Annotated in this window: 54 protein-coding genes, 2 tRNA genes, 3 rRNA genes and 1 pseudogene (2 of these 60 only partly in view); 45 read left to right on the top strand and 15 right to left on the bottom strand. The window is 32.2% G+C overall.

Annotated features, from left to right (window positions below; translation table 11 throughout):
• Window positions 1-793: the 3' portion of a motility protein PflB gene (pflB, locus tag FOC43_RS05515; protein ID WP_002778326.1), read on the top strand. 1,670 nt of this gene lie to the left of the window's left edge; 793 of the gene's 2,463 nt are visible here — the last part of the coding sequence; the start codon falls outside the window, past its left edge; its stop codon occupies window positions 791-793.
• A 28-nt stretch (window positions 794-821) separates the two neighbouring features.
• On the opposite strand, the gene FOC43_RS05510 is transcribed toward pflB, so the two are convergent.
• The 7 genes from FOC43_RS05510 to FOC43_RS05480 form a co-directional block, all read right to left on the bottom strand.
• Window positions 822-1,448 (bottom strand): hypothetical protein, encoded by a 627-nt coding sequence (locus FOC43_RS05510; RefSeq protein ID WP_002780711.1) that lies wholly within the window; start codon window positions 1,446-1,448, stop codon window positions 822-824.
• A gap of 91 nt (window positions 1,449-1,539) precedes the next feature.
• Window positions 1,540-2,982 (bottom strand): pyruvate kinase, encoded by a 1,443-nt coding sequence (pyk, locus tag FOC43_RS05505; protein WP_002780713.1) that lies wholly within the window; start codon window positions 2,980-2,982, stop codon window positions 1,540-1,542.
• A gap of 51 nt (window positions 2,983-3,033) precedes the next feature.
• Entirely contained in the window at window positions 3,034-4,380 is a 1,347-nt protein-coding gene (locus FOC43_RS05500) for an FAD-dependent oxidoreductase (RefSeq protein ID WP_002778331.1), read from the bottom strand.
• Between the two features lie 126 nt (window positions 4,381-4,506).
• Window positions 4,507-5,136, bottom strand: coding sequence for a type III pantothenate kinase (locus FOC43_RS05495; protein WP_002778333.1), 630 nt, complete (start codon window positions 5,134-5,136; stop codon window positions 4,507-4,509).
• Entirely contained in the window at window positions 5,123-5,410 is a 288-nt protein-coding gene (locus tag FOC43_RS05490; RefSeq protein ID WP_002778340.1) for a hypothetical protein, read from the bottom strand. The genes FOC43_RS05495 and FOC43_RS05490 overlap by 14 nt, the downstream gene beginning before the upstream one ends.
• A complete protein-coding gene (locus tag FOC43_RS05485; RefSeq protein WP_002778342.1) occupies window positions 5,407-6,405 on the bottom strand; it encodes a hypothetical protein in 999 nt (332 codons plus the stop codon). Before FOC43_RS05485 ends, FOC43_RS05490 begins: the two co-directional genes overlap by 4 nt.
• Window positions 6,402-6,980, bottom strand: a complete 579-nt coding sequence (locus tag FOC43_RS05480; RefSeq protein ID WP_002778347.1) for a hypothetical protein — start codon at window positions 6,978-6,980, stop codon at window positions 6,402-6,404. The genes FOC43_RS05485 and FOC43_RS05480 overlap by 4 nt, the downstream gene beginning before the upstream one ends.
• 131 nt (window positions 6,981-7,111) lie before the next feature.
• Here FOC43_RS05480 and gatC point away from each other — a divergent pair, with 131 nt between their 5' ends.
• The 8 genes from gatC to FOC43_RS05440 all read left to right on the top strand — a co-directional run bounded on the left by gatC (window position 7,112) and on the right by FOC43_RS05440 (window position 13,433).
• Window positions 7,112-7,399, top strand: coding sequence for an Asp-tRNA(Asn)/Glu-tRNA(Gln) amidotransferase subunit GatC (gene gatC / locus FOC43_RS05475; RefSeq protein WP_002778349.1), 288 nt, complete (start codon window positions 7,112-7,114; stop codon window positions 7,397-7,399).
• A gap of 80 nt (window positions 7,400-7,479) precedes the next feature.
• Window positions 7,480-8,040: a CvpA family protein gene (locus FOC43_RS05470; protein WP_002778351.1), complete on the top strand. Its 561-nt coding sequence runs from the start codon at window positions 7,480-7,482 to the stop codon at window positions 8,038-8,040.
• Window positions 8,041-8,043: 3 nt separating this feature from the next.
• Window positions 8,044-8,514 (top strand): Fur family transcriptional regulator, encoded by a 471-nt coding sequence (locus FOC43_RS05465; RefSeq protein WP_002778353.1) that lies wholly within the window; start codon window positions 8,044-8,046, stop codon window positions 8,512-8,514.
• Window positions 8,514-10,022 (top strand): lysine--tRNA ligase, encoded by a 1,509-nt coding sequence (gene lysS, locus FOC43_RS05460; RefSeq protein ID WP_002778358.1) that lies wholly within the window; start codon window positions 8,514-8,516, stop codon window positions 10,020-10,022. Before FOC43_RS05465 ends, lysS begins: the two co-directional genes overlap by 1 nt.
• A complete protein-coding gene (locus FOC43_RS05455) occupies window positions 10,019-11,263 on the top strand; it encodes a serine hydroxymethyltransferase (RefSeq protein ID WP_002787535.1) in 1,245 nt (414 codons plus the stop codon). The genes lysS and FOC43_RS05455 overlap by 4 nt, the downstream gene beginning before the upstream one ends.
• Window positions 11,260-11,805 carry a DUF1882 domain-containing protein gene (locus FOC43_RS05450; RefSeq protein WP_002778362.1) on the top strand — a complete coding sequence of 182 codons (546 nt, stop codon included), beginning with the start codon at window positions 11,260-11,262 and terminating at the stop codon, window positions 11,803-11,805. The genes FOC43_RS05455 and FOC43_RS05450 overlap by 4 nt, the downstream gene beginning before the upstream one ends.
• Window positions 11,806-11,817: 12 nt before the next feature.
• A complete protein-coding gene (locus FOC43_RS05445) occupies window positions 11,818-12,645 on the top strand; it encodes an SPOR domain-containing protein (protein WP_002778371.1) in 828 nt (275 codons plus the stop codon).
• Complete coding sequence (locus FOC43_RS05440; RefSeq protein ID WP_002780722.1) at window positions 12,642-13,433, top strand: shikimate dehydrogenase; 792 nt, start codon at window positions 12,642-12,644, stop codon at window positions 13,431-13,433. Before FOC43_RS05445 ends, FOC43_RS05440 begins: the two co-directional genes overlap by 4 nt.
• A gap of 72 nt (window positions 13,434-13,505) precedes the next feature.
• Here the strand turns inward: FOC43_RS05440 and FOC43_RS05435 are convergent, their stop codons facing one another.
• The gene (locus FOC43_RS05435) at window positions 13,506-14,411 is read right to left on the bottom strand and encodes a YajG family lipoprotein (RefSeq protein WP_002778381.1); all 906 of its coding nucleotides are present in this window, start codon (window positions 14,409-14,411) and stop codon (window positions 13,506-13,508) included.
• 90 nt (window positions 14,412-14,501) lie between these two features.
• On the opposite strand from FOC43_RS05435, the gene lgt reads away from it, so the two are divergent.
• The 7 genes from lgt to FOC43_RS05400 all read left to right on the top strand — a co-directional run bounded on the left by lgt (window position 14,502) and on the right by FOC43_RS05400 (window position 23,600).
• The gene (gene lgt, locus FOC43_RS05430; protein ID WP_002778382.1) at window positions 14,502-15,317 is read left to right on the top strand and encodes a prolipoprotein diacylglyceryl transferase; all 816 of its coding nucleotides are present in this window, start codon (window positions 14,502-14,504) and stop codon (window positions 15,315-15,317) included.
• Between the two features lie 67 nt (window positions 15,318-15,384).
• Entirely contained in the window at window positions 15,385-16,170 is a 786-nt protein-coding gene (locus FOC43_RS05425) for a fumarate reductase cytochrome b subunit (protein WP_002778384.1), read from the top strand.
• Window positions 16,154-18,145: a fumarate reductase flavoprotein subunit gene (locus tag FOC43_RS05420; protein ID WP_002783123.1), complete on the top strand. Its 1,992-nt coding sequence runs from the start codon at window positions 16,154-16,156 to the stop codon at window positions 18,143-18,145. Before FOC43_RS05425 ends, FOC43_RS05420 begins: the two co-directional genes overlap by 17 nt.
• Window positions 18,138-18,863 carry a fumarate reductase iron-sulfur subunit gene (locus tag FOC43_RS05415; protein WP_002778387.1) on the top strand — a complete coding sequence of 242 codons (726 nt, stop codon included), beginning with the start codon at window positions 18,138-18,140 and terminating at the stop codon, window positions 18,861-18,863. The genes FOC43_RS05420 and FOC43_RS05415 overlap by 8 nt, the downstream gene beginning before the upstream one ends.
• Before the next feature lie 27 nt (window positions 18,864-18,890).
• The gene (locus tag FOC43_RS05410; RefSeq protein WP_002797317.1) at window positions 18,891-21,077 is read left to right on the top strand and encodes a dynamin family protein; all 2,187 of its coding nucleotides are present in this window, start codon (window positions 18,891-18,893) and stop codon (window positions 21,075-21,077) included.
• Window positions 21,067-22,899 carry a dynamin family protein gene (locus tag FOC43_RS05405; RefSeq protein WP_002783117.1) on the top strand — a complete coding sequence of 611 codons (1,833 nt, stop codon included), beginning with the start codon at window positions 21,067-21,069 and terminating at the stop codon, window positions 22,897-22,899. Before FOC43_RS05410 ends, FOC43_RS05405 begins: the two co-directional genes overlap by 11 nt.
• Window positions 22,896-23,600, top strand: coding sequence for a tetratricopeptide repeat protein (locus FOC43_RS05400; RefSeq protein WP_002778396.1), 705 nt, complete (start codon window positions 22,896-22,898; stop codon window positions 23,598-23,600). The genes FOC43_RS05405 and FOC43_RS05400 overlap by 4 nt, the downstream gene beginning before the upstream one ends.
• Window positions 23,601-23,618: 18 nt before the next feature.
• Here the strand turns inward: FOC43_RS05400 and FOC43_RS05395 are convergent, their stop codons facing one another.
• The gene (locus tag FOC43_RS05395) at window positions 23,619-24,299 is read right to left on the bottom strand and encodes a putative metalloprotease CJM1_0395 family protein (RefSeq protein WP_002778397.1); all 681 of its coding nucleotides are present in this window, start codon (window positions 24,297-24,299) and stop codon (window positions 23,619-23,621) included.
• A gap of 110 nt (window positions 24,300-24,409) precedes the next feature.
• Between FOC43_RS05395 and FOC43_RS05390 the strand changes: the two genes are divergently transcribed.
• Both FOC43_RS05390 and FOC43_RS05385 read left to right on the top strand, forming a co-directional pair.
• A complete protein-coding gene (locus FOC43_RS05390; protein ID WP_002778398.1) occupies window positions 24,410-24,772 on the top strand; it encodes an HIT family protein in 363 nt (120 codons plus the stop codon).
• A 74-nt stretch (window positions 24,773-24,846) separates the two neighbouring features.
• The gene (locus FOC43_RS05385) at window positions 24,847-25,419 is read left to right on the top strand and encodes a YceI family protein (protein ID WP_002778399.1); all 573 of its coding nucleotides are present in this window, start codon (window positions 24,847-24,849) and stop codon (window positions 25,417-25,419) included.
• 4 nt (window positions 25,420-25,423) lie between these two features.
• Here the strand turns inward: FOC43_RS05385 and FOC43_RS05380 are convergent, their stop codons facing one another.
• Together FOC43_RS05380 and FOC43_RS05375 are read right to left on the bottom strand one after the other, a co-directional pair.
• A complete protein-coding gene (locus FOC43_RS05380; protein WP_002778400.1) occupies window positions 25,424-26,380 on the bottom strand; it encodes a nucleotidyl cyclase domain-containing protein in 957 nt (318 codons plus the stop codon).
• 60 nt (window positions 26,381-26,440) lie between these two features.
• Window positions 26,441-26,650, bottom strand: coding sequence for a transcriptional regulator (locus FOC43_RS05375; protein WP_002778401.1), 210 nt, complete (start codon window positions 26,648-26,650; stop codon window positions 26,441-26,443).
• A 166-nt stretch (window positions 26,651-26,816) separates the two neighbouring features.
• Between FOC43_RS05375 and FOC43_RS05370 the strand changes: the two genes are divergently transcribed.
• The 7 genes from FOC43_RS05370 (at window position 26,817) to FOC43_RS05340 (ending at window position 30,770) form a co-directional block, all read left to right on the top strand.
• Window positions 26,817-27,239 carry a hypothetical protein gene (locus FOC43_RS05370; protein ID WP_002778403.1) on the top strand — a complete coding sequence of 141 codons (423 nt, stop codon included), beginning with the start codon at window positions 26,817-26,819 and terminating at the stop codon, window positions 27,237-27,239.
• A gap of 251 nt (window positions 27,240-27,490) precedes the next feature.
• Window positions 27,491-27,844: a hypothetical protein gene (locus FOC43_RS05365; protein ID WP_002778409.1), complete on the top strand. Its 354-nt coding sequence runs from the start codon at window positions 27,491-27,493 to the stop codon at window positions 27,842-27,844.
• Between the two features lie 49 nt (window positions 27,845-27,893).
• The gene (locus tag FOC43_RS05360; protein ID WP_002778410.1) at window positions 27,894-28,100 is read left to right on the top strand and encodes a hypothetical protein; all 207 of its coding nucleotides are present in this window, start codon (window positions 27,894-27,896) and stop codon (window positions 28,098-28,100) included.
• Window positions 28,101-28,104: 4 nt separating this feature from the next.
• The gene (locus FOC43_RS09140; RefSeq protein WP_002783102.1) at window positions 28,105-28,362 is read left to right on the top strand and encodes a hypothetical protein; all 258 of its coding nucleotides are present in this window, start codon (window positions 28,105-28,107) and stop codon (window positions 28,360-28,362) included.
• Window positions 28,363-28,439: 77 nt separating this feature from the next.
• Window positions 28,440-30,017 carry an ABC-F family ATP-binding cassette domain-containing protein gene (locus FOC43_RS05350; protein WP_002778415.1) on the top strand — a complete coding sequence of 526 codons (1,578 nt, stop codon included), beginning with the start codon at window positions 28,440-28,442 and terminating at the stop codon, window positions 30,015-30,017.
• Complete coding sequence (locus FOC43_RS05345; RefSeq protein ID WP_004284883.1) at window positions 30,007-30,342, top strand: hypothetical protein; 336 nt, start codon at window positions 30,007-30,009, stop codon at window positions 30,340-30,342. Before FOC43_RS05350 ends, FOC43_RS05345 begins: the two co-directional genes overlap by 11 nt.
• 50 nt (window positions 30,343-30,392) lie before the next feature.
• A complete protein-coding gene (locus FOC43_RS05340; RefSeq protein WP_002778419.1) occupies window positions 30,393-30,770 on the top strand; it encodes a hypothetical protein in 378 nt (125 codons plus the stop codon).
• Window positions 30,771-30,801: 31 nt separating this feature from the next.
• Here the strand turns inward: FOC43_RS05340 and FOC43_RS05335 are convergent, their stop codons facing one another.
• Entirely contained in the window at window positions 30,802-31,386 is a 585-nt protein-coding gene (locus FOC43_RS05335; RefSeq protein WP_002778421.1) for a YigZ family protein, read from the bottom strand.
• A gap of 280 nt (window positions 31,387-31,666) precedes the next feature.
• On the opposite strand from FOC43_RS05335, the gene FOC43_RS05330 reads away from it, so the two are divergent.
• From FOC43_RS05330 to rrf, 9 genes and pseudogenes are all read left to right on the top strand, one after another.
• On the top strand, window positions 31,667-32,890 hold the full coding sequence (locus FOC43_RS05330; RefSeq protein WP_002806938.1) for a glycosyltransferase family 39 protein: 1,224 nt from the start codon (window positions 31,667-31,669) through the stop codon (window positions 32,888-32,890).
• Window positions 32,859-33,626, top strand: a complete 768-nt coding sequence (locus FOC43_RS05325) for a hypothetical protein (protein ID WP_004284887.1) — start codon at window positions 32,859-32,861, stop codon at window positions 33,624-33,626. Before FOC43_RS05330 ends, FOC43_RS05325 begins: the two co-directional genes overlap by 32 nt.
• A 66-nt stretch (window positions 33,627-33,692) precedes the next feature.
• Window positions 33,693-34,154, top strand: a pseudogene (locus FOC43_RS09175) (MCP four helix bundle domain-containing protein); the annotation flags it as partial.
• Entirely contained in the window at window positions 34,140-35,330 is a 1,191-nt protein-coding gene (locus tag FOC43_RS05320) for a methyl-accepting chemotaxis protein (protein WP_370658904.1), read from the top strand. The pseudogene FOC43_RS09175 and the gene FOC43_RS05320, both read left to right, overlap by 15 nt.
• Window positions 35,331-35,808: 478 nt before the next feature.
• Window positions 35,809-37,321: ribosomal RNA gene (locus FOC43_RS05315) — 16S ribosomal RNA — on the top strand.
• Between the two features lie 100 nt (window positions 37,322-37,421).
• Window positions 37,422-37,497, top strand: a tRNA-Ala gene (locus FOC43_RS05310).
• 8 nt (window positions 37,498-37,505) lie between these two features.
• Window positions 37,506-37,582 (top strand) — tRNA-Ile (locus tag FOC43_RS05305).
• 608 nt (window positions 37,583-38,190) lie between these two features.
• Window positions 38,191-41,246 (top strand): 23S ribosomal RNA (locus FOC43_RS05300).
• Between the two features lie 334 nt (window positions 41,247-41,580).
• Window positions 41,581-41,697, top strand: a 5S ribosomal RNA gene (gene rrf / locus FOC43_RS05295).
• Together the 16S, 23S and 5S rRNA genes with 2 tRNA genes alongside form the textbook arrangement of a ribosomal RNA operon.
• Before the next feature lie 997 nt (window positions 41,698-42,694).
• Here rrf and murD read toward each other — a convergent pair.
• A complete protein-coding gene (murD, locus tag FOC43_RS05290) occupies window positions 42,695-43,903 on the bottom strand; it encodes a UDP-N-acetylmuramoyl-L-alanine--D-glutamate ligase (protein ID WP_004284893.1) in 1,209 nt (402 codons plus the stop codon).
• Complete coding sequence (gene mraY / locus FOC43_RS05285) at window positions 43,903-44,964, bottom strand: phospho-N-acetylmuramoyl-pentapeptide-transferase (RefSeq protein ID WP_002778429.1); 1,062 nt, start codon at window positions 44,962-44,964, stop codon at window positions 43,903-43,905. The genes murD and mraY overlap by 1 nt, the downstream gene beginning before the upstream one ends.
• 79 nt (window positions 44,965-45,043) lie before the next feature.
• Between mraY and gpmI the strand changes: the two genes are divergently transcribed.
• The 3 genes from gpmI (at window position 45,044) to FOC43_RS05270 (ending at window position 47,747) form a co-directional block, all read left to right on the top strand.
• Window positions 45,044-46,522, top strand: a complete 1,479-nt coding sequence (gene gpmI, locus FOC43_RS05280; RefSeq protein WP_002782186.1) for a 2,3-bisphosphoglycerate-independent phosphoglycerate mutase — start codon at window positions 45,044-45,046, stop codon at window positions 46,520-46,522.
• 64 nt (window positions 46,523-46,586) lie between these two features.
• The gene (gene fabG / locus FOC43_RS05275) at window positions 46,587-47,330 is read left to right on the top strand and encodes a 3-oxoacyl-ACP reductase FabG (RefSeq protein ID WP_002800110.1); all 744 of its coding nucleotides are present in this window, start codon (window positions 46,587-46,589) and stop codon (window positions 47,328-47,330) included.
• Window positions 47,331-47,339: 9 nt separating this feature from the next.
• Complete coding sequence (locus FOC43_RS05270; RefSeq protein WP_002778435.1) at window positions 47,340-47,747, top strand: pyridoxamine 5'-phosphate oxidase family protein; 408 nt, start codon at window positions 47,340-47,342, stop codon at window positions 47,745-47,747.
• Window positions 47,748-47,766: 19 nt separating this feature from the next.
• Here FOC43_RS05270 and tenA read toward each other — a convergent pair whose 3' ends face one another.
• Window positions 47,767-48,432 carry a thiaminase II gene (tenA, locus tag FOC43_RS05265; protein WP_004284899.1) on the bottom strand — a complete coding sequence of 222 codons (666 nt, stop codon included), beginning with the start codon at window positions 48,430-48,432 and terminating at the stop codon, window positions 47,767-47,769.
• Between the two features lie 113 nt (window positions 48,433-48,545).
• Between tenA and acpP the strand changes: the two genes are divergently transcribed.
• From acpP to FOC43_RS05225, 8 genes are all read left to right on the top strand, one after another.
• The gene (gene acpP / locus FOC43_RS05260; protein WP_002778438.1) at window positions 48,546-48,779 is read left to right on the top strand and encodes an acyl carrier protein; all 234 of its coding nucleotides are present in this window, start codon (window positions 48,546-48,548) and stop codon (window positions 48,777-48,779) included.
• 33 nt (window positions 48,780-48,812) lie between these two features.
• Complete coding sequence (locus tag FOC43_RS05255; protein WP_002784557.1) at window positions 48,813-50,027, top strand: beta-ketoacyl-ACP synthase II; 1,215 nt, start codon at window positions 48,813-48,815, stop codon at window positions 50,025-50,027.
• A gap of 1 nt (window position 50,028) precedes the next feature.
• Complete coding sequence (gene accA, locus FOC43_RS05250; protein WP_002778440.1) at window positions 50,029-50,967, top strand: acetyl-CoA carboxylase carboxyl transferase subunit alpha; 939 nt, start codon at window positions 50,029-50,031, stop codon at window positions 50,965-50,967.
• 463 nt (window positions 50,968-51,430) lie between these two features.
• Window positions 51,431-52,726, top strand: a complete 1,296-nt coding sequence (locus FOC43_RS05245) for an SLC13 family permease (RefSeq protein ID WP_031263635.1) — start codon at window positions 51,431-51,433, stop codon at window positions 52,724-52,726.
• A 10-nt stretch (window positions 52,727-52,736) separates the two neighbouring features.
• Complete coding sequence (locus tag FOC43_RS05240) at window positions 52,737-53,567, top strand: hypothetical protein (protein WP_002778444.1); 831 nt, start codon at window positions 52,737-52,739, stop codon at window positions 53,565-53,567.
• Window positions 53,568-53,579: 12 nt separating this feature from the next.
• Window positions 53,580-54,752 carry a CaiB/BaiF CoA transferase family protein gene (locus FOC43_RS05235; protein ID WP_002778446.1) on the top strand — a complete coding sequence of 391 codons (1,173 nt, stop codon included), beginning with the start codon at window positions 53,580-53,582 and terminating at the stop codon, window positions 54,750-54,752.
• Window positions 54,753-54,761: 9 nt separating this feature from the next.
• Window positions 54,762-55,595 (top strand): HpcH/HpaI aldolase/citrate lyase family protein, encoded by an 834-nt coding sequence (locus FOC43_RS05230; RefSeq protein ID WP_004284907.1) that lies wholly within the window; start codon window positions 54,762-54,764, stop codon window positions 55,593-55,595.
• 242 nt (window positions 55,596-55,837) lie between these two features.
• Window positions 55,838-57,671, top strand: the 5' portion of a protein-coding gene (locus tag FOC43_RS05225; RefSeq protein WP_002778449.1) for a TonB-dependent receptor domain-containing protein. It continues 230 nt past the right edge of the window; only the first 1,834 of its 2,064 coding nucleotides appear in the window; it begins with the start codon at window positions 55,838-55,840; its stop codon lies off the right edge, out of view.

Below are 57,671 nucleotides of genomic sequence, written 5' to 3'. Positions count from 1 at the left end.
TCTTGATAATATTGCAGCAGATTCAAATTTTAAAGCCAATATGCAAAAAAATATGCTATTTTTAGCTAATGGTGATTATATTTCTATGTTGCCTTATTTGGATGAGAATGGACAAAAAACACCCTTAAATCTTATTTTTGAAACTATTATTGCAAAAAATAATAATCTTAACAATCAAGTAGATGTAAGAATTGCCAAATTAAGATCAGAACTTCCGCAAGATATTGTGGCAAATATTTTGTATTTTAATTCTTTAAATTCGAATTTGAATATTAAAGAATATGCTCAAAATGCCCAAATTCATTTTAAGAATTTGCAAGTTGATTACCGCAGTGTTTTTGGAGGTTCAAATATTGCTAGGGAATTGTATGTTAATTTAATGCATATTGCAGGATTGTTAAATTTAGAAAGACAAAAATTTAAAACCTTGATTAATACCTCTAAGGTTAAAGATGAGGGTATGATACAAACTTTAGCTTATTTGGATATTTTTGCGCAGCAGTATGAGGAATCTTATGCTTTGTATAATACTCTAATCGATGAATATGGAGCAAAGGATTCTAGGACTTTGTTTTTAGCTTCTGTAGCTGCTGTGGGTGCGAATAATCCAAACTCAGCCATTGCTCTTTTGCAACTTTCAAAACTCACAGATAAGAATAATAAAGAAAGTAAGGTAGCTTTAGGTTTGCTTTATCAAGAAGTAGGTAATTACGAAGCGGCAATGACGCAGTATAGAACTTTGCCTAATGATTTTAAGAGTGAATTTTTTACTTTTGATATTAAAAATCAATAAGGTGCTTGGTATAGTCCAAACACCTTTGTCATGCTTTAAGGTCTAAAGTTTTTCCACCAAGTTCATCGATACGATCGCTAACTTTTTTTATTGTAGCTTCGATTGTATCTTGGCTGATTTGAGGAAGCTCTCCGCCCCAAATTTTTTCTGCTTGCTCAAACCCTTGTTTTATACCTTCTAGTCCCTTTTTAAGCTTTTCAACATCGTTTCCAGCACCTTTGATGACAAAATCAGCAATGCGATTTGCTGTATTGTCAATACCAAAAAATCCCTCTTCACTGATGAGCTGATTGAGTTCATCAGTATTCATTGTAAGTGGATTTTTTCCATTATAACCTAAAGATGCAAAGTCAATATCTGAAAGCATAGACTTTACAGAATTTAAATCATTGCCTCCCAAAAGATCATTAATTCCAGCTTGAGCATTGCTTGTGTTTAAAACAGTACTCATGGTTTGTTGCTGAAATTGCACAAGATAAATTTGACTAATACCCTTACCGCCAAGTGCATTGAGTTTGTCTAGGATATCTTGATTTGAATTGGCACTTTGAACATTTGTGTCTTTTGTATTCTCTGTAGCGTTACCATCTGCCTTCTTATTGCTAACTTGAGCTTGTGCCATACTAGCGACATTTGAAAAAGTATTGATTTGCATTTCTGCTCCTTTTTATAATGAGGCTAATTGTATATCGACTATTTTTAATTAAATTTTAGAAGTGGATTTAAATAGACTTAAAAATTTAAGTCTATTTAAGATAGTAAGCAATTTGCTCTTTTGCAAGTATGCGTATAAGATTGCTTGTGCCTTCTACTCCAGTTGGAAAGCCTGCAGTGAGCAAATAGCACTTCTCTTTATTCATAAAACCTTTTTCAACGCTAGATTTTACAGAATCTCTAAGTAAATCCGTTAAATCCTCGCTTTTATTAACCAAAATGGCAGGATTGACACCCCAAACTATACTTAAAGAATTCAATGTTTTTTCAGAATGAGCCACTGCTATAATCTCCATATCTGGACGATATCTTGAAATTTTAATAGCGGATTTTCCACTACTAGTCAAGGAAAAAATAGCATCAGCATTAAGATCTGTTGCAAGATGGGCTGAAGAGCGCATGATTTTATCTGTATTGTCAAGATTTTCAAATTCATTAAATTTGTTATAAGGATAGCGCTTTTCAGTTTCTATGATGGTTTGACACATGACATCAACTGCATTGGCTGGATCTATACCTACCGCACTTTCTTCGCTAAGCATTACAGCATCTGTCCCATCTAAAACAGCATTAGCAACATCTGAAATTTCGGCTCTTGTAGCAGTTTTGCTTTTTGCAAGAGAAAAAAGCATTTGTGTAGCTGTTATAACAGGTTTTGAAGCATTATTGGCTTTGTGAATAATTGCTTTTTGTATATTAGGTACTTTATAGTAAGGAACTTCTATACCAAGATCTCCACGCGCGACCATTATACCATCACTAGATGCTATAATTTCATCTATATTTTCAACTGCGTCAAATTTTTCTATTTTTGCAAATATAGAAATTTTAGCATTATTTTGAGCTAAAATTTCACGAACTTCATCAATATCATGAGCATTTTGAACAAAAGAAATAGCTAGGAAATCTACTTCATTTTCTATACCCCAAAGTAAGTCTTTTTTATCTTTTTGTGTGATAACATCAATATTGATTTTAGTATTTGGAAAATTAATACCCTTGTTTGAATTTAAAAAACCATCATTTTCTATGAGAGTTTCAATTTTTTCACTATCTTTAGCAGTCACTTTTGCCCTGATTGAACCATCATATAAATAGACATATTCGTCTAATTTTAGCATATTTAAAATTTCGCTTTGATTGATGCTAAGTTTATAATGATTTGGAGCAATTTGTTCGCCTATGATTTTTTCATAATAAAAATCAAGTCTATCACCTTTTTTAAGCTCAAAAGGAGTTTTCAGCTCTCCTGTGCGAATTTTTGGCCCGCTTATATCTTGTAAAATTCCTACGCGAGTGTTAAGTTCTCTTGAAACTTTGCGTATGGTTTCAAGATTGTTTTTGTGGTATTCATGTGTTCCATGAGAGAAATTTAAACGAAAAACATTTACGCCATTGATTATCATCTGGCGTAAAACATCTTCCTTTTCGCTTGCTGGCCCAACTGTAGCTACAATTTTAGTTTTTTTTAGCACGCTGTTCTCCTTTTTTTGTTTAATTATAATCAAACTTTGGAAACAAAAAGACTACAATAATTCTGAAGCAAATTTATCCTCATCAAATTTAGCTCCTAAATACTCGCACATAAGCTTAGCATCTCTTTCAGCATTGCCTAAACAGCTTGTTGCTCCAGGACTTGGAGTCATATTAAAAATAATTCCGGGAGTTTCGGTAATGCTTGCTTCACCTAGCATTAATTCTCCTCTAGTTTTATCAATGACTTGAGGACGCACTCCCCCAAAGCCTTTTGCATAATAAATATCACTTGTTTTTAAGCTAGGGACTATTTTTTTGGCATCTTTTACAAATAAACCTTTATCAATAAAAGGTAATTCAAAAAGATAGTTATAAAGTATATAATTTCTAATCGTTGGATCTTTAAACATACTAAAAGTAACCTTTAAGACGGTTTTGTCAAGTTTTAAGGCTTCAAAGAATTCAGGGACAGATTTTAAACCATGGTAGCGTTCAAGTTTTGGAATAACTAGGGCAGTAGGGCCAAAACGAGTATTCATATCTGCAAGCAAGTCAGGATCTCCATGAAGAGCTGCAAAAGGTAGTTTTGGATTTTGTACCATATAGACTTTACCATTGAGTAGTTTTTGTTTGGTTAAATAAAAGCTTCCCGCTACAGGCCAACAAGATTTATCCATACCCAAATTCATTTTATGTGCTAGATACAAAGAATGTGCACCAGCATTTACAACTACAGCCTTAGAACGGTATTCTTGATAAGTGTTTGTTTTCAAGATAAAAATATCATCTTTTTTCTCTATATGAACAATTTCTTGATTGAAAGCTACAAAGGTATTTTTGCCTTGTTTTTGTCCTTGTTCAACCAAACTTGCACTCATTTTTCCAAAATCTACTGTAGTAAAAACTTCTCCAGCTTCGACTCCCATAGCACAGATATTTTCAGGTCTATCATCTCTGCCATTTTCTCCAAGAGCTACTTTAGGCTCAATTTGTTTAATTTTATCTTTATTAAAAAATTTCATATAAGGATAAAGTTCGCCAAATTCTTCATGGCGTTTTTTCATGTATTCGCATTCTGAATCACCAACAGCCAAGGCCATTTTTTGATGAGAAAACATAAATTGATTTTGAGCATTTTGCAAAAGCCCGTATTTTACTATCATATCAGCAGTTCTTTTAACTTTTTTAGCTTTTTCTAGAGTATAGTTTGTTTCGATATCTCCACAATGAATAGTTTGAGAATTGCTTGTTCCTTTAGAATTTAATGTTGCAGGAGCATGATATTTTTCTATTAAAGCAATATTTTTAATATCAGTATATCTTGCAAGCTCGTAAAATAGAGCTGCTCCAGAAATTCCTGCTCCGATGACAATTACATCGAATTCTTGTTGAGTCATTTTTTTTCCTTTTTTTGCTTCTAGTAAAGTTAATTTTTCTAAATAAAAGTGTAATCCAATTTATTTTATAAAAAGTTAAATTTGATTGAAGAATATACAGAATGAGAATTTTTGTAACATTACAAATTAAAAAAGTAGATTCGGATTTTCTTGTATAATCTTCTTCATTCCTCTAAAGATGAGAAGTTTATCGTAAATAGCATAATCAAAATAATTTGCTAAAAACTGCCCATCTCCACCTGTAAAATAAAGTTTTTTATTTTGCGCAGCATCTTTTATAAGCAAATAAATACTTTTAAACACTCCATAACTTAGAGCATCGCTTGTTTTTTGCGGGAAGGCATCAAGACTGATTTGGGTATTAAACTCATGTTTTAATCTAGGAGAAATATGAGCATAAATTTTTCTATAATTAGCAATACCCGGTAAGATGAAACCTCCTAAATGTATGGAATTTGATACTATATCTACCGTAATTGCACTGCCAGCATCTACCACAACTCCATCTTCTATAGTGTAACAAGCTGCGATTCGATCTACACCCAAGCCTTGATAAATGGTATCAAATACAAAATAAGGCTCAAGATTTATAAAGTTTTTGCGTGCTTTTAAATGTTCTTTAATGTGCTCATTAACATTGATATAAAAAATTTTTTGTTCACTTTTAAATTCTAAAAATTGTTCTATATTAAGGGTAAAAAATTTATTATCATCTAAAAAACTAGCATTGGAATTGCCAATATCACAAAATAGCATGAATATGAAATCCTTTTTCTTCAAGGTAATGTTTTGCCTTTGAGCACAGAGGGCTTTTAGTAAAAAAATATTTGTATTTTAGATCAAAATCATTGGCTAAGTTGTTTATAAATATAGCATCTTTGTTGATAAATCTTGCTTTTCCTGTGTATATTAAAAGTAAATTTTCATCATTCAAAGCACAAAGATAAGTTTTCTTTTTTGTTAAATTTGTTAAATCAAAAGGTTTTAAATTCAGCTTTAAAACCTTCATTGCTTCATTTAAAATATTCATAATAAATCTAAAATTTTATCTCCATAATAAAACTTTCCATTGCCCATAAAAGATATTTTTTCAACTGCGTTTGGAAGTTCAAAGATTTGAATATTTTCAAGATTGAGATCACATTTGATTAAATAGCCTGTTTTCTCAAAAGCGTAAAGATGGTCATTGTGTATGCTAACTTTTGTAAAGATAGCAAAATCAAATTTTTTCTCTGTGATTTTTCTTAGATTATAGTCTGTTTTTATGATGTTGCCATTTTTTTCTAATATAAATAGCGCATTGCTATCTAGTGCAATATCTTTAATATCAGCATCCAAGTAAAGAGTTCTAGCAGGGCTTACTACTATAACTTTTTTAGCTGTTGCAGCTATCATTTTATCATCATTTATATCAAGGTGAATGACATTGTTAAAAAAACTTTCTGCTGAAATCACAACATCTTTGACAACTTCAAAAGTATTTTTTGATACGATTGTAATTTTCCCATCTAAAGTTGGATAAATAATGATATTGTCTAAAAAGATAGGATTTGCAACGCGACTATCTTGTGCGGGTGCAGGTGTTAGGTTTTGGCTGAATTTTATACCTAGAGAGCGATTGGCTAAAACAATGCTATTGTTTGCTAAAACAAGTGCTAAATCATCTCCATGTAAAGCTACTCCAAGAACTGCAGCATCAAATTTGTAAGAATAAACTTCATCATGAGAACTATTGTAAATTTTTAAATTTCCATTATCATCTGCTTCGATAAATTCACCCTCTTGATATGCTAAAAGTATATAGCCCTTATCTAGTTTAAAATCTTCAATTATTGCATCATTTTTTAAAATTACTTGATTGTTTTTGAGTTTTGCCGAAATTGTATTCCAATCCACAATACTAGATTTTAAGCTATCGTTAGAACTTAGCTTTCCATCGGTTTGTGAAGGTTCAAAGTATTGTCTTTTAGTTCCACAAGCGCAAAGAAAAATAAGACAAAATGAGATTAAAAAAAACTGTCTCATCGGGAAATGCCTTGATAGTGTTTTAGATTTTTAGCAATCTGGCTTAGGGCTGAGTCATCTTTAATTTGAGAAAGTAAAATATTAGCTTGTTCGATTTTTCCCTCTCCTAAAAGTCTATAAGCTTGTAAAATTTTATCGTAATTTTTTAAAAATATCGATTTTTCTCCTAGAGGAAGAGAAATAATATTTTTAAGCAAATGATTTGCATCAGAATTGCTACTTAAGCTTTGCAACTGACTTTTAATCTCGGTATTGTTGATATCTTTTGCTAATTCTTTCATTAGAAAAATTGCATAAAGATTAGCATTTTTATTTTTAAGTTGTTCAAGAAGTGCTTGATCGTTTGGGTTGTTTAATAAACTTGTGTAAATTTTATTGCTTTCTTCGATATTGTATTGTTCGATTTTACCACTGATAAAGCTTATAGTAAACCAAATAATCAAAATTGCTATAAGTGCAAATATATATAATTTATATTTTTTTATAAATCTCTCACCTTTGATAAAATTTTCAATGAATTGTTCTTCGGTATTGATTTCTGCTTTTACGGCTTTTAAATTATCTTTTAATCCCAAAATTTATCCTTGTAATTTTTAATTTTAAAAAACTGCAGTATTGTATCATATAAATTACAAAATATCCTAAACAATTTAAAGCTTTTTATGATATAATTTTAAAAATTGACTTTATTTTAGTAAGGTTTAAGATGCAAATAGATGAAAAATTGCTTAGCAAGCTTGAAAAACTAAGTGCTTTACAAATTGAAGAAGAAAAAAGAAGTGAAGTGATTTGCGAACTTAGTGAGATTGTGAATTTTGTTGAGAAGTTAAATGAATTAGATTTAAGTTCTTCAGAAGTTACAATCAGCACCATTAAAGGTGGAGCACCTTTTAGAAGTGATAGTGTTAATAGTAGCAATGTAGTAGAAACGGTTTTAAATCATGCCCCAAAAAGCAATGATCATTTTTTCATTGTTCCTAAAATCATTGAGTGATTAATCTAGTGTTTAGTTCTTGTTTATATAATTTATAATTTTAAGTGATTTTTAAATGCTTTGGTAAGGTGAATTAAAATATGGAATTTTACTGGTTTGATGCTTTTATTTTAGGTTTTACTCTACTTTTAGGTCTTAAGGGTATTGTAAGTGGTTTGATTAAAGAAGTATTTGGTTTGCTCGGGATTATCGGTGGTGTTTTTATTGCTTCAAAATACGCTTCGCAAGCTGCAGAATTTATTCAAAATACTTTCTATAAGATAGAAAATCAAAGTTTGGCTAATTTTGCAGGATTTTTAGCAATTTTAATTATTTTTTGGATAATTTGTCTCGTGCTTGGCAATTTTATTTCTAAATTGGTTAAATTAAGCGGTTTGGGATTTTTAGATCGTTTGGGAGGGTTTATTTTTGGAGGTGCAAAAGTATTTTTAATTTTTGCAATTTTAGTTTTTTGTGTGGCGCGTATTGATTTTTTAAATGATAAATTAAATCAATTTGCCCAAAATAGTTTTACTTTAACTCCTCTTAAAAATATAGGATCATTTATAATGAATCAGTCTCTAACAACAAGTAGTTTGGGTCAAATTGATCAAAATTTGCAAGATATTAGAGATGATTTAAGTACTACTCAAGGAGAATAAAATATGTTGATTGAGAATGTAGAATACGATGTATTACTAGAAAGATTTAAGAAAATTTTACGACAAGGTGGTCTTAAATATACCAAACAAAGAGAAATCTTACTCAAAACCTTATATCATAGTGATACACATTATACTCCTGAAAGTTTATATATGGAGATTAAACAAGCAGAACCGGATTTGAATGTAGGTATTGCTACGGTTTATAGGACTTTAAATTTGCTTGAAGAAGCAGAAATGGTTACTTCTATATCATTTGGTTCGGCTGGAAAAAAATACGAGCTTGCCAATAAACCACACCATGATCATATGATTTGTAAAAATTGTGGAAAAATTATAGAATTTGAAAATCCTATCATTGAAAGACAGCAAGCCTTGATTGCTAAAGAGCATGGATTTAAACTTACGGGACATTTAATGCAACTTTATGGTGTGTGTAATAATTGTAATCAAAAAGCTAAGGTAAAAATTTAATGTTTGACAATATTTTAGAACAACAAAGAATTCAAAAGGCTAATGAGCTTAAAAACGCAGGAGTAAATCCTTATCCACATTTTTTAGTTAAAGAACTTTCTCTAGCAGATTTTAAAAAGAAATTTAGCTATATTTTTGATACTGAAAATAAACGCGATGAAAGTATCTCTTCTGTCATTTCTGGACGCTTAAAGCTTCTTAGAATTGCTGGTAAATCTATATTTGCTAATATAGAAGATGAGAATGAGAATTTGCAAATTTATTTTAGTAAAGATTCTTTAGGTGAGGAAAAATTTAATTTATTCAAAAAAAATCTTGAAGTGGGTGATATCATCCTTGCAAAAGGCTTCCCTTTTGTTACTAAAACGGGAGAGTTTAGCTTGCACGCAAGTGAGATCACTTTAGCAACTAAATCAATAGTACCTTTGCCTGAAAAATACCATGGACTTACAGATATAGAACAAAGATATCGTAAGCGTTATGTAGATATGATTATGAATGCAGAGGTTAGAAAAGATTTTCTGACTCGTTCTAAAGTTGTAAGTTTGATTCGTCATTTTTTTGAAGAAAAAGGCTTTTTAGAGGTTGAAACTCCTATGATGCACCCCATTGCAGGTGGTGCAAATGCTAAACCTTTTGTAACTTTTCATAATTCTTTAGGGGTTGAGAGATTTTTAAGAATTGCACCTGAGCTTTATTTAAAAAGACTTGTAGTGGGTGGTTTTGAGGCAGTTTTTGAAATCAATCGTTGTTTTAGAAATGAAGGAATGGATCTTACTCATAACCCTGAATTTACTACAATTGAGTTTTATTGGGCTTATCATAATTATAAAGATTTAATGGATCTTACTGAAGAACTTTTTGCCTTACTTTTAGAAAAATTGCAATTAGGAAAAATCATAGAATTTGATGGACAAAAAATCGATTTTTCCAAACCTTTTGAGAGAATTACTTATAAAGATGCGCTTAAAAAGTATGGTGCTTTAAGCGATGAAATTATTGAAAATAAAGATAAGATTTTAGAGAAATTAAAAAAAGATGGCTTTGAAGCAAATGATAAGCTTGACTTAGGGCATTTGCAAGCCGAGCTTTTCGATAATTATGTAGAAAGTAAACTTATTGATCCTACTTTTATCACAGATTTTCCAATATCTATTAGCCCACTTTCTCGTCGTAGTGACAAAAATTCTGAGATAGCAGAGCGCTTTGAGCTTTTTGTGTGTGGTAGAGAATTAGCCAATGGTTTTAACGAATTAAATGATCCTTTAGATCAATATGAAAGATTTTTAAAACAAATTGAGGCTAAAAATGCAGGTGATGAAGAAGCGTGTGAAATGGATGAAGATTTTGTAAATGCTCTAGGATATGGTATGCCACCAACAGCAGGACAAGGTATAGGAATAGATAGATTGGTGATGCTTTTAACAAATAAAAAATCTATTCGAGATGTGATATTGTTTCCAGCTATGAGGCCATTGAAATCAGAATTAAAGGAGGATAAAGAATGAGTTTAGAGCAGTTTGATAAGGAAATTTTTGATTTAACTAACCAAGAGTTAGTGCGCCAGTGCGAAGGTCTTGAAATGATAGCAAGTGAGAATTTCACTTTGCCTGAAGTAATGGAAGTAATGGGAAGTGTTTTAACTAACAAATATGCAGAAGGTTATCCAGGTAAGAGATATTATGGAGGCTGTGAATTTGTAGATGAAATCGAAAATTTAGCTATAGAAAGATGTAAAAAACTTTTTAATTGTAGTTTTGCAAATGTGCAACCTAATTCAGGTTCTCAAGCTAATCAAGGCGTTTATGCTGCACTTTTAAATCCAGGTGATAAAATTTTAGGAATGGATTTAAGTCATGGTGGACATTTAACACATGGTGCAAAAGTAAACTCATCGGGAAAAATGTATGAGAGCTTTTTTTATGGTGTAGAGCTTGATGGAAGGATAAACTATGAAAAAGTTAGGGAAATTGCTCATATTGTAAAACCAAAGCTTATCGTGTGCGGTGCGAGTGCTTATGCTCGTATTATTGACTTTTCAAAATTTAGAGAGATTGCGGATGAAGTTGGAGCTTATCTTTTTGCAGACATTGCACACATTGCTGGACTTGTTGTAGCAGGTGAGCATCCAAGTCCATTTCCTCATGCTCATGTAGTAAGCTCTACAACCCACAAAACCTTACGTGGTCCAAGAGGCGGTATCATCATGACTAATGATGAAGAGCTTGCTAAAAAAATTAATTCAGCTATTTTTCCAGGTATCCAAGGTGGACCATTGATGCATGTTATTGCAGCTAAAGCCGTGGGATTTAAATTTAATCTTAGTGAAGAATGGAAAATTTATGCTAAGCAAGTAAGAAGCAATGCGCAAGCTTTAGCTAAAGTTTTAATGGATAGAAAGTATAAGCTTGTAAGTGATGGAACAGATAATCATCTTGTATTGATGAGCTTTTTAGAGCGTGAATTTAGCGGAAAAGATGCGGATTTGGCTTTGGGTAATGCAGGAATTACAGCAAATAAAAATACCGTGCCTGGCGAAACTAGAAGCCCATTTGTAACAAGTGGATTAAGATTAGGAACGCCTGCCCTTACGGCTAGAGGTTTTAAAGAAAATGAAATTCAAATAGTTGCTAACTATATAGCTGATATTTTAGATGATATTCAAAATACTCATTTGCAAAAAGAAATTAAGGAAAAACTCAAAACCCTTGCAAGTAATTTTATAATCTATGAAAAGGCAATGTTTTGATTTCACCTATGGATCTGTCGCTGATTAAAATAATTAGCGACCATTATTATATACGACGCGATAAGATTATGAAAAAAATAACACATCGAGGTCGTTTATTTTTTGATAAATTTGAAAGGATTGATGCTCCTTTAAATTTAAATATCATGAGAGAACATGCAGCGAAGAAAATCGTTGTTGCTCATGATTTGATCACCAAAGACAATAAAGTAGAAAATATTGTTTTTGATTATAATGGTTTTAATGCTGAAAGATTTTATCATCGTGCGCAGCTTATTTTGCGTGAAGAAGGTTTTATAAATTTTACAGCTTACAAAACAAAGACTCCAGGTCATTTACATCTTTATATTCACAAAGGTCACACTGCGTTAAACGAAGGTTATTCTTTAGCGTCTAAACTTTCAATGATGTTTGCAAGTAAAATGCCAGTTGAATGGAAGGTGTTTCCAAGTATGGATATTCCTAGAGAGTTTAATATATTAATACTACCCTATGAAGTCTATCAAAAAGAACGAGGCAGTTCTTGGTCTAAACATATGTAAGAAAGGAATATTATGGAAAATAATAAAAATGAATTTGATGATATTATTTTGGAAAAAAGTAATAAAAGTGAAAAAATGAAAAAAATTCTCTTACGCGTCATTGCTTTGATAATTTTATTTCTAGTGATTATGATAGTTATGAAACTCATTAATAGTGGTGAAGAAAATACTGAAAATCAAAGTATTTTACCAAGTGAACCCTTAAATATAACGCAAGATAATAATACTGATTCTTTTGAGAGTATGCCAATTACTGAAAATACTTCAGCTGAAGATCAATTTGAAGCTTTAAGAAGACAGATTCAAGGGGAGCAAAATGATAATTCTTTAGCACCAGCTCCTAATGCAAATGATAATATCAATTTAACTATGCCTGATCAAGAAGTGCCTGCTGAGCCAAATACGACAAATTCTGAAAAAGTGGCACCTTTAAATACTACACCTCCTAAGCAGGAAGTAAAACAAGAAAGTAAGCCAAAAGAAGAAGCAAAACAGACTGTCGTAAAAAAAGAACCTGCAAAACAAACACCTAAACAAGAGCCAAAAGCCAATGCTAATGATTTGTTTAAAAATGTAGATGCTAAACCTGTTCATCCAAATGGTCTAGCTTCTGGGATTTATGTTCAGATATTTTCAGTGAGCAATTTAGATCAAAAATCAAGAGAGCTAGCAGCTGTAAAACAAAAAGGCTATGAATATAAGCTTTATAAAACTACAGTAGGTGGAAAAGAAATCACTAAGGTTTTAATAGGACCTTTTGAGAAAGCAAATGTTGCAGCAGAATTAGCTAAAATTAGAAAAGAAGTAGCTAAAGACGCATTTTCTTTCACTTTAAAATGAAATTTTTAGCTGTGATCGGCGATCCCATTTCGCATTCTAAGTCGCCTAGAATTCATAACAATGCCATTCAAGTTCTCAAGCTTGATGGTATTTATACACGCTATCATCTACAAGATTATCATCAATTAAGACAGGATTTTTTTAAATTAAAACTTCAAGGAGCAAATATCACTTTGCCATTTAAAGAAGCAGCTTTGGAAATGGCTGATGTTAAAGATGAGCTTGCTAGTAATATTGGCTCTGCAAATACCTTATGTTTAAAAGATGGAAAAATTTATGCTTACAATACTGATGCCTTAGGTTTTTTAGAAGCTATTAAAGAATTTGAAAGTATTAATAAAGCTTTGATTTTAGGAGCTGGAGGGACTGCGCTTGCTCTAGCATTTGCTTTAAAGCAAAAAGGAGTAGAGGTTTGTGTGGCAAATCGTAGCGAAAAAAGATTTAAGGATTTTACTTTATATAAAACCAGTCTTTATAATGCCTTGGATGATTTTGATTTTGATTTGGTGGTTAATTCAACTTCGGCAGGCTTAAAAGATGATGATCTACCTTGCGATAAAATACTTTTAGATAAAATTTTAAGCAGAGCAAAATTTGCCTTTGATGTCATTTATGGCAAAGAAACCTCTTTTTTAAAATTATGCAAAGAGCATAACTTAAAAGTAAAAGATGGGTTTGATATGCTTTTATGGCAAGCTGTTTTTGCCTTTGAGCTTTTTTTTGATGTCAAAGATAAAAGAGAAAAGATTAAAAATGCCATGCAAGAAGCTCTGAAGTTAGAGTTTTGATTTTTTTGATTTCTCTTAGAAAATATCAAATATAATAAGAGAAATCAAAGTATTATTTACTATTTAGGCTAATCATTCAAAAATGATAACCCCATCTTGATTTTTGTTTGTGTTATTTTCATATTGTATATTTGAATTTGAAGATGTTTGCTCTTGAAAAGAAATATCTTGCGAGCTATTATCCAAATTTTGTTCTTGAGGTAAATTTTCTTCAAATATTGTGTTGGTATCAAAATGATTAAAGCCGCTAGAATCAGTATTGCTATTTGGTACAGTTTTTCCTATATCTGTGGCTTTTGGAAGATTATTATAGAGTGTATTTAAAGTATTTTTATAAAAATGTAAAAAACTTTTATCTATTTCAAAAGCTGGCTTTTCTAGACCTTTATTGAGTTGTGTGGGTACTGTTGAAATAGTAGTTTTAAACATATTTATTCCATCTTTGGTTTTAATAGGGTAATTTAAATCCACCAAGGAGTCAAGTTTGGTATGGCTTGTTAGATTGGTCGAATTTTGAGGGTTGTGCTGATCAATAAAATCAATTTTTCCTTGAAATTTAATTCCTAAATTAGATTTAACAGACTCTCCACTCATAAAATTATTCGATTTTTGTATATTTTTTTCTTCTATAAGAACATTTATCAAACTTTTAAGAGTGTAATCAGGATTTGAAGTTACTATTTTATAGCCCTTAAGCTGTGCTATGGTTTTAAATTGTTCTTCTAAATTTTCTTTTAAAAGAGCCACTTCCTTGTCAATGCGAATTTTAAGTACAGAGTTTTCAAAATAATCTGAATAATTATTATTTTGTTCTATATTTATAGGTTCTAGCATGATTGAAACCCCAGAATCTATAGGCTCTACTTTTGTAGGAGTTTGAGGTTTGAAATTAGGCATTGAAACATGCACAAAATTATTGCTAGCACCACTGCAAGCAGCTAAAAATAAAGCAATAATAAATAAGAAATATTTTTTCATTTTTTAACCTTTAAGATAAGAAATTATGTTTAATTATAGCAAGTTAAAGTTTTTTTGCTATATTTTTACAAAATAAATAATGGAAAAAGTATGGAATTTTGGCAAAATATTTATTCAAATTTTGATGTTGTGGCTTTTAGTGTTTTAGGGTTTAAAGTACATTGGTATGGAATTATGTATGTTTTAGCCTTACTTTTAGCCTTACTTTTAGCGAAATTTTTTGTAAGAAAATTTAAGCTAGATATCGATGAAAAACGCTTAGATAGTTATTTTATTTGGGTGGAAATTGGCGTGATTTTAGGAGCAAGACTTGGATATATTTTAATTTATGATGCACACACTATGTATTATATTACTCATCCTTGGCAAATTTTCAATCCTTATGCAAATGGTGAATTTGTAGGCATTCGTGGTATGAGTTATCATGGTGCGATTATAGGATTTTTGATAGCTACTTTTTTATTTTGTAAAAAATACAAAGAAAATCCTTGGAAATTTCTTGATTTGGTGGCTTTGAGTGTACCTTTAGCTTATGTTTTTGGTCGTATAGGAAATTTTTTAAACCAAGAGCTTTTTGGACGCATTACCGATGTATCTTGGGGTATTTATGTGGAGGGAGTTTTAAGACATCCATCACAACTTTATGAAGCCTTTTTAGAGGGAGTTGTGGTTTTTATTGTTATTTATCTGGTAAAAATGAAACAAAAATTTCAAGGTGAACTTATTCTTGTTTATGCTTGTGTTTATTCTTTGGCGCGTTTTGTATGTGAATTTTATCGTGAACCAGATTTTGGTTTAGGCTTTATTTTTTGGGGTATGAGCATGGGACAAATTTTGAGTTTGCTTATGTTTGTAGCAGCCTTGTTATTTTATATTTGCATAAAGTTTAAAAAAGTAAATATTTAATGTGTATTAAAGGCTATTGTACTATAATGAAGAGATTTTTTAAATTTCTTTCTATAAAGGAGTGAAGATGAGTGAGCTTATCGAAGGGTATTTGGGTAAGAGCATTGATGGCAAAAAAAGTAAAATGCCTGCAAAGTTAGATTTTATCCAAAGTGCTTCTGGGCTTTTTCTAGGTCTTTTCATGTGGGTACATATGGTTTTTGTATCTACTATCTTGGTGAGTAAGGATTTTTTTAATTCCGTTGTCCATTTTTTGGAATTAAAATTCATTTATAACGATCCAATGATGAGTTATATTACCTCGTTTTTAGCTGCCTGTGTTTTGGTGGTGTTTTTTGTGCATGCTTTATTGGCTATGAGAAAATTTCCTATTAATTTTCGCCAATACCAAATTCTTAGAACTCATGCTAAAAAAATGAATCATGGTGATACTTCATTATGGCTTGTTCAAGCATTTACAGGTTTTGTAATGTTTTTCTTAGGCTCTGCGCACTTGATTTTTGTTATCACAAATGGAGATAAAATTTCTGCTGATATGTCAGGTGATAGGGTGATCAATCATTTTATGTGGCTTTTTTATATCGCACTTTTAATCTGTGTGGAATTGCATGGTAGTATAGGGCTTTATAGACTTTGTGTAAAATGGGGCTGGTTTGAAGCAAAAGATGTTAAAGATATTCGCAAAAGTCGTAAAAAACTCAAGATGGCAAAATGGATAATCAGCATTTTCTTCTTGGTTTTAGGAGTTTTAAGTCTTGCAGCATTTGCGAAAATTGGATTTGAAAACTATCAAAGTCAAACAACTGCAATGGTAAAAACTTATAATGGAGCAAATTATGAATATTCAATATAGTGATGCTTTAGTAATAGGCGGAGGTTTGGCAGGCCTTAGAGCTGCAATAGAGGTGGCAAAAAGTGGTCAAAGTGTAACACTTTTAAGTATTTGTCCGGTAAAGCGTTCGCACTCTGCTGCGGTGCAAGGAGGTATGCAAGCTTCTTTAGGAAATGGTGCTAAAGGTGAAGGTGATAACGAAGATTTACACTTTGCAGATACAGTAAAAGGAAGCGACTGGGGTTGTGATCAAGAAGTAGCAAGAATGTTTGCACAAACTGCTCCAAAAGCCGTTCGCGAACTTGCTTCTTGGGGGGTTCCTTGGACTAGGGTAACTAAAGGACCAAGAACAGTTGTTATTAACGCACAAAAAACTGTAATCGAAGAAAGAGAAGAGGCTCATGGACTCATCAATGCTCGTGACTTTGGTGGAACTAAAAAATGGAGAACTTGTTATATAGCTGATGCTACAGGCCACTGTATGCTTTATGGCGTAGCTAATGAAGCTATCAAACATCAGGTAAAAATTATCGATAGAATGGAAGCGGTTAGAGTTATCCATGATGGCAAAAAATGCTTAGGTGTAATTGCAAGGGATTTAACTAATGGGCAACTGATTGCTTATATTGCAAGAGGAACAATGATAGCAACGGGTGGTTATGGTAGAATTTATAAGCAAACCACAAATGCGGTTATCTGTGAAGGAACAGGTGCAGCTATAGCTCTTGAAACAGGACTTTGTAGACTTTCAAATATGGAAGCTGTGCAATTTCACCCAACGCCTATTGTCCCAAGTGGAATTTTACTTACTGAAGGGTGTCGTGGAGATGGTGGAATTTTACGTGATGTGGATGGATATCGTTTCATGCCTGATTATGAACCAGAGAAAAAAGAACTTGCAAGCCGTGATGTGGTAAGTCGTAGAATGATGGAGCATATTAGAAAAGGTAAGGGTGTAAAAAGTCCTTATGGCGATCATTTGTGGCTTGATATTTCCATACTTGGCCGTGCACATGTAGAAAAAAATCTTCGTGATGTGCAAGATATTTGCAAAACTTTCAATGGTATTGATCCTGCTGATGAAGGTCCAAAAGGTTGGGCTCCAGTTTTACCTATGCAGCATTATTCTATGGGTGGCATTAGAACAAAACCTACAGGCGAGAGTCAATGGTTAGATGGTCTTTTTGCTTGTGGCGAGGCAGCGTGTTGGGATATGCACGGATTTAACCGCTTGGGAGGAAATAGCTGTGCTGAAACCGTTGTTGCAGGTATGATTATAGGGGATTATTTTGCAGATTATTGTAAAAATAATGGTGAAGTTATCGATACAAATATAGTAAAAGACTTTTTAACAAAAGAATACCAATATTTAAAATCTTTAGTAGATAAAGAAGGTAAATATTCTGTTTTTGAAATCAAAAATAGAATGAAAGAAATCATGTGGGATAAAGTAGCAATCTTTAGAACAGGTGAAGGCTTAAAAGAAGCTGTTGATGAGCTTGAAAAACTTTATAAAGAATCTCAAAATGTAAAAGTACATTGTAAAGAGCTTGATTGTGCAAACCCTGAGCTAGAAGAAGCTTATAGAGTTCCAAGAATGCTTAAAGTTGCACTTTGTGTAGCTTATGGAGCGTTATTAAGAACTGAAAGTCGTGGGGCGCACTATAGAGAGGATTATCCAAAAAGAGATGATTTGAACTGGATGAAGAGAACTTTAACTTACTGGGTAGAGGGCGAAAGCTTGCCTCGTGTTGAATACGATGAACTTGATATTATGAAAATGGAAATGCCACCTGCATTCCGTGGGTATGGTGCTAAAGGTAATATCATAGAAAATCCTTTAAGTGAAAAGCGTCAAGCTGAAGTTGATGCAATCCGCGAAAAAATGGAAGCTGAAGGTAAAAATCGTCACGAAATTCAGCACGCTTTAATGCCTTATGAATTACAACCAAAATATAAAGCGCTAAATCAAAGAATAGGAGTGGATTATGAGTAGAAAATTAACGATAAAGGCGTTTAAATATAATCCTTTAAGCAAAATTTCAAAACCTCATTTTGTAACTTACGAGCTTGAAGAAACTCCTTTTATGACAGTTTTTGTGTGCTTGACTTTAATCCGCGAAAAAATGGATGCGGATTTGAGTTTTGACTTTGTTTGTCGTGCAGGGATTTGTGGATCTTGTGCAATGATGATTAATGGTGTGCCAAAGCTTGCTTGTAAGACTTTAACAAAAGATTATTCTGATGGAGTTATCGAGCTTATGCCTATGCCTGCATTTAGACATATTAAGGATTTGAGTGTCAATACAGGCGAGTGGTTTGAGGATATGTGTAAGCGTGTTGAAAGTTGGGTACATAATGAAAAAGAAACCGATATTTCAAAAATTGAAGAACGCATAGAACCTGAAGTAGCAGAGGAAACTTTTGAGCTTGATCGTTGTATTGAGTGCGGAATTTGTGTGGCTTCGTGTGCAACTAAGCTTATGCGCCCGAATTTTATCGCAGCAACAGGGCTTTTAAGAACAGCTAGATATTTACAAGATCCGCACGATCATAGAACAGTTGAAGATTTCTATGAATTAGTGGGCGATGATGATGGTGTTTTTGGATGTATGTCTTTATTGGCTTGCGAAGATAATTGTCCTAAAAATTTACCTTTACAAAGCAAAATTGCTTATATGAGAAGACAACTTGTTGCTCAAAGAAATAAATAATATTTTCCCCTTAAAAAGGGGAAAATTATGAAAGAATTACTCCAAAAACTCTGGCAAAATGAACTCCAGCTTTTAGATTTTAATGCAAGCTTTAAAGATAAAAATATTCTTGATGTTTCCGAACTTGCTATCATATTGAGTGTTAATAAGGATAATTATGAAAGATATTTTCTCTTAAAAGAATTTAGCAATATTTGTAAAAAAATTGATTTAAGAGTAGATATTTTTAGCATTCAAAAAGCTCAAATTTGTGTTTTAAATATGTTTAGGGAGGGTTTTATACCTAAACAAGATTTATTAAAAGCCTTGCGAATTTTGCAAAAAATTTCAAACAATGCTGAAATTTTAGAATATATACAAAATATTCAAGTTCAAAGTATCGATAAAAAAGCTTTGTTTCAAAGTGGTTTTAATGAGCTTAATCATATCAATATGGAACTTAGTCAATTGAGTTTTGATGAAAATAGCAAAATAAGACTTCAAAAGACTTTAGAGAAATTTCAAAAATTAGAATTTAATATAGCTATAACAGGTGTTATGAATTCAGGAAAATCAAGCTTGCTTAATGCGCTTTTAAAAGAGGATTTTTTGGGGGTTTCTAATATCCCTGAAACTGCGAATTTGACTTTATTAAGCTATGGCAATACTCAAGAGGCCGTGATTTATTTTTGGGATACTCAAGAATGGGATAATATATTAAAAAGTTCCAAATTTAGCAAGGAGCTTAAAGAATTCATCGATGAGCTTGCTTTAAAAATCGATATTAAAGAATATGTTCAAAATAAGGCTTTAACACAAAAAATCAATCTAAAGGAGCTTAAAGAGTTTAGTTCTGCTAAAAACCAAATTTCTGCTCTTATTAAGAAGATAGAAATCAAAAGCAATTTGGAATTTTTAAAAAACAATATCTCTATAGTGGATACTCCAGGACTTGATGATATAGTCGTGCAAAGAGAAATTCTAACTAATGAGTATCTTAAAGAAAGCGATTTTTTAATCCATCTTATGAATGCTTCTCAAGCTTTAACACAAAAAGATGCTGAATTTTTAATCCATTGTTTATTGAATTCTCGGCTTAGCAAATTTTTAATTGTCCTTACCAAGGCGGATTTGTTAAGCCAAAAAGATTTAGATGAAGTGATAAATTACACCAAAGAAAGTCTTAAGGCTAGACTTGAAAATTTTGACACGCATTTGATAGAAAAGATAGATTTTTTATGTGTAAGCGCAAAAATGGCAAGTGATTTTTACAAGGGTTTATCTTCTGAAGAAAGCTTTAAGAAAAGTGGCATGAAAGAATTTGAGGAATATCTTTTTAATGAGCTTTATTCTGGAGAAAAAAGTAAAATTATTTTACAAGCCTATAAAAAAGAATTGCTTTTAGAGCTTAGAAATATTTTAAATGAATATGAAATGCAAAACAAGCTTATAAAAGAAGACGGGCAAGGCTTAAGCGAAGAAAATGATAAACTTTTATTGGAATTTAAGGCTAAAGAAGAAGCGCTTAAGGAGGCAAAAGAAGAGATTTCAAATTCGATTTTAAATCTTGAAAATTTTGAAAATGGGGTGGATAATCTTGTTTTATTATTGGCTAAAAAGCTCAAAGAGCGTTTGATTGATGAGATTAAATATCTAAAAGATAAAGCCCAAAAAATTAACATTAATCGTATTTTAAATATGATAGATATCACGGTTAAAGATGGTATTAATGATATTTTAAGAGAAGTTAAATTTGAAAATATTAAAAAAATAGAGGAATTAAAAACAAGTTTGGCTTTAAAATATGATTTCTTAAAAGATGATTTTGACAATGGATTTGAAGGCTTTAAAGATGAAATTTCTAAAAAGATAGAAAATATTTTTAGTGATGAAAAATTTGCATTGTTAAGACTGCAAATCGAGCAAATTATCTCTACCAAAGTCGATTTATTTGAGCTTGAAACAAAATTAACAGAAGTGATTTTTAGCACTTTTGAAAGTTTTAATATAGGTGCTATATTAAAGGATTTGGATATCAATGGCGCCTTTTTTGCTTTCTTGAATGAAAGAATGAAAAATTATGAAGTATTGCAAAAAGAAAAGTTAGCGAGTATTGAACATTTAATCAATAATCTTAAAAATCAAAATGCTGACATTTTATTTTCTTATGAGGGAAATTTGGAAAAAATTGCAAAATTACAACAGCTTGAAGTGGAGCTTATGAATGCAAATTAATATTTTAAATCATTTTATAAAGGCTTATGAAGATGCCTATAATATAGATTTTGATAAAAGTTTTGAAGGGCAAATTAAAATGTTGTGTAAAAAACTAAATGAGCCTTTCATGCACCCAAGCTATAATCTTATTCAAGAGCTTGAAGAATTGAGTTTTTCTTTAGATAAAAATATTAATATTGCTATCATAGGACAATTTTCAAGTGGAAAATCAACCCTTTTGAATTTAATCCTAAAAAAAGAATGCTTGCCTACTGGAGTAGTGCCTGTTACTTTTAAACCCACTTTTTTGCGTTATGCGGATGAGTATTTTTTAAGAGTTGAATTTCAAGATGGAAGTGATGAAATCACTCATATAGAGGAGTTGGCAAAATACACAGATCAAAGAAATAATGTAAAAGAAACAAAAAGTTTGCATATTTTTGCACCCATACCTTTGCTTAAAAAAATCACCCTAGTGGACACTCCAGGGCTTAATGCTAATGAAGATGATACTTTAACCACCCTAAAGGAGCTCCAAAATATCCACGCGGCAATTTGGTTAAGTTTGATCGATAATGCAGGAAAAAAGAGCGAAGAAGATGCTATAAAGGCAAATTTGGAGCTTTTGGGTGAAAATAGCATTTGTGTGTTAAATCAAAAAGATAAGCTTAGCGCTCAAGAATTAGAAAATGTGTTAAATTATGCCAAAACAGTTTTTTCTAAATATTTTAAAGAATTAATTGCCATTTCTTGCAAGGAAGCAAAAGATGAAACAAAATATGAAGAATCTAATTTTAATCTTTTGTTAGATTTTTTAGATAACTTAGATGAGAAAGCCTTAAAACAAAAATTTACAAAGAGAAAAATGCTTCATTTATGTCAAGTTTTAGAGGATGAAAATAGGCTTTTTGTGGATATTTTTGATAAGCTTGCAAATCAATTTCAAATTTATCAAGAGAAATTAAATTCTTCTTTTGATGATTTTATAAAAGAAGTTCAAATTTTAAATCATCAAATTTTAAATAAGCTTAAAAGCATTGGCGAAAGAATTGCGAGTGAAATTTTTAATTGCATTAAAGAAAAAGAGGCTCATTTTTATAAAGAAGCCAAGGGATTTTTGAAAAAAGATTTGTATGTAAAATACGATTATAAAGCTCCTTTTATTTCGAGCGATGATGCTTTTTTGGCAATGTTTTACAACAGCGATATAATGAATAAAGAATTTAAAAAAATCAAAAATGAAATTTACGAATCATTTGAAAAAATAAAACAAAAATTGAAAGATTTTATAGACAATTTAGAAAAAGACATTTTGCTTTTTAAAGCTGAATTTTCAAATATACAAAAAGATAATATCTTGCAAAGCGATAAAAATTTTAGCGAACTTAGGGCTTTTTGCAATGCAAGCGATGAGTACTTTTTAAAAGACTTTAAAGAGCTTTTATTTAAAAGTTTGCTAGAGTTGGATTTATTTTTTGAAAAGTTAAATCTCAAAGCTTTTGCAAATTATGCAAACGCTACAAAATTAAGCTTGGCATTTTTCAGTAGAAAAATCAATGAAAGTCGAGTTCTTTATGAGCTAGATAGTTCCGAATTTACGCTTTTTTATCCTAAAAAGAGTGAAATTTATGAAAGGGTTTTAACTGAGCTTAATGCTTATGAATTTGAAGCTTTGCTTATCAATAAACCGATTTTAGTAAAAATATCTAATCATTTTTTAGAACAAAATACAAATATAATTCAAGAAAAAAATAAAATTTTAGACTTAAAAAAAGTAGAATTACAAAAACGCAAAGAGCAAATTTTAGAAGTCAGAAGTGTATTGAAGGAAAATTTATGAGGATATTTTTCATTTTATCTTTATTTTTTCACACTCTTTTTGCTGTGAATGATTTAGATAATGCTTTAAGGCTTTATGAGGGAAATAAATTTGTAAAAGCATATGAAATTTTTGAAAGACTTTGCGAAAAAGACAATGCTAGAGCTTGCTTTTCTTTAGCCTATATGAATGAAAATGCTCAAGGAGTTGCAAGAGATTTTGATAAAGCGTGTAAATTTTATGATAAATCCTGCAAACTCGGTTTGACTAAGGCTTGTTCTAATATGGCCTTAACCTTACAAGATCTAGGTTATGTTAATGAATCCCTTTTGGCATTTAACAAGGCTTGTAATTTAGGTGAATCTTCAAGTTGTAATCATATGGGTTTGGTTTATGAAGATGAAAAAGATGGTCAAATGGCTACGCATTTTTATAAAAGATCTTGCGATTTAAAAGACGCTAGAGCTTGCTATAAATTAGGCTTTTTGTATGAAAGAGGAGAGCTTGTAAGGCAAAATCTTAAATCAGCTTTGGCTTTTTATTCTAAATCTTGTACTTTAGGTTTTGCAGAGGCTTGTTATTTGATCGGACGTTATTATGAGCTTGAGAAAAAAGATTTGAAAAAGGCTAAGAGATATTTAGGTATGGCTTGCGATAAAAAACACCAAGAAGCTTGTGCTGCTTATAGAAAGCTAAATTCTCAAGATATAGAAATTTATTAAAATGTCATCAAAAATATTTTAAGAAACTAAACTAAAATTGATTGGATTATTTTGTGAATTTTGTTGATAAATTTTGCCAATGAAATTTTTAAAGTCTTTGTTTGCTTGTGTTTCTTCGAAATTATCTTTAGAATCTTGATTATTTATATCAAGATTTTCTTGCTTTTCTTCGTTTTCTTCTTTTTTCTCTTGTGCTTCTTGCGCTTTAAGTTTTGTTGCTTCAGCTCTTGCTTCAAATTCCATTTTTAGAGCATTTGCAGCGACTTTATAATCTTGCGGACTAGGATCAGCAGGCGCCATGGCTGCTGCAACGACTTGACGCGCATTGGCGATAGTTTCTTCAGGTGTCCTTCCTTTTTGCATTCTTATAGGAACTTCACCTGCTGTGGCATACATTTGATTATCAGGTCCTCTTGTGTAGCTAAAGCTTGCAGCTCCAGCTAAACCACCTCCAGCGGCTTGATGTGCTGCTTCGTGAGCTTTTACATTTCTGTCTATACTTTGAAGCTCACGCACTTGTTGTGCTTGTTGTATGGTAAGCTCAACGCCATTTATCATTTGAGTTTGTTCATTGTTTTGTTTTGAGTCTTTATTTTGTGAGTTTGTATTTTCTGTATTTTCTTGTTCGGCATTATTTTTTTGTGTTTTATCATAATAAGAGGAATTGCTAGCATAGTTGTAATTTAAGCCAATTTGCATTTTTCCTCCTTTATTTTTTTTGTATATTTTAGACAATATTAACGCATTTTGACTTAAAATTTTGATAAATTTTGTAAAATAACAATCAATACAATTTTAAAGGAAGATTAATGATTTATGAGAATGACTTGATTTATATCGAAAAAGAGGAAGCTCAAGTGCCATGGATTAAAATTTTTACCAAGCAAGTTTATAAAGAATTTAGCGATTGCCCCTATGAACTTCAAAAAGAAATTTTTGACAAAATTTTGCGATGTGAAAAGGCTATGATAGAATTTTACAAACCTGAAAAAATCAATATTGCTTCTTTTGCAAACTATGTTCCAAGGGTACATTTTCATATAATGGCGAGATTTAAAGAGGATGCTTTTTTTCCAGAATGTATGTGGGGCAAGCAGCAAAGAGAATTAAAAGACTTAAATTTGCCTAGTTTTGATGAATTTGTGATTTTTCTTAAAAATAAAATGGACTAAAATTATCATTAATGGTTGATTGTTTTTTGTTTATTAGAATTCTTTTTACATAAAAATACAAAAAAAGGAAAAAAATGAAAAAGATTTTATTAAGCTCTCTTGTTGCAGCTTCTTTGTTGAGTGCAGGTTTATTTGCTAAAGAATATGCTTTAGATAAAACTCACACTGATGTAGGTTTTAAAATTAAACATTTGCAAATTAGCAATGTAAAAGGAAATTTTCAAGATTATGATGCGGTAATTGACTTTGATCCTGCAAGTTTTGAATTTAAAAAACTTGAAGCAACAATTAAAGTAGCATCTGTAAATACAGACAATCAAACAAGAGATAATCACTTACAACAAAATGATTTTTTCAAAGCAAAACAATTCCCTAATATGACTTTTGTAATGAAAAAATATGAAAAAATCGATAACGAAAAGGGTAAAATGACAGGAACTTTAACCATAACAGGCGTTTCTAAAGATGTGGTTTTAGATACTGAAATCGGCGGTACAGCTAAGGGTAAAGATGGAAAAGAAAAAGTAGGTTTTTCTTTAAATGGTAAAATCAAACGCTCTGATTTTAACTTTGCGCCAGGTACTTCAACTATTACTTTAAGTGATGATATTAATTTAAATATCGAAGTTGAAGCGAACGAAAAATAATTTTTTAGTCTAAGAGTCTTGCTCTTAGACTTTGTAAATTTTTATCCAAATTTTCTTCACTTTCTTGCCAAATCAATTTAAAATCCGGTTTAAAATTTTCATTTTCTAAATTAAATTCCGTGTTTTTCAAGGTGGATTCTAAAAAAGCAAGATGATTTAAAGCTTGATTTTTATCATTAAAAATTAAAATAAAATCATTTTCTACGATAAAAATTTTTGCTCTAAAGCGTTTTAAAATTTTTGCAATTTGTTTTAAAATGAGTTTGGTATAGCTTTCTTTGGTATCTTTTAGTTCATTAAAATGAAGCAAGGCAATGATATAGTTGTTTTTTCCTTTTGTAAAGCGTGTAAGGCTTTTTTCATTGGGTAGCTTTGTTAAGGTGTCAAAAAAAGCTAACCTATAAGCGTAATTTAAAAGATAAAAACAAAAAACCAAACTTGCAAATTCAAAATATCTTATTCCTGTTCCTTCTTGGAATAAAAACTGAAAATATGCAGCAAAAAATGCGATAAGAAGATAATATTCTTTAGTTTTAAAAGTTTTGATAAAAATGAGTATTAAGCCGACTAAAAAAAATAAAAATCCTAATTCACTCACAGGTTTAAAAAAATTTAATGTAATAAAATGGAATTCTAAACCAGCGCTATTGAAAGTAGTATTTCTAGGTAAAATGATGCTTAAAATACCTATAAAAATAAGGGTTGTAATTGAGGCGATATTTTTTTTATTTAAAATTAAAACATGATGTTTTCCAAGGCAAAATAGAGTAAAAATCATAGGTAAAAACAAAGCCACAAATAAATTAGCTTGAAAAAAACTTGTATAAAAATAAGGCAACTTAGCTCCTAGTAATACTAAAGTCAAAAAGAAAATTTTTGAATTTTTAAAGTAAAAGGATAGCACAAGAGCTGAAATTTCAAAAATAAAACTCAATGATATTAAAAAATCTAATAAAAACATTTCAAATCCTTGATTTTAATAAAAGTGATAATTGTATAGAAAAAAGCTTAAAAGCGGATTTTATTTAAATTTAGCAATTTCATCTTGTATGGTTTGTTCTATATGAAGCAATTCTTCATGAGTTTTTTTGCTATTTTCTAAAAGTTCATCAAATTTAAAGCCAAGCATAACAATACGATATAAATTGGGTTTGTATTTTCTCCAATTATATAAAGTGCTAACATCAATGTCTAGTTCATATGCCATATCACGCTTGCTCTTTTTTGTCATTTTTTACCTCAAAAATTTAGCCTTTAAAAAATTTTACATTAAAATTTCTTTATTAAAAACACTTGAAATATTCAATCTTTTATATAAAATATATTTAATATTTCAATATTAATTAAGTTATAGTATGGAATAATTCGAGATATTTTTTAATTTTCAAGGAGTAGTTATGGATTTCAATTCGGTTCTTTTCAGCATTGGCGATAAATTGCCAAAAGATGCAACATCTACCGTGATGCTAAAAGAGAAATTTGATCGCTTAAATGAGGATAAACAAAAAGAAGTAGTAGCACAGCTTCCAATGATAAAACTAAAAAGTCCCGCTTTAGTATTTTGGGTAGGGACTTTTTTATTTGGTGCTTTTGGAGTGGGTCGTTTTATGATAGGAGATTGGGTTTTAGGGCTTATACGCTTGGGAATTACAATTGTAGCTATGTTTTGTGGTATTTTAATGATTACATATAGTGCTTTAGGGATAATATATGGTTTGTTGTGGCTTGTTAATTGGATTTGGTGGATTGTAGATATGTTTTTAGTGGGTAAAAAATTAAGAAAACAAAATTTTGAAAAGATTGCAAATATTATACAATAATTTCGAGTTTTTATGAAAAACAATCAAAAATAAGTTTGCAAAATATTTTTATTAAGTTTTTAGTAAATTTTGTTTTTGTGGCAAGTGAGATTTAGAATTCTTAAGCAATAAAGAAAATTGCTTTTAAATATTTTGTCTGTTGCTCCAAATATTGCACAGGTTTTTTTAGAGATTACAAGTAAAATGGTGAACTTGGTACAGATGAATAGAAACTAAAATATTATTTAGGTGAACAAAAAAGGAGGAAATTAATGAAATGTTTTAATGCGAAATTTATGTTTGTTGGAATTTTGGCAGTATTTTTGAGTGCTTGTAGTAACGGTATTCCAAAATGTAGTGATCAAGATGTACAAAATGTTTTAACTGAGATTATTTTAGAACACAATTTTGGTAGATTTTCTGAGGTTGATCGTAAAAAGTTGAAATTTACTTATAGTGGTTTTATGAGCGATTTAACCGATAAGGAAAGTAAAACACAGTATTGTAAAGCTCAAGTAAAAGCAAATGGAAGTATTGATTCTCGCCCTTACAAATGGGATGCTTGGATCGAGTATTTTGCTAGATATACTGATGATGGTATGGTATATGTAGAAATTACTAGATAACTTTTTAAGGCAAAAATGCCTTAAAAAGTTAATTTTAAGGAGATTGGATATGGATTATAATGTTTTTCTTTTAAATATACAAGATAAAATAAATCAAGAAGATTTTTTCAATTTAAAGCTTAAGTTTGAACAATTACAAAATAAAAAAGAAGCTTTATCAAATTTGGTATTTTTAAGACTTCAAGATCCTATAAAACCTCTAATTATGAGTATGATATGTGGTTTTTTTAAGTTTAGGTTGGTTGGCAATCGATAGATTTATGATAAAAGACTATGCATTAGGAATATTGCGTATAATATTATCTTTATTTCCTTGTGTGTTATTTTTGATACTAGGAATTAGCTATGAAAATGATTCTAACTCGGATATTTCTGAAATTTTTTTCGGGTTGTTTGGAATTTTTCTATTATTGGGCATTATTTGGTGGGGAGTAGATTTATTTTTAGTCTATAAAAAAATTAAAAAACAAAATTATAATAAAATTATAGAATTTATTTTTAACTATCAAAAAATTTAATTTTAAAATTAAAAATTCAAGCCTTTTTCGCTACAATTTCTTAAAAATTTTTATAAGTAAAAAATTTAAGGAAAATCATGGTTGAAGTAAAAAATCTTACTATGCGTTTTGCAAATCAGCTTTTATTTGAAAATGTTAATTTAAAGCTTGTTCGAGGACAAAGATACGGACTAATAGGAGCTAATGGTGCAGGAAAATCGACTTTTTTAAAAATTCTTTCAGGAGAAATTGAGTCAAGTAGTGGTGAAATAGTATTTGATGAAGGCTTGAAAATTGCAGTTTTAGGACAGGATCAATTTGCTTTTGAAAACTACACCATCAAAGATGCAGTGATGTGTGCAAATAAGCGTTTATATGAGGCCTTAAAAGAAAAAGAAAAGCTTTATATGAGCGAGGAATTTACTGATGAGATCAATGAGCGTTTAGGTGAGCTTGAGATAATAACGGCTGAAGAGGATCCAAATTATGATTGTGAAACACGTTGTGAGAAAATTTTAAGCTCTTTAAAAATCAAAGATTTTGATGTTTTGATGAGCACCTTGCAAAGCGCAGACAAATTTAAAGTCTTGCTTGCGCAAGTATTGTTTTTAGGAGCAGATGTACTTTTTTTAGATGAGCCTACAAATAACCTTGATTTAGAGGCAATTTCTTGGCTTGAAAATGAACTTTTAAGACATGAGGGAACCTTGGTGGTGATTTCTCATGATAGGCATTTTTTAAATAAAATTTGTACAAGAATTTTAGATGTAGATTTTAAACAAATTCGTGATTTTGCGGGAAATTATGATGATTGGTATATGGCTTCAACACTTTTAGCTAAACAAGCTGAACTTAAGCGCGATAAAACTTTAAAAGAAAGAGAAGAATTAGAAAATTTTATCCGCCGTTTTAGTGCGAATGCTTCTAAGGCAAAACAAGCTACAAGTCGTGCAAAGGCTTTGGAGAAATTGGAGCTTGAAGAGATTAAAATTTCAAGTCGCAGGGATCCAAGTATAGTTTTTAGAACAAATCGTGAAATAGGAAATGAAGTTTTAGAGCTTAAGGGTATTAGTAAGGCTTATGATAAAGAATTGTTTTCAAATTTAGAATTAAAAATCGAAAAAAATGACAAAATTGCTTTAATTGGTGCAAATGGTGTAGGTAAGTCAACTTTGGCTAAAATCATTGCCAATGCTATTGCTCCTGATAGCGGTTCTATACACCTTGGAGCGACTATAGAACTTGGATATTTTCCTCAAGATACAAGTAATTTAATTTGTGAAAATTTGAAACTTTACGAATGGCTTATGAGTGAAAAATTCAAAGATTTGGATGAAATTCGAAAGTGTTTAGGTAGAATGCTTTTTAGTGGTAGTGATCAAGAGAAAATGGCAGCGAGCTTAAGCGGAGGGGAAAAACATCGTTTAATGCTTTCGCGTTTAATGCTAGAGCGCCCAAATTTTTTACTTTTGGATGAGCCTGATAACCATTTGGATCTTGAGAGTATCATAGCCCTTGGTGAAGCTTTGTATAATTTCAAGGGTGTTGCACTTTGTATAAGTCACGATAGGGAGCTGGTTTCTGCTTTTGCTAATCGTATTTGGCACTTAAAAGATGGAGAACTGACTGACTTTCGTGGAACTTACCAAGAATTTTTAGGAGAAAATGATGGCTAAATTTAGAATTCAGTATAGCGCAGGCTTTGGACATTTTACCCAAAATCATAAAGGCTTTGGACCTACTATTTATATAGAAGAAGTAGTGGAATTTGACAATGGTAAGGATTATTTTGATTATATAGATTTTTACAATACTTATTCAAAAAGCGATGATACTTATTTTCATATCAGTTTTTTAGAAGATAGACCTTTAAGCGACAAAGAAATCACCATACGCAATGAATATCGTAAAATACGCGATGAAAATTGCAAGAGAGCAAAAGAAGAATTTATAAGAGATAATGAACTTGATGTGGAGCATTTACCAACTCATGGTGATTAAGGAACACTTTTTGCTTGTATAGTTTTTGCATATTTTGAAAGGAGAAAGCTATGCAAGTAAGTTATAAAACTATTAGCTCATATGAATATGATGCGATTAGTGGTCAGTATAAGCAGGTGGATAAGCAAGTAGAAGATTATTCTTCGACTTCTGATTCTGATTTTATGGATATATTAAGTAAATTAGAGGAAAATTCGGGTATTTCTAGTACGGAAGAAAATTTACAAAACAATACCCAAAGTTCAAATTCTAATTCCTCTCAATACGCACAAATGTCAAGCATGTATGCTTATCGTTTTAGGCAAAACGAGGGCGAACTTTCTTTAAAAGCTCAAAGTGCGAGTGTGCATAATGATCTTTTAAATCAAAATGCAAATGGACAAAATAAAGACAGTAGTCTTTTAGGTGATTTACTTAACGCGATTTAAATTAAAGCCTCAAACGAGGCTTTAAGATAGATTATAATTTCTCTATTTCAAAAGGTGTAAATTGGGCGCAAAAGATTTCAAACTTTTGCTCTTCCTCTTCGTTTAAATTTAAGCTTAAAATCACTTTTTCATTTTTAAAGTCTCGCTCAAATTCCAAAGAGTGAGTTCTTAAAAAATGTTCGAAGCGATTGAGATTTTTAAAATCTATGGCAATTTTGATATTTTTTTTAAATTCAAAAGTTAGCAAGGAGGCATTGTTAATCGCTGCATTTGCCGCGTCACTATAAGCTCTTACAAGTCCTCCTGTCCCAAGTTTGGTGCCACCAAAATATCTTACAGTGATGACTGCAGTGTTGACAAGATCATACCCTCTTAAAACATTTAAAGAAGGTATGCCTGAAGTGCCCTTAGGCTCGCCATCATCACTTTTATCTTCTATGATTTGATTGTATTCATTTAAAGTTCGATAAGCATAAACAAAATGAACGGCTTTGGGGTGTTCTTTTTTTAAATTTACAAGCAAATTTTTAAAATCTTTAAAAGGGCAAAGATAGGATAAAAAAGTAGATTTTTTAATTTCAATTTGTGCTTGAAAAATTTGATCAATTGTTTGCATTTTCGCCTTTTTATTTGGTATTATGATTAAATAAGGTAAAATATAATGTATTAATAAAATTTTTAAAAATATACTATAATTTTACAAAAATTAAGGAAAGAAATGTCAAAAACAAGTCAAAAATTTATGAATTCATTCAAAAGTTATAAAAGAAATAAAATGGGGTGTTACAAGGTTGGCTTTTTATAAAAATATTTTTATTTTATACATTAGGCATGGGATTATTTTTTGAAATTTACATCAGTTGATATTTTAAGTTTAATTTTGTAAAATCAAATTTATGGAAAAAATCAAAAATTATAAGCTTATTATTCTTTTACTTGCTTTTGATTTACTTGCTTTGCTTTATGGAATTTCAACCCTTAGCATTAGTGTTGATGAGGCTAAAATTTATTTTGAAGAAAAAGGAAGTTTTCTTTTTTTTAATCATAGTTTGCTTTATTATCTCACACATTTTGGAACTTTTGTTTTTGGACAAAATGACTTTGGTTTAAGAATTCCTATTTTATTTTTTCATTTTTTAAGTTGTATTTTACTTTATATTTTGGCTTTAAAATATACAAAAACTCATTTTGATAGCTTCTTATCTCTTTTGCTTTTTGTATTGTTGCCAGGAACGGTTGCAAGTGCTTTGTTGGTAAATGAAGCCTCTATAGTGATTTTTTTAACGCTAGCTATAATTTGTGCGTATGAATATGAAAAAAAATGGATTTTTTATCCGCTTTTGATTTTAGCTTTATTTGTAGATAAGTCTTTTAATATTTTATTTTTAACCTTTTTCTTTTTTGGAATTTATAAAAGAAATTCTTTTTTATTGACTTTGGCCCTTGTACTTTTTGGTTTGAGCATAAGCTTTTATGGTTTTGATACAGGTGGGCGTCCAAGAGGATATTTTTTGGATACTTTGGGAATTTTCGCCGCTTGTTTTTCGCCGCTTGTTTTTATTTATTTTTTTTATGTAGTTTATCGTTTAACTTTTAAAGAGCAAAAAAGTTTACTATGGTTTTTAATGAGCGTAACCTTTATTTTTTGTTCCTTGCTTTCTTTGAGGCAAAAGCTTTATTTGGAGGATTTTTTGCCATTTTGTGTGATTTGCACTCCGCTACTTATTAAAACCTTGATGGCAAGTTATAGGGTGCGTTTACCGCAATTTAGATTAAGATATAAAATTTTTATAGAATGCTCTATTATTTTTTTACTATTTTGTTATTTTGTTATCATAGGAAATCAAATTTTATATTATTTTGTTTCTGATCCAAAATATAATTTTGCTAATAACTATCACCTTTCTAAAGAATTAAGCAAAGAGCTTAAAAAACAAGAAATTTTTAAATTAAGAGTTGGCACATCTTTGCAGCCAAGATTGAAATTCTATGGTATTGAAGATAGTAATACTTTTTATCTAAAAAGTATTAAAAATAAAGACCAGCTTGATAAAAATAAAAAAAATATTACAATAAAGCTAGGAAAATTTGAAAAAATTTATCAAATCCAAAGATACTAGTGATGCTTTTACGCTTTTTGAGCTAGTTTTAGTTGTTTTAATCTTAGGCCTTGTGATTTCCATAGCACAAATCAATCTAAAACAAGATAGACTCATGCAAGGTGCAAAGCAAATTCTTAATGACATACGCTATGTAAGAACTTTAGCAATGACTCAAGAGAGTTTTAGGGATTTGGAATTAGCAGTGGCAAAAAGAGAGTGGTATAAAAGTAGATGGCAATTATATTTTATCAATTCAGCAGCAACAAATTATGAGCAAACTTATACGATATTTTTAGATAAAAATGGTGATGGAAACGCTAATTTAGGAAAAACTGAAATCAATATTGATCGTGAAATTGCTGTAGATATTATAAACCCCAAAAAATTAATGAATTCAGGACAAAGTGGAGTTATTGATAAGAGCGATAGTAAGACTACTCAAAGATTTAATATTTTTAAAAAATTTGGTATAAAAAAAGTAGAATTTAAAGGTTCGTGTAGGGGTTCTACAAGGATAGTTTTTGATGAAAGAGGAAGATTATATTCTCCTTTGCGAACTTCTCAAGGTGTTTATGATAAAAATTTAGCTAAAACTAATCAAGACTGTGTCATACGCTTAAGCTCAATACAGGCAAATCAAATTTGCATTATAGTCAATCCGCTTAGTGGTTTTGCTTACATACCTAAATTTCAAGATTTTAACAAGCAAATGATAATGATAAATGGTGTACTTTCTCAATGTTTTAAAATTTAGAATGCTTTAATTTTTAATATAAATTTGCTATAATTTGAATGCAAATATTAAACAAAGGAGAAAATAATGAATCGATTAGGAATTTCAGCAAGATTGTATTTCAGTTTTGCTTTGATTATTTTTATTATGCTGTTTATAGCTGTTTTTTCAATAGCTAAAGTGAATTTTTTAGATAAAACTCTTACAATAGCAACAGGGGAAAACGCTTTGATTTCTCGTCAAGCGATTAATTTTAGGGGAAGTATCCATGATAGATCAATTTTAATTCGTGATGTCGTTTTAGCACAAGATCAGGAAGACTTAAGAAAAACTTTAGCTCAAATACAAAAATTGGAAAAAGATTATGAAGAAGCTGAGCTTATTTTAAATGATATTGTAGCTAAGGGTGGTGGTGATTCAAATGTACGCTCTATGATGGAGGATATTGCAAAAACTAAGAAAAATACCGTGCAAATTTATCAAAAGATTATTGACGCAGTGGTGAAAGAAAATGATATTCAATCAGCAACTAAAATGGTTTTAGATTCTGCTAGACCAGAATTTATTTTATGGTTGGCTCAAACAAATAAATTGATTGATTATCAAGAGTTAGCCAATCAAGAATTAACTCAAATAGCACTTTTAGAAAGTAAATCTTTTCAATTTATCATGATGAGTATCATTATAATTGCTTTAATTATTTCTATGGTTATTGCTTATTTGATAGTGAGATATATTAAAAAATCCGTAGGTGGTGAACCAAGAGATGTAAATAGAATTATCACCGAAGTTGCTAATGGAAATTTAACACAGCCAATTCATACAGAATATAAACAAAGTATACTTTATTCTATTTCTAGAATGCAAAATCAATTACGAAATATAGTCCAAAAAATGATTACTATTTCTAATGAGTTAAACCACAAAGCTGATTTGGTGGTAGGTCGTATAAGTGAAACTGAAAAGGCAGTGATTTTTCAAGGCGAAACTTCTAGAGAATCTGCTCTTAAAATTCGAGAAATCAATCAAAAAACACAAAATGTTTCCAAAATGGCTCTAGAAACAGAAGAAAATTCAAAAAATACCACTCAAGTTTGTCAGAATAATAAAAAATATGCCGAGGATACAGCTTCTCAAATGGAATATATCGCAAGCAATTCTTCTAGAGTTTCTCAGCAAATTGCCTTGCTTAGCGAACATGCTAAGAATATAGGAACAAGTACAGAACTTATTAGCGAGATTACAGATCAAACTAATTTACTTGCTCTAAACGCAGCCATAGAAGCTGCTAGAGCGGGAGATGTAGGTAGAGGTTTTGCCGTCGTTGCTGATGAAATTCGTAAATTGGCTGAAAAAACAGGCGGGGCAACAGATCAAATTGCTATAATTAACAAACAAATTCAAGAAGAAACGATAGCAACAGTAGGCGTTATAGAAGAGTCTATACCATTGATTTCTCAAGGTAAAAGTTTAAGTGAAGAGGTAAGAGATAGTGTGGATTTAATCTACAAACAAGCTAATGACAGTCTTTTTAAAGCACAAGAGGTAAATCAAGAGGTAGCCGCTCAAGTAAAATTAATGGAAGAAATTGAAGAAAAAATTATAACAGTGGCAGATATTTCTTCTAAAACTCAACAAGCGGTTAGTGAAAATAAAAATGCAATGACAGAACTAAAAAATATTTCGGATAATCTTCAAGCTGAAATAGCTATTTTCAAGCTCTAAGCACCTATAACCCCCAACCACCCAAAAATAAGGCTAAATTTCTAGCCTTATTTAATCCTCCTTTAAGCTTAATTGGTTATACTTTCATTTCCTTTTTCAGAAAAGGACTTAAGATCTTTAAATTATAGTCTAAAGTTAACTAAAGTTAAATTAAGATTTTATAAACCCTATGTTTCTAGTTTTAAATTAATCTTTAATCCTAGCTAAAGCAATCTAAGTTTATAAAACTTTATTATTACTAAACTTTATTTACATATAATAAATGATTTTTTGTTTTTGTTCTTTAAAATTAATATTGTTATTTCAAATCTTATTAGTCAATCTTTGAAATCTAAATAAGTGATCGATTGAGCCAGAAGGATTTAGGCATAAGTAATTATGTAAAATCTATTCAATCTAAATATTTAAAGATTAAAAGTTTTTCTTTTTAATCTTCATTACTTTTTCTTTGAAGAAAAAGATTAAACTATCTATAATTTTTATGGAGAGTTTGATCCTGGCTCAGAGTGAACGCTGGCGGCGTGCCTAATACATGCAAGTCGAACGATGAAGCTTCTAGCTTGCTAGAAGTGGATTAGTGGCGCACGGGTGAGTAAGGTATAGTTAATCTGCCCTACACAAGAGGACAACAGTTGGAAACGACTGCTAATACTCTATACTCCTGCTTAACACAAGTTGAGTAGGGAAAGTTTTTCGGTGTAGGATGAGACTATATAGTATCAGCTAGTTGGTAAGGTAATGGCTTACCAAGGCTATGACGCTTAACTGGTCTGAGAGGATGATCAGTCACACTGGAACTGAGACACGGTCCAGACTCCTACGGGAGGCAGCAGTAGGGAATATTGCGCAATGGGGGAAACCCTGACGCAGCAACGCCGCGTGGAGGATGACACTTTTCGGAGCGTAAACTCCTTTTCTTAGGGAAGAATTCTGACGGTACCTAAGGAATAAGCACCGGCTAACTCCGTGCCAGCAGCCGCGGTAATACGGAGGGTGCAAGCGTTACTCGGAATCACTGGGCGTAAAGGGCGCGTAGGCGGATTATCAAGTCTCTTGTGAAATCTAATGGCTTAACCATTAAACTGCTTGGGAAACTGATAGTCTAGAGTGAGGGAGAGGCAGATGGAATTGGTGGTGTAGGGGTAAAATCCGTAGATATCACCAAGAATACCCATTGCGAAGGCGATCTGCTGGAACTCAACTGACGCTAAGGCGCGAAAGCGTGGGGAGCAAACAGGATTAGATACCCTGGTAGTCCACGCCCTAAACGATGTACACTAGTTGTTGGGGTGCTAGTCATCTCAGTAATGCAGCTAACGCATTAAGTGTACCGCCTGGGGAGTACGGTCGCAAGATTAAAACTCAAAGGAATAGACGGGGACCCGCACAAGCGGTGGAGCATGTGGTTTAATTCGAAGATACGCGAAGAACCTTACCTGGGCTTGATATCCTAAGAACCTTTTAGAGATAAGAGGGTGCTAGCTTGCTAGAACTTAGAGACAGGTGCTGCACGGCTGTCGTCAGCTCGTGTCGTGAGATGTTGGGTTAAGTCCCGCAACGAGCGCAACCCACGTATTTAGTTGCTAACGGTTCGGCCGAGCACTCTAAATAGACTGCCTTCGTAAGGAGGAGGAAGGTGTGGACGACGTCAAGTCATCATGGCCCTTATGCCCAGGGCGACACACGTGCTACAATGGCATATACAATGAGACGCAATACCGCGAGGTGGAGCAAATCTATAAAATATGTCCCAGTTCGGATTGTTCTCTGCAACTCGAGAGCATGAAGCCGGAATCGCTAGTAATCGTAGATCAGCCATGCTACGGTGAATACGTTCCCGGGTCTTGTACTCACCGCCCGTCACACCATGGGAGTTGATTTCACTCGAAGCCGGAATACTAAACTAGTTACCGTCCACAGTGGAATCAGCGACTGGGGTGAAGTCGTAACAAGGTAACCGTAGGAGAACCTGCGGTTGGATCACCTCCTTTCTAGAGTACAAAGTAATAAGTCTCACAACTATTACTTCATTATAAACTCAATTGATTCTTGTTTAGATTTCAAAGATTGATGATAAAGCTAATTGTTTATGGGGAATTAGCTCAGCTGGGAGAGCGCCTGCTTTGCACGCAGGAGGTCAGCGGTTCGATCCCGCTATTCTCCACCATTTATTAAGGGCCTATAGCTCAGCTGGTTAGAGTGCACCCCTGATAAGGGTGAGGTCACAAGTTCAAGTCTTGTTAGGCCCACCATAGAAGTATCAATCTTAAAAAGATAAAAACAAGATTTGAAATCAAGCTTTAAAATCTAAAGCAAGTATATATTTATAAATATACTTTATATACCATATACTTCCTTTAGGTTTTAAACCTAAATGTTCTTTATAATTATCATTGTTAAGAGTCACAAGCAAGTTTTAATAAAAACAATTTTACAGGACTTGTTAAAGGATAAAACTCAATTATCTTTTCTTTGGTTTTATTTATATCTTTTAACTATCTTTATTTTTTATAATAAAGAGAATATTAGATCTAAAATTTTAAATTAAAGATAAGTTTCAAACTCACGACTTAGTTTAGATATTTTTAGTATTTATATTAAGTGTTTGAATGCTTTCCGTCTTAAGATAATGAAGTCTTATCGTAAAAACTTTAACAAGGAAGTGATGCGTTTTAGAATCAATAATAAAAGGTAGAAGTTAGATTATATCTAACTTTTATGCATATTCTTAGCAGAAGAAGCAAGAAAGACTATTAGTCTTTAACTTACTTTATCAGCCTAATATCTTTTAGGTTGGCGGGGTAGGTCTTTAGCTTGCTTCTTAGTCAAGGCTTTGCCTTGACGCTAAAGAAGGTAAAAAAGGTAAGCTACTAAGAGCGAATGGTGGATGCCTTGACTGGTAAAGGCGATGAAGGACGTACTAGACTGCGATAAGCTACGGGGAGCTGTCAAGAAGCTTTGATCCGTAGATTTCCGAATGGGGCAACCCAATGTATAGAGATATACATTACCTATATAGGAGCGAACGAGGGGAATTGAAACATCTTAGTACCCTCAGGAAAAGAAATCAATAGAGATTGCGTCAGTAGCGGCGAGCGAAAGCGCAAGAGGGCAAACCCAGTGCTTGCACTGGGGGTTGTAGGACTGCAATGTGCAAGAGGTGAGTTTAGCAGAACATTCTGGAAAGTATAGCCATAGAGGGTGATAGTCCCGTATGCGAAAAACAAACCTTAGCTAGCAGTATCCTGAGTAGGGCGGGACACGAGAAATCCTGTCTGAAGCTGGGTCGACCACGATCCAACCCTAAATACTAATACCAGATCGATAGTGCACAAGTACCGTGAGGGAAAGGTGAAAAGAACTGAGGTGATCAGAGTGAAATAGAACCTGAAACCATTTGCTTACAATCATTCAGAGCCCTATGTAGCAATACAGGGTGATGGACTGCCTTTTGCATAATGAGCCTGCGAGTTGTGGTGTCTGGCAAGGTTAAGCAAACGCGAAGCCGTAGCGAAAGCGAGTCTGAATAGGGCGCTTAGTCAGATGCTGCAGACCCGAAACGAAGTGATCTATCCATGAGCAAGTTGAAGCTAGTGTAAGAACTAGTGGAGGACTGAACCCATAGGCGTTGAAAAGCCCCGGGATGACTTGTGGATAGGGGTGAAAGGCCAATCAAACTTCGTGATAGCTGGTTCTCTCCGAAATATATTTAGGTATAGCGTTGTGTCGTAATATAAGGGGGTAGAGCACTGAATGGGCTAGGGCATACACCAATGTACCAAACCCTATCAAACTCCGAATACCTTATATGTAATCACAGCAGTCAGGCGGCGAGTGATAAAATCCGTCGTCAAGAGGGAAACAACCCAGACTACCAGCTAAGGTCCCTAAATCTTACTTAAGTGGAAAACGATGTGAAGTTACTTAAACAACCAGGAGGTTGGCTTAGAAGCAGCCATCCTTTAAAGAAAGCGTAATAGCTCACTGGTCTAGTGATTTTGCGCGGAAAATATAACGGGGCTAAAGTAAGTACCGAAGCTGTAGACTTGCGCACAACTTAGATTATTTAAGTTTAGAATATGAGAAACTAAGTTATATGTTTAGTTATATTTTTACTGATTTTTATAGAGTAAAGATAGAAATAAAACTTAGTAAAATCAGTAAAAATATTCTTAGACTAAAGTTAAGTAGTTTAAGTTGTGTGCAAGTGGTAGGAGAGCGTTCTATTTGCGTCGAAGGTATACCGGTAAGGAGTGCTGGAGCGAATAGAAGTGAGCATGCAGGCATGAGTAGCGATAATTAATGTGAGAATCATTAACGCCGTAAACCCAAGGTTTCCTACGCGATGCTCGTCATCGTAGGGTTAGTCGGGTCCTAAGTCGAGTCCGAAAGGGGTAGACGATGGCAAATTGGTTAATATTCCAATACCAACATTAGTGTGCGATGGAAGGACGCTTAGGGCTAAGGGGGCTAGCGGATGGAAGTGCTAGTCTAAGGTCGTAGGAGGTTATACAGGCAAATCCGTATAACAATACTCCGAGAACTGAAAGGCTTTTTGAAGTCTTCGGATGGATAGAAGAACCCCTGATGCCGTCGAGCCAAGAAAAGTTTCTAAGTTTAGCTAATGTTGCCCGTACCGTAAACCGACACAGGTGGGTGGGATGAGTATTCTAAGGCGCGTGGAAGAACTCTCTTTAAGGAACTCTGCAAAATAGCACCGTATCTTCGGTATAAGGTGTGGTTCGCTTCGTATTAGGATTTACTCCGAAAGCGAAGAAACTTACAACAAAGAGTCCCTCCCGACTGTTTACCAAAAACACAGCACTCTGCTAACTCGTAAGAGGATGTATAGGGTGTGACGCCTGCCCGGTGCTCGAAGGTTAATTGATGGGGTTAGCATTAGCGAAGCTCTTGATCGAAGCCCGAGTAAACGGCGGCCGTAACTATAACGGTCCTAAGGTAGCGAAATTCCTTGTCGGTTAAATACCGACCTGCATGAATGGCGTAACGAGATGGGAGCTGTCTCAAAGAGGGATCCAGTGAAATTGTAGTGGAGGTGAAAATTCCTCCTACCCGCGGCAAGACGGAAAGACCCCGTGGACCTTTACTACAGCTTGACACTGCTATTTGGATAAGAATGTGCAGGATAGGTGGGAGGCTTTGAGTATATGACGCCAGTTGTATATGAGCCATTGTTGAGATACCACTCTTTCTTATTTGGGTAGCTAACCAGCTTGAGTTATCCTCAAGTGGGACAATGTCTGGTGGGTAGTTTGACTGGGGCGGTCGCCTCCCAAATAATAACGGAGGCTTACAAAGGTTGGCTCAGAACGGTTGGAAATCGTTCGTAGAGTATAAAGGTATAAGCCAGCTTAACTGCAAGACATACAAGTCAAGCAGAGACGAAAGTCGGTCTTAGTGATCCGGTGGTTCTGTGTGGAAGGGCCATCGCTCAAAGGATAAAAGGTACCCCGGGGATAACAGGCTGATCTCCCCCAAGAGCTCACATCGACGGGGAGGTTTGGCACCTCGATGTCGGCTCATCGCATCCTGGGGCTGGAGCAGGTCCCAAGGGTATGGCTGTTCGCCATTTAAAGCGGTACGCGAGCTGGGTTCAGAACGTCGTGAGACAGTTCGGTCCCTATCTGCCGTGGGCGTAAGAAGATTGAAGAGATTTGACCCTAGTACGAGAGGACCGGGTTGAACAAACCACTGGTGTAGCTGTTGTTCTGCCAAGAGCATCGCAGCGTAGCTAAGTTTGGAAAGGATAAACGCTGAAAGCATCTAAGCGTGAAGCCAACTCTAAGATGAATCTTCTCTAAGCTCTCTAGAAGACTACTAGTTTGATAGGCTGGGTGTGTAATGGATGAAAGTCCTTTAGCTGACCAGTACTAATAGAGCGTTTGGCTTATCTTTAATAAAGCATCACTTCCTTGTTAAGGTTTTTAAGAAGACTTTGAATATAGATAATATTTAGAGTTTAATAGAAATCTTTCAAGTAGAGTTTGTATTAGAACTTGCTCTTAACATTGTTTTTTAAGTATTCTAAAATAAAAACTTATCAAAGAGAGTAAAGATTTGATTCATTGATAAGATGAAAGATAAGATTTAAAAGATAAAAGTAAAAATTAAAAAACAAAAAAAGAAAAATAAAAAAGAATAGAAGAAAAGCAAAAAAATAAAACAATAGAATAAAAAATAAAAGCTTTATTCTTAAGTTAAATCTTTCAAAGAATATTTAAATAACAATGTCCGTGATTATACAGATGTGGAAACGCCTTGCTCCATCCCGAACCAAGAAGCTAAGCACATCGTGGGTGATGATACTACGCCTTACTGGCAGGGGGAAAGTAGCTCATTGCGGACTTGTTAATTCTACTTTATCTTATTCTTATAGATTTAAAATCTTAGTTTTTATATGTCAATCGTTGTTTTTATATTTAATTATTTTTTTATGTTTATTAAATCTATTATTGTATTAATTATTTTTTTATTGATTGAATTTGTTTTTATGCCAATTAAATATGTTTTTGTATTCATTGTTCTTTTATGTTTATGTTTATGTTTAATTGGCTTGGATTGATTTATGCTTTTGTTCTAATTGTATTTAATCAGCTTAGAATGCTTTGTATAATGCTTTTACTTATCTACAACTTATTATTTTTATATTCAATCATTAGTTTAATTGATTTATGCTTTTGTTGGTTTTAAATACTTTATTAGTCATTGCTTGATTAGTTTATTAATTTATTTAATTTAATCAGTTAGGTTATATTCATTGGTTTGTTTGATTAATTAGTTTGAAGTTTAATTAGCTTGGGTTGATTTAATTTGTAGTTTTATATTTAAATTGATTGGTTGGGTTGTCAGCTTAAGCTATGGTTGTTTATTAGTTTGGTTGTTTGAGTTGTTTAGTTTATATGTTTTTATATCTCAATTATTCTTTTTATTTATTAAATCTTTTGTATCAATAATTAATCTTTATGTTTACTTGTATAGGTTTATTTATTCAATCTATTTTTATGTGTCAATTGTTCTTTATATGTCTAGTTTATATTTTATTATGTAGCTTGGGTTTGTTCAATAATTGGGTTGGATTTTTAATCACTCAAGTTTATTTTATAGTGTTTATTGAGGTTTTATGGTTGGGAGGTATACACTTCTTGGTTGGGTTAGGGGTTAATGTTGGGTTAGGGTGGATAGACTATGATTGTTTATTCTTGTTGGCGAGAATGAATGTTATACTTGAGATAAATTTTTTATCAAGGTATGTTGTTTAATAAATGAATTTTAATTCTAAGCCGAATACGAGTCGTTTTAAATTAGTGTTTGATAAAAATTAATATGTGATGGGGGGGGGTGAATTAAATTTTACCTACACATTCTTTAAATTTTTCTCCACGTTGAGCATAAGAGCTGAATTGATCTAAGCTTGCACAAGCAGGGCTTAATAAAGCTACTTCATTGTTTTTTAGCGTTTTGGAAATTTCTTGTACAGCATTTTCTAAAAATTCACACTTACGAGCTTTTAAATTTGCTTTTAAAGCATAATCAAGCATTTTTTGAGTGCTAAGTCCTATAGCATAGAGTTCTATGTTGAAATTTTTCATAAAATTAAATAAAGCGCTTAAATCCACACCCTTATCATCGCCGCCCACAATAAGATGAATTTTTTTATTTTTATAGCGGTTAAGAGCGGCCATTACAGCGTTTTCATTGGTCGCTTTAGTATCATTGACCCAAAGTCTACCTTGACTATCTTGTAATTCTTCGAGTTTATTTTTTTCCATGATAAATTGATTTAAAAGTTCATAGCTTAGACTATCAAGTAGAATTTTTTCTATACTTAAAGCCATGACAGCATCAAGCAAAAAAGGGCTTTTAAAAGATATTTTTTCTATATCGATACCCATTTTTTGAGTAAGATCAAATTCATCTTTGTAAGAGATAATATAAGCTTTTGTAGGTGTTTTTGCGTAAATTTCAGGCAAGATTGCAATATCACACTCATTCATTCTTTCTAAAACGCTCAATTTATCTTTTGCATAATTTTCAAAGCTTCCATGCCATGAAAGATGATCCGCACTTATAGGTAGAAGTGCATAAATTTCGGGTTTTGCAGTATGGGTATAGTGAAGTGTAAAAGATGAAGTTTCAAGTATCCAAATTTTGGCATTTAAATCAAGCTCAGCCAGAGGAAAACCGACATTTGCTCCCATTACTGCTCCAACATGTGAAAGTAGATGTGTAGCCATTTGTGTGGTTGTGGTTTTACCATTTGTACCACTGATCCAAACAGATTTTGGCATAGCATCATAAAAAAAATCGTATTCGCTTTGTAAATTTTTTGCTTTTTTTATAAGGTTATGGTTAGGTGGAAAGCCAGGGCTTGGAATTTCAAGCTCGCTTACTTTTTCATCAAATTCTTTAGGATTTAAAAGATGATTACCCCATTCATCCTTGCTTTTTTCTTGAAAATGATCATCGTAGATATCAAAAGGGCCGAATTGATTGGCTAAATTTTTAGCTATTGCCTGTGTGGTTTTACCATATCCAAAAAGTGAAATTCTCATTATCTTAACTTTATCGATGCAAGCGCAAGTAAATTAGATAGCAAGGCTATCATCCAAAAACGTACTATGATTTTATTTTCTACCCAGCCTATTTTTTCAAAATGATGGTGTATAGGCGCCATTTTAAATACTCTTTTATTGAAAATTTTAAAGCTTCCCACTTGTAAAATGACAGAAATGGTTTCAAGCACAAAGACAAAGCCTACAAGTAAAAGCAAGATTTCATTTTTGCTTATGATGGCTAAAAAACCTATAAATCCACCCAAGGCTAAGCTTCCACTATCTCCCATAAAAACTTGTGCAGGATAGCAGTTATACCATAAAAATCCCATAAGAGCTCCAATCAATGCAGCACAGATAATCACTACCTCGCCCAAGCCTTGAATTTTAGGTAAAAGCAAATATTCACTATAATTTAAATTTCCACTCAAATATAAAAATATACCTAAGGTAGATAAAGAAAAAATGCTAGGAACTGTTGCAAGTCCGTCAAGTCCATCGGTTAAATTGACAGCATTAGAGCTGGAGATTAAGACCAAAATCCAAAAAGCAAGAGCAAAAATTTTCATATCAAAAAGCGGATATTTGTAAAAAGGAAGATAAAATTCTGTATTAAATTCAGGGCTAAAATATAAAGGTAAAATACAGATTAATCCTACGCTTATTTGTGCTAAAAGTTTCATTTTTGGGCTAAGTCCTGAGTGGTTGTCTTTTTTTAAAATTTTACCCAAATCATCCACAAGTCCAATAAGGCAAAAAAGCACAAGACAAAGCAAGGCGGTGATTGTAAATACATTATCCAATTTAGCACAAAGAAGACTTGTAAAGACTGCACAACCTATAAAGATAAGCCCACCCATTGTAGGCGTTTGAGATTTTACCTTGTGAGTTTGGGGTGCTAGTTCATAAATGGGTTGATTTGCATTTTTGTTTTTAGCCCAAGCAATAAATTTAGGCATGATAAATAAAGACAAGCATAAAGCAATGAAAAATGCAAAGCCCGCGCGTACACTGATATAAGTAAAAAAAGCATAATCACTAAAATAAGAAAGATAATACAAAAGCTAGCCTTCTTTTTGGTTTTTAAAAGCTTAATTTTAGTAAAATCTAGCCAAAAAATTTCTTATAAAAGAGTAAAAAATGAGACAAAAATGTATTTTAGTTATTACAGATGGAATAGGTTTTAACAAAGAAAAAGATTTTAATGCTTTTGAGGCTGCTAAAAAGCCAAATTATGAGAGGCTTTTTAGAGAAGTACCAAATTCTTTAATTAAAACTAGTGGTTTAGCGGTAGGTTTGCCTGAAGGGCAAATGGGAAATAGCGAAGTGGGCCATATGTGTATAGGTAGTGGGCAAATTATCTATCAAAATTTAGTGCGTATTAATAAAGCTATAGAGAGTTGCGAACTTGAAAAAAACGCAAATTTAAAAAAACTTCTACAAAAATGCAAAAGAGTGCATGTTATTGGTTTATATAGCGATGGTGGGGTTCATTCTATGGATACACATTTTAATGCCTTGCTTGAAATTTGTGCCAAAAATGGAAATGAAGTTTTTGCACATGCAATTACTGATGGACGCGATGTAAGTCCTACAAGTGGATTAGAATTTATAAGAAAGCTAAAAAATCATTGTGAGGAAATAGGCGTGCATTTTGCTACGCTTTGTGGCCGTTTTTATGCTATGGATAGAGATAAGCGTTGGGAAAGAGTTAAGGAATATTATGATTGTTTATTAGGCAAGAGCAAGGGTGTGTCAAATTGGGTTGATTATATAGAAGAATGTTATCAAAATGAAACAACTGATGAATTTATTCAAGCGGCTAAAAACGAGAATTATAAAGGCATGCAAGAAGATGATGGATTGATTTTTGTTAATTTTAGAAATGATAGAATGAAACAACTCATCGAAGTTTTAAATTCTCAAAATTTCAAGGAATTTGAGCGAGAAAAAGTGTTTGAAAATTTGCTTACTATGAGTGTTTATGATGATAAATTTAACATTCCAGTACTTTTTGAAAAAGAAGAAATTAAAAATACACTTTCTGAAACCATCTCCAAAGCAGGACTTACTCAACTTCATACTGCAGAAACTGAAAAATATGCTCATGTTACTTTCTTTTTCAATGGAGGAAAAGAAGAACTTTTGGAAAATGAAACAAGGGTTTTAATCCCAAGTCCAAAGGTAAAAACTTACGACGAAAAGCCTGAAATGAGCGCTTTTGAAGTATGCGATGCGGTTAAAAAAGGGATAGAAAAGGGCGAAGATTTTATAGTGGTGAACTTTGCAAATGGTGATATGGTAGGCCATACAGGAGATTTTAATGCTGCCATTAAGGCTGTAGAAGCAGTAGATGTTTGTTTGGGCGAAGTGGTCGAGTGTGCAAGAAAGCATGATTATGCCTTTATCATTACAAGTGATCATGGAAATTGTGAAGCGATGCAAGATAAAAAAGGAAATTTATTGACCAATCATACAACTTTTGATGTTTTTGTTTTTGTAGAAGCTAAGGGAGTAGATAAGCTTAAGGAAAATATGGGACTTAGTAATATCGCTGCAAGTGTGCTTAAAATATTAAATTTAGAAATTCCAAAAGAGATGAATGAGGCTTTATTTTGATCTGTTTGCCTTTTGATATAGATTTTTGTTAAAATTTAATTTTATATTTTTTTTAAGGATAGAAATGAAATTTAGTGGAAAAAATGTTTTGATTACAGGTGCAAGTAAGGGTATTGGTGCTTCTATTGCAAAAACTTTGGCAAGTTTTGGATTAAAAGTTTGGATTAATTATCGCTCAAAACCAGAACTTGCAGATGCTTTAAAAGATGAAATTCTTGCGCAAGGCGGCAATGCAGCTGTGATTAAATTTGATGCAAGCAAAGAAGATGAGTTTGAAAATGCGATAAAAACTATAGTAGAAAGCGATGGAGAGCTTAGCTATCTTGTAAATAATGCAGGTGTTACAAACGACAAACTTGCCTTAAGAATGAAACTCGAAGATTTTACAAGTGTAGTGGATACAAATTTGAGTTCTGCATTTTTAGGTTGTAGAGAGGCTTTAAAAACAATGAGCAAAAAGCGTTTTGGTGCGGTTGTGAATATTGCTTCAATTGTCGGTGAAATGGGGAATGCCGGTCAGACTAATTATTCTGCGAGCAAGGGTGGAATGATTGCTATGACTAAATCTTTCGCTAAAGAGGGAGCAAGTAGAAATTTGCGTTTTAATTGTGTTACTCCAGGCTTTATTAAAAGTGATATGACAGAGATTTTAAGCGATGAAATCAAACAAGCATATCAAGATAATATCCCTTTAAAACGCTTTGCAGAACCTGAAGAAGTTGCAAATTGTGTAGCATTTTTATTAAGTGATTATGCTTCTTATGTGACAGGTGATGTGCTTAAAATTAATGGCGGATTATATATGTAAGGAAAGTATATGGACTTAAAAGAAATTGAACAATTTTTAGATGAAAATACTCCTGCGTTTTTGGCAACTTTAGGAACTTGTGGAAATCCTAGGGTTCGTCCTATGCAGAGCCCTTTACTTGTAGGAGATAGAATTTATTTTTGTACTTCTAATAATAAAGGACTTTTTAAGCATATACAAAATTATAATGGTATTGAATTTTGTTCTTGTTCTAGAGAGGGCGTTTTTTTAAGACTTAGAGCAAATGCAGTTTTTGAACCTAACGCAAAAGTTAAAGAGCTGATGTTTGAAAAATATCCTTATCTTGTAAGCCTTTATGAGAATCCACAAAATTCTAGATTTGAAGTTTTTTATCTTGATAATTTAAGTGCTAAAATGCAGTTTCCAAACGGAGATTTTAAACTTTATAAAGCTTAAAGCAAGGATTTTCCTTGCTTTAAATATCCATTTTCATTTGTAAAGCATGTTCCCAAAAAGCATTTTCTAAACGCACTACATTATAAAAAATTTCGCTAAGATTTTCAAATTTTTCTTGAGATATTTGTTGAGTATAAGAATTTAAAAAGTCTTCAAATTCTTTAATTTCACTTTGAAATTCATCTGAACTATAGGTTAAAATCCATTCTTTATAAGGGTGATTTTGAAGTTTTTCCTTGCCAAGTCTTTTATAAATTTCAGCTCCTATATAACCATAACCTATGGCACAAGCACTTAAAGCCACTAACATATCTAAAAAATTTCCACTTTCACCCACGCTTAACATATAGCGTGTGTAAGCTATATTGGTCAAACTTTCATCTTTAACATTTAATTTATCAGCATTGATGCCAAGTTTTAAAATACTTTTATGAAGTTCAATTTCTCCTTCTATAATGTAGTTTTGAAATTTCATTGCAAAGCGTAGTTCTTCGGCATTTTTTGCATTTAAGGCAAGTCGTGCATAGCATTTAGCATAATGGATGAGATAGATATAATCTTGTTTGAGATAAAAAAGAAAATTTTCTTCTTTTAAACTTCCATTTTCTAATTTTTTTACAAATTCATGATGTAAATATTCATCCCAAATGTGTGAATTTGTTTCAATAAGTCGAGAAAAAAGCATTTCTTACTCCTAAAATTCAATGGTTTTTTAAAGTATAGTCAAAAACTATAAATATTTTAAGTTTTTTATTGTAAAATACGCTTTATTTTAATTTTTATCAAGGAGATATATAAATGGCAACATTTGATGATGTAAAAGCAGTGGTAGTAGAGCAATTAAGCATTGATGCGGATGCTGTTAAGATGGAATCAAAAATCATTGAAGATTTAGGTGCAGATTCTTTGGATGTTGTAGAGCTTATTATGGCATTAGAAGAAAAATTCGAAGTAGAAATCCCAGATAGTGATGCTGAAAAACTAATTAAAATTGAGGATGTTGTAAATTATATCGAAAATCTTAAAAAATAATTTAAAAAAATTCACTTTACAAGGAGCTTGTTCTTGAAAAGAGTTGTAGTAACAGGTATTGGTATGATCAATGCCTTGGGTTTAGATAAAGAAAGTTCTTTTAAGGCGATTTGTGAAGGTAAGAGTGGTGTGAAAAAAATCACTCTTTTTGATACTACAGACTTTCCGGTTCAAATTGCAGCAGAAATTGAAAATTTCGATCCTCTAGAAGTAGTTGACGGTAAAGAGGTTAAAAAAATTGATCGTTTTATTCAATTGGGCATTAAAGCTGCTCGCGAAGCAATGCAAGATGCTAATTTTGATCAAAATTTAGACAAAGAAGAATTTGGAGTTGTTTCAGCTGCGGGAATTGGAGGTCTGCCAAATATAGAAAAGAATTCGGTTATTTGTTCTGAACGTGGCCCTCGTAAAATTTCTCCATTTTTTATACCTTCAGCTTTAGTAAATATGTTAGGCGGTTTAATTTCTATAGAACACGGACTTAAAGGACCTAATATTTCTTGTGTAACGGCTTGTGCAGCAGGAACTCATGCTATAGGGGAAGCATATAAAAGTATAGCTTTAGGTAATGCTAACAAAATGTTGGTAATTGGCGCAGAAGCTGCTATTTGTCCTGTAGGAATTGGCGGTTTTGCTTCAATGAAAGCTCTTTCTACTAGAAATGATGATCCTGCTCATGCTTCAAGACCTTTTGATAAAGAAAGAGATGGTTTTGTAATGGGAGAGGGTGCAGGCGCTTTGGTTTTTGAAGAGTATGAAGAGGCTAAAAAGCGTGGGGCTAAGATTTATGCTGAATTGGTTGGTTTTGGAGAAAGTGCTGATGCGCATCACATTACCTCACCTACATTAGATGGACCTTTAAGAGCGATGAAAAAAGCCTTAAAAATGGCAGGAAATCCAAAGGTAGATTATATTAATGCACATGGAACTTCAACGCCCGTAAATGACAAAAATGAAACAGCTGCAATTAAAGAGCTTTTTGGAAGTGAAATTCCAGCGGTTAGCTCAACAAAAGGACAAACAGGGCATTGTTTGGGTGCTGCAGGAGCTATTGAAGCGGTTATTAGCATCATGGCATTAGACAATGGAATTATGCCACCTACTATTAATCAATTTGTTAGCGATGAAGAATGTGATTTAGATTATATACCAAATGAGGCCAGAAAAGCGGATTTAAGAGTTGTGATGAGTAATTCTTTTGGCTTTGGCGGCACAAATGGTTGCGTGGTATTTAAAAAAGTAGATTGATATGGCTTCGTATTTAGATTTTGAAAAAAATATTCAGCAAATTGATGAAGATATTATCAATGCTCAAATTAAGGGTGATACCGAGGCTGTTGCTATACTTAAAAAAAATCTCGAAAAAGAAATTGCTAAAACTTATAAAAATTTAAGCGATTTTGGACGCTTGCAACTCGCTCGTCATCCAGATCGCCCTTATGCACTTGATTATATAGATCTTATTTTAAATGATGCTTATGAAATTCACGGAGATCGTGCTTTTAGAGATGATCCTGCTATTGTTTGTTTTATGGGGTATTTAGGAGAAAAAAAACTTATAGTTATAGGAGAACAAAAAGGACGTGGCACAAAAGAAAAGATCGCTAGAAATTTTGGTATGCCTCATCCTGAAGGTTATAGAAAAGCTTTAAGAGTGGCAAGACTTGCAGAGAAATTTCAAATTCCTATTTTGTTTTTGATAGATACCCCGGGTGCTTATCCAGGTTTGGGAGCAGAAGAACGTGGTCAAAGTGAAGCTATTGCTACAAATTTGTATGAACTTAGCGATTTAAAAACTCCTACTATAGCTGTGGTTATAGGAGAAGGAGGAAGTGGTGGAGCTTTGGCTATAGGTGTGGCTGATAAGCTTGCAATGATGAAAAATTCAGTTTTTTCTGTCATTTCTCCTGAGGGTTGTGCAGCTATACTTTGGAATGATCCTTCTAAAAGTGAAGCAGCAACAAAAGCTATGAAAGTTACTGCAGACGATTTAAAAAGTCAAGGCTTAATTGATGATGTGATTGAAGAGCCTATCAACGGAGCCCATCGCAATAAAGAAGCTGCTGCTGTTGCTATAGCTGATTATGTTAAAAAAGCCTTGGATGAATTAGAAAAAATAGATCCGCGAGAACTTGCTTCAAATCGCATGCAAAAAATTCTTCAACTTGGAGCTTTTAGCGAAAGCTAAAAACTCTACTTAATAAAAATATTCTTTAAAATTTCAAATTATTCTAAAAAATTAAAATTTTGACAATAAAGCAAAACCTACAAAAAGAAAAGTTCAATAAATATAAGAGATAAATAATGAATACTTTATATCCTTTATATCACAAATAAAACAATATAGAAGATGCAAAGAAGCATTTATACTTTTTAATGGATAAAAAATAATTTGACAAATGGGTAATATTGTAATAAAAATTTATTAATATTTAAAATATCACTTTTATATTAAAAATATATAAAAATTAAATATATTATTTTTTTAAATTTGCTTAATTAAGTAACAATAAATTTAAAATATGAGAATATTAGTAACATTATTAAATAAAATTTTTATTTGTCAAAGATTTATTGATAAGATTTAAGTATTTTTTATTGGAAGTTAGTGGAAAATTATCTTAAAATTACTCAAGATAAGGAGCTAAATGATGGATACTATTAATATTATTATTTTATTTTCCCTCATAATATCAATTGCTTTGGGCTATGTTCTTAAAGCAAATATCGGAGTCTTCGCGATACTTTCAGCCTTTATTGGGGCATACCTTTACGGTATAACACCAGAAAAGGTGATTAATCTTTGGAATGGAAGTTTAAGTTTATTTTTTATACTTCTTTCTATTACTTATTTTTATGGTTTTGCGATTGCAAATGGTACGCTAAACAATCTCGCGTTAAAAGCTGTGTATTCTGTTAGGAATAGACCTTGGAGTATTCCTATTGCACTTTATATTACAGTTATGGTATTTGTAGGAATTGGACCAGGACATTATGCAGGCTTTGCTTTTATGAGTCCTTTGGTTCTTTATATTGCTAGCAAAATCAAAATGAATAAGATTTTAGCAGCTATTATTATTTATTCTGGTTCCTGTGCAGGTGGATTTAATCCCTTTACCCTTGGTGGCAGAGTAACTTTTGATCTTATCGAAAAACTTGGTTATTCAGCAGAAGCTTCTGCAATAATGCAATTAAATTTAGGTAAAAATATGTTTATTGCACATACTTTGATTTTTATAATCGGATATTTTTTGCTAAAAGGTTATAAGGTGAAAATTACTTCGCAAATTACAAAACCAAAAAGACTCAATGCTGCACAATGGAAGACGGTTTTTATTGTGTGTTTTGTTTTTGCGGTTATTATGATCCCATCTTTTTTTCTTGCTTTAAATCCTCATGATGAAACACTAAAAAAAGTAACTTCCATTTTTAACCCTGTTTTTGTTTCATTTCTTGGAATCGTTTTGGCAGTAATATTTGGAATTGGTAGTGAAAAAGAAGCATTTAAGAATGTGCCTTGGGATTTGATTTTCATGATTGGATCACTTTCTATGCTTATTGAGCTCAGTAAAACAACAGGCATAATGGAAAATATCACAACATTTATGAGTGCGCACGGTTCAAGTAGCAGTAATTGGCTTTATTATTTGCTTGGAATTTTATCTTCTTGTATGAGTGCGTTTGCCTCAAGCATGGGGGTGGTTATGCCAACATTTTTCTCTATCGTACCATCAATCAAAGCACTTGAGCCATCACTTGCATTTTCTATAATCGCAGTATTTGCAACATTTACTAGATATTCAAGTTTTTCAACAGGCGGAGCCTTGGTTTTGGCTGGTGCACAAGATGAAAGTGAAAAACGCTATCTTTTTATAAGATTGATAATATTGCCTTTAATTTTGGTAGTATTTGGTTTTGTATTATTATTTTTAGGTATTTTAAATTAAGGAGAAAAAAATGAGTTATGAAAATTTTATTGGAAAACAAGAAAAATTTACAGAAAACATCAATGAAAAACAGGTGCAAAAAATTGTTGCAACGCTACAATCTAAGCAATTAAAAAATGGCGATGCCCTTCCATATCTTTGGCAATGGTGCTTTTTTAATGAAGCACTAACTCCAGATAAATTAGGCAGAGATGGCCATCCTAAACTAGGACTAGATAAAAATAGCTTTTTTCCAAGCTTTGGTGAAGTCAATCGTATGTGGGCAGGAGGTAGATTTAACTTTATTGCTCCTTTGATTATTGGAGAAGATGCAACAAAAATAACCACAATAAAAAAGATTCAAGAAAAACAAGGAAAAAGTGGAAAACTTACTTTTGTTACCTTAGAGCACTGCTATTATCAAAAAGAGCAGTTAAAAATCGAGGAAGAACAGGATATTGTTTATAAACAACCAGCACCTCCAAAGCTTACGAGCGATGTAGTTGCTATGAATGCAGATTATTCTGAAAAAATGCAACCTGATTCCACGCTTTTGTTTCGCTATTCTGCTTTAACCTTTAATGGCCATAAGATCCACTATGATTTTCCTTATGCAACGCAAGTTGAGGGTTATCATGGTTTAGTTATACATGGTCCTTTATTGGCAACTTATATGATTAATTGCTTTGTAAAAAATCATCCCGATAAACAAATTATTAATTATAGTTATAGAGGTATGCATGCACTTTGTGTTCCTGATAGTTTTGCTGTGGAGTCAAAAATTATTGACAACAATACTGCTGAAGTATGGATAAATAAAAATGGATTTGTGGCACATTCTGGCACTATTCATTTTAAATAAAAAGGAGAAGAGATGTTACCTTTAGAAGGAAAACTAGTTTTAAGTATAGAACAAGCAATAGCAGCACCTTTTTGTACAAGGCAATTGGCAGATTTGGGAGCTAGAGTTATTAAAATCGAAAGACCTGAAGTGGGAGATTTAGCAAGAGGATATGATAAAAGAGTAGATGGCATAGCTAGTCATTTTGTATGGGTAAATCGTAGCAAAGAAAGTTTGGCTATTGATTTAAAAGATCCTGATGGGCTTGAATTTATCAAGACGATTTTACCAAAAGTAGATATTTTTGTACAAAATTTAGCATTTGGAGCATCTAAAAGATTGGGATTAGATTATGAAAATCTAAAAAAATATAACCCAAAGATTATAGTTTGCGATATTTCTGGATATGGCGAAGGTGGAAATTATGGGCATAAAAAGGCTTATGATCTTTTAATACAATCAGAAAGCGGCTTAGTTTCTATAACGGGTACGCAAGATGAATGTGTAAAAGTTCCAATCAGTATCGCAGATATTTCCGCAGGAATGTATGCTTATAGCGGTATTTTACAGGCATTATTATACTTAGAAAAAACGGGAAAGGGTTCTAGGGTAGAAATTTCCATGCTAGAATGTATGGCTGAATGGATGAATTATCCTCTTTATTACACCTATAAAAATGCGACTCCTCCAGAGAGAAAGGGTGCATTTCATGCAAGCATTACTCCATATGGTCCTTATAAGGCAAAAGATGGAGTTGTAATGTTTGGCTTGCAAAATCCAAGAGAGTGGGAAAGTTTTTGTAAAATTGTATTGCAAGATGAATCATTGATCGAGCATGAAGATTTTAAAAATAATACCTTAAGAACCAAAAATGCATCAAAAGTAAAAGAAATAATCGAAGATGCTTTCAAAAACCTTAGTGCAAAAGAAGTTGTAGATCGTCTTGATGAAGCAAAAATTGCAAATGGAAATGTTAACGAACTTAATCAAGTATGGGAGCATCCACAACTAAAAGCTAGAAATCGTTGGAGGGAAGTTGATAGTGAAGTTGGAAAAATTCCTGCACTTTTGCCACCTGCGACAAATAACAATTATGAAGCTAGAATGGATAAAATCCCAGCTCTTGGAGAACATACAGAATCAATTCTTAAAGAATTTGGCTTTTCTGATAAGATAAATTTATTCAAAGAAAAAAAGATTATCTAAGGATTTTATATGAAAGCCAAAAGTTTTTTATTTGTTCCATCAATTTTTCCAGAAAGATTTACAAAAGCTTTGCAAAGTGGTGCTAGTCAAATTATTATTGATTTAGAGGATTCTGTTGAAGTGGCAAAAAAAGAAGTTGGAAGAAAAAATATTGTAGATTTTTCAAGCCAATGTGCTAAAAATAATGATAAATTTCTTATAAGAATCAATGAAACAAAAAGCAAGGAATTTCAAAAAGATTTGTCTTTAATTTCAACTATTAAAGAATCTAATGGCATTATTGGCGTTGTATTGCCAAAAGCGCAAAGTTATGAGGATATAGATATGCTTAGTCAATTTGAACTTCCTATATTACCTATTATTGAAAGTGCGTTAGGAGTGGAAAATTTAGATGATATTGCTAGGCATCCGAGTGTTTTAGCATTAAGTTTTGGAAGTTTAGATATGACTTTGGATTTAAATTTGCAAGAGGGTGAGGGTAAGAATTTTATTTTAAATAGCATTAGAACACAGATTATTCTAAAAAGCACAAAATACAGTCTTTTATCGCCAATAAATGGAGTTTATCCTGATATAAAAAATATTGATGGATTAAAAGAGGATTTAATATTTGCAAAATCAATGGGGTTTGGGGGGTCTTTGTGCATTCATCCAAACCAAGTTGCACCAATTAATGAAGTTTTTAGCCCATCGGCCAAGCAAATTGCATGGGCAAAAGAAATTTTATCACTTAGGCAAAATAGCAATGATATTATTTTTAACTACAATGGAATGATGGTGGATCTACCCGTTATTAAGAAAGCAGAACAAATTCTGTTAGATAGCAATTCAAATCTCTCATAGGGAGATTTGAATAAATTATTTGTGTATAAATATAATACTTTTTTTAAGATATTTTATCCTCTTACTTGTCTTTAAAATAACTTATAATATTTCTAAAAAGCTATGTTTTGTGCAAATTTTAAGCTTTAAAATTGTTTTTATAATTATTATCAAAGTTAAGTAAATTTAAAGTCATTTTTATCTATACTTCAAAATTGATTTTAACTATCATAATAGCCTAATACAAGAAAGGAAAAAGGATAATGAATGCTAAAAAGCTTAAATTAAGCATTTTATGTTTTTGTTTGATGGGATTAGGTGAAATCAAAGCAGAAGAACAATACCAACTTGATGATGTGGTAGTGAGTGCAAGTGGTTTTGAACAAGACTTAGTGGATGCGCCTGCTAGTATTTCTGTTATTACTAAAGAAGAGCTTAGTAAAAAGCCTATTAAGGATATAGGAGAAGCAATTTCGGATATCCCGGGTGTTGATGTTACTATGAATAAAACCGGTACTTATGATTTTAGCATACGAGGTTTTGGAAGTTCTTACACTTTGGTTTTGATTGATGGAAAGCGTCAAAGCGTTGCTAATGGTTTTTATGATAATGGTTTTGGCGGTAGCGAATCAGGATATTTACCACCCGCATCTATGATAGAGCGTATCGAGGTGATACGCGGACCTGCTTCTACACTTTATGGTAGCGATGCAGTAGGTGGGGTAATAAATATCATTACTAAAAAAAATCCCAATAAAACCGAAGCGAATATAGAATTTAGCACCCTTTTACAGCAGCATTCTAGTAAATATGGAAATGCGGGTGGTTTTAATGCTTATGTGGCTACACCTTTGATTGAAGATACACTTTCAATTTCTGCTAGGATTAAGTATTATGATAAGGCAGCTTCTGATTTAAAATGGCCTACGCCAGTTTGGAGTAATGGTACTCAAAGACCTGAAAATTATCAAATCGCAAGTCATAGTCCTGGATATTTTACGAGTTTAGGTTTTGGATCAAGACTGAATTGGACTGTAGATGATAGCAATAATGTTTATTTAGATGTTGAGCGTTATATCAATGAAATTTCAGTAAATTCCACAAGTAGTAGTGCTATTAAAAGCGAAAGGCAATTGTTTAAAGACAATGTCGTTTTAAATCATGATGGAAATTATGAATTTGGAACTACAAATTCATACTTACAGTATGGTAGTACTAAAGATAAAGATCTGCATAGTCAAATTTGGGTAGGAGAAGGAAAGGTTGTCTTGCCTTGGAATTTGGATAAATATGGAAATTTAGTAAGTACCTTTGGAACAAGAATAGACTATGAGACACTCAAAAACGATCAAGAAAGTGCAGGTAGCGAAATAAGGGGTAAAAATCTTGATCAAACTACGGTTGCACTTTATGGCGAGGGTGAATATTTTATCAGTGATGATTTGATTTTTACTACAGGCTTGCGTTATATTTATAGTGATTTGTTTGATTCTGAAGTAACTCCTAGAGTATATCTTGTTTATCATTTAAATGATAATGTTGCTTTTAAAGGAGGTGTAGCTATGGGTTATAAAACTCCAGCAGCAAAACAACTCACCAATGGTTATTATAATTATAGCAATAATGGTGCTTCTTTTGGAAATCCTGATTTAAAACCTGAAGAAAGTACAAATTATGAGCTAGGAGTTGATTTTAGAATATTTGATTTTGCTCATTATTCTATTACAGGATTTATTACTGATTTTAAAAATCAAATCAGTAGCGAAGAGTTAACAGGAATGTACAATGGTATTGATTGTGCCAATGGTGTTACATGCGAACGTTCTATCAATCTTGGTAAAACACAAACTAGGGGTATAGAATTGGCTTTCAATACAAAACCTTATAAGGGTTTTAGTGTTAATTCAAGTTATACTTTTATGGATAATCGCTACAAGGATGGACAGACAAATTGGTTTGGTGGAGATAGAATAGAAAATTTACCAAGACATATTGCTATGTTAAAATTAAATTACGAGCAAGGAAAATTTAGCTCTTATGTTAAAGCGCGTGCAAGACTTGATACTATAGCCAGATCAAAAGGTGGTGGCAGTGGCA

It is taken from the genome of Campylobacter coli (assembly GCF_009730395.1).
Lineage (GTDB): Bacteria > Campylobacterota > Campylobacteria > Campylobacterales > Campylobacteraceae > Campylobacter_D > Campylobacter_D coli.
Note: the sequence above shows the minus strand (reverse complement) of the source record. Positions and strands in the feature narration are given on the sequence as shown.

Bases quoted from the DNA above. Each gene is read 5' to 3' on its own strand.
- FOC43_RS05510 (WP_002780711.1), bottom strand. From the start codon at position 1,448: ATGCAAATCAATACTTTTTCAAATGTCGCTAGTATGGCACAAGCTCAA.
- FOC43_RS05500 (WP_002778331.1), bottom strand. From the start codon at position 4,380: ATGACTCAACAAGAATTCGATGTAATTGTCATCGGAGCAGGAATTTCT.
- FOC43_RS05495 (WP_002778333.1), bottom strand. From the start codon at position 5,136: ATGCTATTTTGTGATATTGGCAATTCCAATGCTAGTTTTTTAGATGAT.
- FOC43_RS05490 (WP_002778340.1), bottom strand. From the start codon at position 5,410: ATGAATATTTTAAATGAAGCAATGAAGGTTTTAAAGCTGAATTTAAAA.
- FOC43_RS05485 (WP_002778342.1), bottom strand. From the start codon at position 6,405: ATGAGACAGTTTTTTTTAATCTCATTTTGTCTTATTTTTCTTTGCGCT.
- gatC (WP_002778349.1), top strand. From the start codon at position 7,112: ATGCAAATAGATGAAAAATTGCTTAGCAAGCTTGAAAAACTAAGTGCT.
- FOC43_RS05470 (WP_002778351.1), top strand. From the start codon at position 7,480: ATGGAATTTTACTGGTTTGATGCTTTTATTTTAGGTTTTACTCTACTT.
- FOC43_RS05465 (WP_002778353.1), top strand. From the start codon at position 8,044: ATGTTGATTGAGAATGTAGAATACGATGTATTACTAGAAAGATTTAAG.
- lysS (WP_002778358.1), top strand. From the start codon at position 8,514: ATGTTTGACAATATTTTAGAACAACAAAGAATTCAAAAGGCTAATGAG.
- FOC43_RS05455 (WP_002787535.1), top strand. From the start codon at position 10,019: ATGAGTTTAGAGCAGTTTGATAAGGAAATTTTTGATTTAACTAACCAA.
- FOC43_RS05445 (WP_002778371.1), top strand. From the start codon at position 11,818: ATGGAAAATAATAAAAATGAATTTGATGATATTATTTTGGAAAAAAGT.
- FOC43_RS05440 (WP_002780722.1), top strand. From the start codon at position 12,642: ATGAAATTTTTAGCTGTGATCGGCGATCCCATTTCGCATTCTAAGTCG.
- FOC43_RS05435 (WP_002778381.1), bottom strand. From the start codon at position 14,411: ATGAAAAAATATTTCTTATTTATTATTGCTTTATTTTTAGCTGCTTGC.
- lgt (WP_002778382.1), top strand. From the start codon at position 14,502: ATGGAATTTTGGCAAAATATTTATTCAAATTTTGATGTTGTGGCTTTT.
- FOC43_RS05425 (WP_002778384.1), top strand. From the start codon at position 15,385: ATGAGTGAGCTTATCGAAGGGTATTTGGGTAAGAGCATTGATGGCAAA.
- FOC43_RS05420 (WP_002783123.1), top strand. From the start codon at position 16,154: ATGAATATTCAATATAGTGATGCTTTAGTAATAGGCGGAGGTTTGGCA.
- FOC43_RS05415 (WP_002778387.1), top strand. From the start codon at position 18,138: ATGAGTAGAAAATTAACGATAAAGGCGTTTAAATATAATCCTTTAAGC.
- FOC43_RS05410 (WP_002797317.1), top strand. From the start codon at position 18,891: ATGAAAGAATTACTCCAAAAACTCTGGCAAAATGAACTCCAGCTTTTA.
- FOC43_RS05405 (WP_002783117.1), top strand. From the start codon at position 21,067: ATGCAAATTAATATTTTAAATCATTTTATAAAGGCTTATGAAGATGCC.
- FOC43_RS05400 (WP_002778396.1), top strand. From the start codon at position 22,896: ATGAGGATATTTTTCATTTTATCTTTATTTTTTCACACTCTTTTTGCT.
- FOC43_RS05395 (WP_002778397.1), bottom strand. From the start codon at position 24,299: ATGCAAATTGGCTTAAATTACAACTATGCTAGCAATTCCTCTTATTAT.
- FOC43_RS05390 (WP_002778398.1), top strand. From the start codon at position 24,410: ATGATTTATGAGAATGACTTGATTTATATCGAAAAAGAGGAAGCTCAA.
- FOC43_RS05385 (WP_002778399.1), top strand. From the start codon at position 24,847: ATGAAAAAGATTTTATTAAGCTCTCTTGTTGCAGCTTCTTTGTTGAGT.
- FOC43_RS05380 (WP_002778400.1), bottom strand. From the start codon at position 26,380: ATGTTTTTATTAGATTTTTTAATATCATTGAGTTTTATTTTTGAAATT.
- FOC43_RS05375 (WP_002778401.1), bottom strand. From the start codon at position 26,650: ATGACAAAAAAGAGCAAGCGTGATATGGCATATGAACTAGACATTGAT.
- FOC43_RS05370 (WP_002778403.1), top strand. From the start codon at position 26,817: ATGGATTTCAATTCGGTTCTTTTCAGCATTGGCGATAAATTGCCAAAA.
- FOC43_RS05365 (WP_002778409.1), top strand. From the start codon at position 27,491: ATGAAATGTTTTAATGCGAAATTTATGTTTGTTGGAATTTTGGCAGTA.
- FOC43_RS05360 (WP_002778410.1), top strand. From the start codon at position 27,894: ATGGATTATAATGTTTTTCTTTTAAATATACAAGATAAAATAAATCAA.
- FOC43_RS09140 (WP_002783102.1), top strand. From the start codon at position 28,105: ATGATAAAAGACTATGCATTAGGAATATTGCGTATAATATTATCTTTA.
- FOC43_RS05350 (WP_002778415.1), top strand. From the start codon at position 28,440: ATGGTTGAAGTAAAAAATCTTACTATGCGTTTTGCAAATCAGCTTTTA.
- FOC43_RS05345 (WP_004284883.1), top strand. From the start codon at position 30,007: ATGATGGCTAAATTTAGAATTCAGTATAGCGCAGGCTTTGGACATTTT.
- FOC43_RS05340 (WP_002778419.1), top strand. From the start codon at position 30,393: ATGCAAGTAAGTTATAAAACTATTAGCTCATATGAATATGATGCGATT.
- FOC43_RS05335 (WP_002778421.1), bottom strand. From the start codon at position 31,386: ATGCAAACAATTGATCAAATTTTTCAAGCACAAATTGAAATTAAAAAA.
- FOC43_RS05330 (WP_002806938.1), top strand. From the start codon at position 31,667: ATGGAAAAAATCAAAAATTATAAGCTTATTATTCTTTTACTTGCTTTT.
- FOC43_RS05320 (WP_370658904.1), top strand. From the start codon at position 34,140: ATGGTTTTAGATTCTGCTAGACCAGAATTTATTTTATGGTTGGCTCAA.
- murD (WP_004284893.1), bottom strand. From the start codon at position 43,903: ATGAGAATTTCACTTTTTGGATATGGTAAAACCACACAGGCAATAGCT.
- gpmI (WP_002782186.1), top strand. From the start codon at position 45,044: ATGAGACAAAAATGTATTTTAGTTATTACAGATGGAATAGGTTTTAAC.
- fabG (WP_002800110.1), top strand. From the start codon at position 46,587: ATGAAATTTAGTGGAAAAAATGTTTTGATTACAGGTGCAAGTAAGGGT.
- FOC43_RS05270 (WP_002778435.1), top strand. From the start codon at position 47,340: ATGGACTTAAAAGAAATTGAACAATTTTTAGATGAAAATACTCCTGCG.
- tenA (WP_004284899.1), bottom strand. From the start codon at position 48,432: ATGCTTTTTTCTCGACTTATTGAAACAAATTCACACATTTGGGATGAA.
- acpP (WP_002778438.1), top strand. From the start codon at position 48,546: ATGGCAACATTTGATGATGTAAAAGCAGTGGTAGTAGAGCAATTAAGC.
- accA (WP_002778440.1), top strand. From the start codon at position 50,029: ATGGCTTCGTATTTAGATTTTGAAAAAAATATTCAGCAAATTGATGAA.
- FOC43_RS05245 (WP_031263635.1), top strand. From the start codon at position 51,431: ATGGATACTATTAATATTATTATTTTATTTTCCCTCATAATATCAATT.
- FOC43_RS05240 (WP_002778444.1), top strand. From the start codon at position 52,737: ATGAGTTATGAAAATTTTATTGGAAAACAAGAAAAATTTACAGAAAAC.
- FOC43_RS05235 (WP_002778446.1), top strand. From the start codon at position 53,580: ATGTTACCTTTAGAAGGAAAACTAGTTTTAAGTATAGAACAAGCAATA.
- FOC43_RS05230 (WP_004284907.1), top strand. From the start codon at position 54,762: ATGAAAGCCAAAAGTTTTTTATTTGTTCCATCAATTTTTCCAGAAAGA.